General features: G+C 65.6%; 54 protein-coding genes and 2 other RNA genes (2 of these 56 running past the window's edge). 27 read left to right on the top strand and 29 right to left on the bottom strand.

The features are described 5' to 3' along the window. Positions 1–144: the 5' end (the start) of a DNA-deoxyinosine glycosylase gene (locus VC212_RS18745; protein WP_115554650.1), read on the bottom strand. The gene continues 417 nt to the left of window position 1, outside the view; only the first 144 of its 561 coding nucleotides appear in the window; its start codon is at positions 142–144; its stop codon lies off the left edge, out of view. Between the two features lie 144 nt (positions 145–288). Here VC212_RS18745 and VC212_RS18740 point away from each other — a divergent pair, with 144 nt between their 5' ends. Further along, positions 289–960: an OmpW family outer membrane protein gene (locus VC212_RS18740; protein ID WP_115513954.1), complete on the top strand. Its 672-nt coding sequence runs from the start codon at positions 289–291 to the stop codon at positions 958–960. A gap of 129 nt (positions 961–1,089) precedes the next feature. Here the strand turns inward: VC212_RS18740 and VC212_RS18735 are convergent, their stop codons facing one another. The 5 genes from VC212_RS18735 to VC212_RS18715 form a co-directional block, all read right to left on the bottom strand. Next, a complete protein-coding gene (locus tag VC212_RS18735; protein ID WP_115554651.1) occupies positions 1,090–1,647 on the bottom strand; it encodes a DUF1453 domain-containing protein in 558 nt (185 codons plus the stop codon). A gap of 720 nt (positions 1,648–2,367) precedes the next feature. Next, a complete protein-coding gene (locus VC212_RS18730) occupies positions 2,368–3,168 on the bottom strand; it encodes a MetQ/NlpA family ABC transporter substrate-binding protein (protein ID WP_055847969.1) in 801 nt (266 codons plus the stop codon). Between the two features lie 196 nt (positions 3,169–3,364). Next, positions 3,365–4,057, bottom strand: a complete 693-nt coding sequence (locus tag VC212_RS18725; RefSeq protein ID WP_193552510.1) for a methionine ABC transporter permease — start codon at positions 4,055–4,057, stop codon at positions 3,365–3,367. A 2-nt stretch (positions 4,058–4,059) separates the two neighbouring features. After that, positions 4,060–5,067, bottom strand: coding sequence for a methionine ABC transporter ATP-binding protein (locus VC212_RS18720; protein WP_115513957.1), 1,008 nt, complete (start codon positions 5,065–5,067; stop codon positions 4,060–4,062). A gap of 156 nt (positions 5,068–5,223) precedes the next feature. Further along, on the bottom strand, positions 5,224–6,120 hold the full coding sequence (locus VC212_RS18715) for a DMT family transporter (protein WP_115555130.1): 897 nt from the start codon (positions 6,118–6,120) through the stop codon (positions 5,224–5,226). A 106-nt stretch (positions 6,121–6,226) separates the two neighbouring features. Between VC212_RS18715 and VC212_RS18710 the strand changes: the two genes are divergently transcribed. From VC212_RS18710 to VC212_RS18685, 6 genes are all read left to right on the top strand, one after another. After that, positions 6,227–6,712 (top strand): YajQ family cyclic di-GMP-binding protein, encoded by a 486-nt coding sequence (locus VC212_RS18710; RefSeq protein WP_055847960.1) that lies wholly within the window; start codon positions 6,227–6,229, stop codon positions 6,710–6,712. Positions 6,713–6,829: 117 nt separating this feature from the next. Next, on the top strand, positions 6,830–7,291 hold the full coding sequence (locus tag VC212_RS18705) for a hypothetical protein (protein WP_323515001.1): 462 nt from the start codon (positions 6,830–6,832) through the stop codon (positions 7,289–7,291). Continuing rightward, positions 7,284–9,023, top strand: a complete 1,740-nt coding sequence (locus VC212_RS18700) for an ATP-binding protein (protein WP_323515002.1) — start codon at positions 7,284–7,286, stop codon at positions 9,021–9,023. Before VC212_RS18705 ends, VC212_RS18700 begins: the two co-directional genes overlap by 8 nt. Continuing rightward, positions 9,001–9,858, top strand: coding sequence for an alpha/beta fold hydrolase (locus VC212_RS18695; protein ID WP_323515003.1), 858 nt, complete (start codon positions 9,001–9,003; stop codon positions 9,856–9,858). Before VC212_RS18700 ends, VC212_RS18695 begins: the two co-directional genes overlap by 23 nt. A gap of 132 nt (positions 9,859–9,990) precedes the next feature. After that, entirely contained in the window at positions 9,991–10,551 is a 561-nt protein-coding gene (locus tag VC212_RS18690) for a DUF1415 domain-containing protein (RefSeq protein WP_055847951.1), read from the top strand. 187 nt (positions 10,552–10,738) lie between these two features. Beyond that, the gene (locus tag VC212_RS18685) at positions 10,739–11,545 is read left to right on the top strand and encodes an SDR family oxidoreductase (RefSeq protein ID WP_323515005.1); all 807 of its coding nucleotides are present in this window, start codon (positions 10,739–10,741) and stop codon (positions 11,543–11,545) included. Positions 11,546–12,012: 467 nt separating this feature from the next. On the opposite strand, the gene VC212_RS18680 is transcribed toward VC212_RS18685, so the two are convergent. The 3 genes from VC212_RS18680 to VC212_RS18670 are packed head-to-tail and all read right to left on the bottom strand — an operon-like array spanning position 12,013 to position 14,467. Beyond that, positions 12,013–12,693 carry an HAD family phosphatase gene (locus VC212_RS18680; protein WP_323515006.1) on the bottom strand — a complete coding sequence of 227 codons (681 nt, stop codon included), beginning with the start codon at positions 12,691–12,693 and terminating at the stop codon, positions 12,013–12,015. Further along, entirely contained in the window at positions 12,690–13,403 is a 714-nt protein-coding gene (locus VC212_RS18675) for a pseudouridine synthase (protein WP_323515007.1), read from the bottom strand. Before VC212_RS18675 ends, VC212_RS18680 begins: the two co-directional genes overlap by 4 nt. Beyond that, positions 13,400–14,467, bottom strand: a complete 1,068-nt coding sequence (locus VC212_RS18670; protein ID WP_323515008.1) for a class I SAM-dependent methyltransferase — start codon at positions 14,465–14,467, stop codon at positions 13,400–13,402. The genes VC212_RS18675 and VC212_RS18670 overlap by 4 nt, the downstream gene beginning before the upstream one ends. A 212-nt stretch (positions 14,468–14,679) precedes the next feature. Here VC212_RS18670 and VC212_RS18665 point away from each other — a divergent pair, with 212 nt between their 5' ends. Continuing rightward, on the top strand, positions 14,680–14,940 hold the full coding sequence (locus tag VC212_RS18665) for a hypothetical protein (RefSeq protein WP_115513966.1): 261 nt from the start codon (positions 14,680–14,682) through the stop codon (positions 14,938–14,940). Positions 14,941–15,869: 929 nt separating this feature from the next. On the opposite strand, the gene VC212_RS18660 is transcribed toward VC212_RS18665, so the two are convergent. The 5 genes from VC212_RS18660 to VC212_RS18640 form a co-directional block, all read right to left on the bottom strand. Then, on the bottom strand, positions 15,870–17,207 hold the full coding sequence (locus VC212_RS18660) for a sorbosone dehydrogenase family protein (protein WP_323515009.1): 1,338 nt from the start codon (positions 17,205–17,207) through the stop codon (positions 15,870–15,872). An 88-nt stretch (positions 17,208–17,295) separates the two neighbouring features. Then, positions 17,296–17,604, bottom strand: a complete 309-nt coding sequence (locus VC212_RS18655; RefSeq protein WP_115529182.1) for a DUF3247 family protein — start codon at positions 17,602–17,604, stop codon at positions 17,296–17,298. Between the two features lie 194 nt (positions 17,605–17,798). Beyond that, positions 17,799–19,832, bottom strand: coding sequence for an ATP-binding protein (locus VC212_RS18650; RefSeq protein WP_115562952.1), 2,034 nt, complete (start codon positions 19,830–19,832; stop codon positions 17,799–17,801). A 123-nt stretch (positions 19,833–19,955) separates the two neighbouring features. After that, positions 19,956–20,246 carry a hypothetical protein gene (locus tag VC212_RS18645; protein WP_323515010.1) on the bottom strand — a complete coding sequence of 97 codons (291 nt, stop codon included), beginning with the start codon at positions 20,244–20,246 and terminating at the stop codon, positions 19,956–19,958. Further along, positions 20,233–20,679: a hypothetical protein gene (locus tag VC212_RS18640; RefSeq protein ID WP_161961691.1), complete on the bottom strand. Its 447-nt coding sequence runs from the start codon at positions 20,677–20,679 to the stop codon at positions 20,233–20,235. The genes VC212_RS18645 and VC212_RS18640 overlap by 14 nt, the downstream gene beginning before the upstream one ends. Positions 20,680–20,927: 248 nt before the next feature. On the opposite strand from VC212_RS18640, the gene VC212_RS18635 reads away from it, so the two are divergent. Further along, positions 20,928–21,503 carry a DUF3016 domain-containing protein gene (locus VC212_RS18635; protein ID WP_115513971.1) on the top strand — a complete coding sequence of 192 codons (576 nt, stop codon included), beginning with the start codon at positions 20,928–20,930 and terminating at the stop codon, positions 21,501–21,503. Between the two features lie 511 nt (positions 21,504–22,014). Here VC212_RS18635 and alr read toward each other — a convergent pair. Both alr and VC212_RS18625 read right to left on the bottom strand, forming a co-directional pair. After that, the gene (gene alr, locus VC212_RS18630) at positions 22,015–23,100 is read right to left on the bottom strand and encodes an alanine racemase (protein WP_115528978.1); all 1,086 of its coding nucleotides are present in this window, start codon (positions 23,098–23,100) and stop codon (positions 22,015–22,017) included. Beyond that, positions 23,100–24,389, bottom strand: a complete 1,290-nt coding sequence (locus VC212_RS18625; RefSeq protein WP_055847919.1) for a D-amino acid dehydrogenase — start codon at positions 24,387–24,389, stop codon at positions 23,100–23,102. The genes alr and VC212_RS18625 overlap by 1 nt, the downstream gene beginning before the upstream one ends. Before the next feature lie 147 nt (positions 24,390–24,536). On the opposite strand from VC212_RS18625, the gene VC212_RS18620 reads away from it, so the two are divergent. Continuing rightward, positions 24,537–25,016 carry an Lrp/AsnC ligand binding domain-containing protein gene (locus VC212_RS18620; protein ID WP_005992148.1) on the top strand — a complete coding sequence of 160 codons (480 nt, stop codon included), beginning with the start codon at positions 24,537–24,539 and terminating at the stop codon, positions 25,014–25,016. Positions 25,017–25,294: 278 nt separating this feature from the next. Here VC212_RS18620 and VC212_RS18615 read toward each other — a convergent pair whose 3' ends face one another. Continuing rightward, on the bottom strand, positions 25,295–25,723 hold the full coding sequence (locus VC212_RS18615) for a hypothetical protein (protein ID WP_323515012.1): 429 nt from the start codon (positions 25,721–25,723) through the stop codon (positions 25,295–25,297). Between the two features lie 681 nt (positions 25,724–26,404). Between VC212_RS18615 and msrB the strand changes: the two genes are divergently transcribed. The 7 genes from msrB to VC212_RS18580 all read left to right on the top strand — a co-directional run bounded on the left by msrB (position 26,405) and on the right by VC212_RS18580 (position 31,572). Beyond that, entirely contained in the window at positions 26,405–26,869 is a 465-nt protein-coding gene (gene msrB, locus VC212_RS18610; RefSeq protein ID WP_323515013.1) for a peptide-methionine (R)-S-oxide reductase MsrB, read from the top strand. 170 nt (positions 26,870–27,039) lie between these two features. Then, positions 27,040–27,219, top strand: a complete 180-nt coding sequence (locus VC212_RS18605; protein ID WP_323515014.1) for a hypothetical protein — start codon at positions 27,040–27,042, stop codon at positions 27,217–27,219. Between the two features lie 97 nt (positions 27,220–27,316). Next, entirely contained in the window at positions 27,317–28,171 is an 855-nt protein-coding gene (gene motA, locus VC212_RS18600; RefSeq protein ID WP_055847909.1) for a flagellar motor stator protein MotA, read from the top strand. A 10-nt stretch (positions 28,172–28,181) separates the two neighbouring features. After that, the gene (gene motB / locus VC212_RS18595; RefSeq protein WP_323515015.1) at positions 28,182–29,363 is read left to right on the top strand and encodes a flagellar motor protein MotB; all 1,182 of its coding nucleotides are present in this window, start codon (positions 28,182–28,184) and stop codon (positions 29,361–29,363) included. 212 nt (positions 29,364–29,575) lie between these two features. Further along, entirely contained in the window at positions 29,576–30,157 is a 582-nt protein-coding gene (locus VC212_RS18590) for a hypothetical protein (RefSeq protein ID WP_055847903.1), read from the top strand. 8 nt (positions 30,158–30,165) lie between these two features. Continuing rightward, entirely contained in the window at positions 30,166–30,450 is a 285-nt protein-coding gene (locus VC212_RS18585) for a DUF4031 domain-containing protein (protein ID WP_115554668.1), read from the top strand. Between the two features lie 435 nt (positions 30,451–30,885). Continuing rightward, the gene (locus VC212_RS18580) at positions 30,886–31,572 is read left to right on the top strand and encodes a response regulator transcription factor (protein WP_055850232.1); all 687 of its coding nucleotides are present in this window, start codon (positions 30,886–30,888) and stop codon (positions 31,570–31,572) included. On the opposite strand, the gene VC212_RS18575 is transcribed toward VC212_RS18580, so the two are convergent. After that, positions 31,554–32,957 carry an ATP-binding protein gene (locus tag VC212_RS18575; RefSeq protein ID WP_323515104.1) on the bottom strand — a complete coding sequence of 468 codons (1,404 nt, stop codon included), beginning with the start codon at positions 32,955–32,957 and terminating at the stop codon, positions 31,554–31,556. The two genes, VC212_RS18580 and VC212_RS18575, sit on opposite strands and share 19 nt — an antisense overlap. 203 nt (positions 32,958–33,160) lie before the next feature. Between VC212_RS18575 and VC212_RS18570 the strand changes: the two genes are divergently transcribed. From VC212_RS18570 to VC212_RS18560, 3 genes are all read left to right on the top strand, one after another. Continuing rightward, positions 33,161–35,599 (top strand): adhesin, encoded by a 2,439-nt coding sequence (locus VC212_RS18570; RefSeq protein ID WP_323515016.1) that lies wholly within the window; start codon positions 33,161–33,163, stop codon positions 35,597–35,599. A 62-nt stretch (positions 35,600–35,661) separates the two neighbouring features. Next, positions 35,662–37,566, top strand: a complete 1,905-nt coding sequence (locus tag VC212_RS18565) for a S8 family peptidase (RefSeq protein ID WP_323515017.1) — start codon at positions 35,662–35,664, stop codon at positions 37,564–37,566. Between the two features lie 127 nt (positions 37,567–37,693). Continuing rightward, positions 37,694–37,769, top strand: a non-coding RNA gene (locus VC212_RS18560) — sX9 sRNA. A gap of 4 nt (positions 37,770–37,773) precedes the next feature. Here VC212_RS18560 and VC212_RS18555 read toward each other — a convergent pair. Then, a complete protein-coding gene (locus VC212_RS18555; protein WP_323515018.1) occupies positions 37,774–38,328 on the bottom strand; it encodes a hypothetical protein in 555 nt (184 codons plus the stop codon). A gap of 164 nt (positions 38,329–38,492) precedes the next feature. On the opposite strand from VC212_RS18555, the gene VC212_RS18550 reads away from it, so the two are divergent. After that, positions 38,493–38,759, top strand: a complete 267-nt coding sequence (locus VC212_RS18550; RefSeq protein WP_323515019.1) for a DUF3297 family protein — start codon at positions 38,493–38,495, stop codon at positions 38,757–38,759. A 409-nt stretch (positions 38,760–39,168) separates the two neighbouring features. Here the strand turns inward: VC212_RS18550 and VC212_RS18545 are convergent, their stop codons facing one another. The 5 genes from VC212_RS18545 to VC212_RS18525 all read right to left on the bottom strand — a co-directional run bounded on the left by VC212_RS18545 (position 39,169) and on the right by VC212_RS18525 (position 44,129). Further along, positions 39,169–39,930: an ABC transporter permease gene (locus VC212_RS18545; protein WP_055847888.1), complete on the bottom strand. Its 762-nt coding sequence runs from the start codon at positions 39,928–39,930 to the stop codon at positions 39,169–39,171. Beyond that, positions 39,927–40,871: an ABC transporter ATP-binding protein gene (locus VC212_RS18540; RefSeq protein WP_055847885.1), complete on the bottom strand. Its 945-nt coding sequence runs from the start codon at positions 40,869–40,871 to the stop codon at positions 39,927–39,929. Before VC212_RS18540 ends, VC212_RS18545 begins: the two co-directional genes overlap by 4 nt. A 282-nt stretch (positions 40,872–41,153) precedes the next feature. Further along, positions 41,154–42,791, bottom strand: coding sequence for a Na+/H+ antiporter (locus VC212_RS18535; RefSeq protein WP_055847883.1), 1,638 nt, complete (start codon positions 42,789–42,791; stop codon positions 41,154–41,156). 479 nt (positions 42,792–43,270) lie between these two features. Continuing rightward, the gene (locus VC212_RS18530) at positions 43,271–43,912 is read right to left on the bottom strand and encodes a hypothetical protein (RefSeq protein ID WP_236699222.1); all 642 of its coding nucleotides are present in this window, start codon (positions 43,910–43,912) and stop codon (positions 43,271–43,273) included. 141 nt (positions 43,913–44,053) lie between these two features. After that, a non-coding RNA gene (locus VC212_RS18525) (sX9 sRNA) lies at positions 44,054–44,129 on the bottom strand. Between the two features lie 322 nt (positions 44,130–44,451). Here VC212_RS18525 and VC212_RS18520 point away from each other — a divergent pair. Then, the gene (locus tag VC212_RS18520) at positions 44,452–45,009 is read left to right on the top strand and encodes a fasciclin domain-containing protein (protein WP_055847877.1); all 558 of its coding nucleotides are present in this window, start codon (positions 44,452–44,454) and stop codon (positions 45,007–45,009) included. Between the two features lie 300 nt (positions 45,010–45,309). On the opposite strand, the gene VC212_RS18515 is transcribed toward VC212_RS18520, so the two are convergent. The 4 genes from VC212_RS18515 to VC212_RS18500 all read right to left on the bottom strand — a co-directional run bounded on the left by VC212_RS18515 (position 45,310) and on the right by VC212_RS18500 (position 49,944). After that, positions 45,310–46,749: a UdgX family uracil-DNA binding protein gene (locus VC212_RS18515; RefSeq protein ID WP_055847875.1), complete on the bottom strand. Its 1,440-nt coding sequence runs from the start codon at positions 46,747–46,749 to the stop codon at positions 45,310–45,312. Between the two features lie 333 nt (positions 46,750–47,082). Next, on the bottom strand, positions 47,083–48,327 hold the full coding sequence (locus VC212_RS18510; RefSeq protein ID WP_055847872.1) for a putative DNA modification/repair radical SAM protein: 1,245 nt from the start codon (positions 48,325–48,327) through the stop codon (positions 47,083–47,085). A gap of 360 nt (positions 48,328–48,687) precedes the next feature. After that, positions 48,688–49,494, bottom strand: coding sequence for a class III extradiol ring-cleavage dioxygenase (locus VC212_RS18505; protein ID WP_055847870.1), 807 nt, complete (start codon positions 49,492–49,494; stop codon positions 48,688–48,690). A 39-nt stretch (positions 49,495–49,533) separates the two neighbouring features. Next, complete coding sequence (locus VC212_RS18500) at positions 49,534–49,944, bottom strand: DoxX family protein (protein WP_055847868.1); 411 nt, start codon at positions 49,942–49,944, stop codon at positions 49,534–49,536. Between the two features lie 106 nt (positions 49,945–50,050). Between VC212_RS18500 and VC212_RS18495 the strand changes: the two genes are divergently transcribed. Both VC212_RS18495 and VC212_RS18490 read left to right on the top strand, forming a co-directional pair. Then, on the top strand, positions 50,051–50,947 hold the full coding sequence (locus tag VC212_RS18495; protein ID WP_055847865.1) for a LysR family transcriptional regulator: 897 nt from the start codon (positions 50,051–50,053) through the stop codon (positions 50,945–50,947). A gap of 312 nt (positions 50,948–51,259) precedes the next feature. After that, positions 51,260–51,829 (top strand): flavodoxin family protein, encoded by a 570-nt coding sequence (locus VC212_RS18490; protein ID WP_055847862.1) that lies wholly within the window; start codon positions 51,260–51,262, stop codon positions 51,827–51,829. 196 nt (positions 51,830–52,025) lie between these two features. On the opposite strand, the gene VC212_RS18485 is transcribed toward VC212_RS18490, so the two are convergent. After that, positions 52,026–52,340, bottom strand: a complete 315-nt coding sequence (locus tag VC212_RS18485) for a hypothetical protein (RefSeq protein ID WP_153066587.1) — start codon at positions 52,338–52,340, stop codon at positions 52,026–52,028. Between the two features lie 118 nt (positions 52,341–52,458). Here VC212_RS18485 and VC212_RS18480 point away from each other — a divergent pair, with 118 nt between their 5' ends. The 3 genes from VC212_RS18480 to VC212_RS18470 all read left to right on the top strand — a co-directional run. Further along, the gene (locus VC212_RS18480; protein WP_055847856.1) at positions 52,459–53,454 is read left to right on the top strand and encodes an aldo/keto reductase; all 996 of its coding nucleotides are present in this window, start codon (positions 52,459–52,461) and stop codon (positions 53,452–53,454) included. 223 nt (positions 53,455–53,677) lie between these two features. After that, entirely contained in the window at positions 53,678–54,373 is a 696-nt protein-coding gene (locus tag VC212_RS18475; RefSeq protein WP_055847854.1) for a glycosyltransferase, read from the top strand. Positions 54,374–54,522: 149 nt separating this feature from the next. Next, positions 54,523–56,544 carry the 5' portion of a M13 family metallopeptidase gene (locus tag VC212_RS18470; protein WP_055847851.1) on the top strand. It continues 48 nt past the right edge of the window, so only the first 2,022 of its 2,070 coding nucleotides appear in the window; its start codon is at positions 54,523–54,525; its stop codon lies beyond the right edge, outside the window.

Here is a 56,544-nt window from a genome sequence, read left to right as displayed (position 1 = left end):
GCCCGCCTCCAACGAGGCGATACCTGGCATCGAGCCGAGTACCAAGACACGGCAATCGTTAGGAATGTGCGCTGGCAAGCCGTCACGCACGACGTTTTTCGTCACGGCAATCGCATCTGCGTGAATGTCTTTTTCAGCTTGCATGTCGCAACCACGGCCTTCTTGGGAAAGTTCCTGAACAAACGAAATTTTAGCGAGTCGCAGGTGGGCGTGGATTCAGATTTTCAGGAATAGCTTTGGCGCGGCCCACTCCACGGGCCTAACAAAAATTATGCGAGGAGACCCCCAATGCGTGCCATTTCCATCCTGAGCCTGGCTGCTGTATCCGCACTTGCGATTGCACCGTCCGCGTTCGCGCAGGACACCACCTATACCGGCGATACCTCCTCGACTTCCACCAGCGCCGATAGCGCGTCCGGCAAGCATTGGGCAGTGGTCGGCGGTGTCGCCTTGATCAAGCCGAAGAACGATCCGGCTCCGGGCCTGGACGTCGATGGCGGCCCGGCACCGACGCTGAGCGCCAGCTACTACATCAACGACAACTGGGCTGTTGAAGTGTGGGGCGCTGCCGACAAGTTCAATCACCGCGTCAACGCCGATGGCGTGGGCAAGGTGGGCACCGTCGAGCAGCAGCCGATCGCCATCAGCGGCCAGTACCACTTTGGCCAGGCCGACAATGTGTTCCGTCCGTTCGTGGGCGTGGGCTACTACGAGTCGAACTTCAGCAACGAGAAGATCGATGCGGCGTCGACCACCGGTCAGCACGTTGGCCTGGATACCGCCAAGGGCGTGATCGGCACCGTCGGTGTTGACATGAACATCAACTCCACCTGGTTCGCACGTGCCGACGCCCGCTACATGCGTTCGCGTCCGGAACTGCGTGTCGGCGGCCAGGGTACCGGCAGCGAGCTGGAACTGGATCCGTGGACCGTTGGCTTCGGTGTCGGCGCGCGCTTCTAAGCACGTCGCGACACGTAACGTCTGAGTCGAAAAAACGGGCCGCAAGGCCCGTTTTTTTATGTCCAACATCCACGTGCGCCAGCCTGCATCGACGCATTCGGCATTGCTGGCTGGCGTGCGCGTCGCGCTTCAACGCCAGTAGACGCTGCCGCGCAACCGCGCGGTGCGCCAACGCCACCACAGCAAGGTGGCGTAAGCCAGTGCGTAGCCGAGCAGCACGCCGGCGGCGCCCAACAGGCTGGCGTGGCTGAGCCAGCCATCGACCGGCCACGCCACGCCCTGCCAGGCACTGCGCCAGCCCTGCACCATGCCGGCGATCACCCGCACCACCACCAGCGCCGTCAATGCCAGCACCAGCCAGAGATTGGGTCGATAGAACAACCCTTGGGCGGTGCGCTCGAAGCGGGTCAGGCGCAATGCCAGCACCCCAAGCGCCAGCCCGCAGGCCCAACCGAAGGCGGCATGACTGATCGCACCCGGCCAGAATGCCGCGGCGATCGCGGTAAAAATGACGAACAACACGCTGGACAGCGCCGCCGACGCTAGGTTGATCATCAACAACCAGCCACGTGCCTGACGCCGCGCGGTACCGACACGAAAACGTTGCAGCAGCGATAACGGAAACAGCACCGCGAACACCGCCAGGGCGATGATCACGGCCAGCGGGATGGCAAGAAGCAGGGGCATCGCGTCAATGGCCGAAGAAGATGGCCGACCACGCTACTACGCCTGCGTCAGGCGCGCGTGTTCGGCGCTGCACGCGCAATCGGCCGCGTACGCTTGCACGCCTCTACTTGGCAGCGCGCGGCGTAATGAGTGGCTGGGTGGGCCGTCTGCGCCCGCATCGCACTGCATGGATTCGCAAGCGTCAGACGCCGCATCTCGGCAGCATCGCATGCAGTGCCGAGGGCATCGCTGCGGAGTGGGTGCGGTTGCAGGGAATGCGCAGTCCGCGCCCCGCATCGGCAGTGCGCACGCACGAATGGCTCGAGGAGGGGCGACAACCGTCGCCACAATGCCGAGCTCCGTTTGGAGGCTCGCGCTTTGTCGTTGAGCTCTGTCAAACCGCCAAGGCAGCATCGCATGCGGTGCCGAGGGCATCGCTGCGGAGTGGGTGCGGTTGAAGGGAATGCGCAGTCTGCGCCCCGCATCGGCAGCACGCGCGCACGAATGGCTCAAGGATGGGCGACAACCGTCGCCACAGTGCCGAGCTCCGTTTAGAGGCTCGCGCGTTGTCGTTGAGCTCTGTCAAACCGCGAAGACGGCGTTGTTGCAAACTGTCGGGCACGAATGGACGGGGCGATCAGAGCGTGCAGCTCAGACTTGGGCTCTGCGCATGCTGCATGCCCGACCGGGCCATCGGCCGCGCGTACCCACTGCTGCGCGCGGCCGTTTGGTTGATCGCCCTCAGAACGCGGGCAGTACCGCGCCTTTGTACTTCTGTTCGATAAAGGCCTTCACTTCCGGGCTGGTCAATGCCTTGGCCAGCTTCTGCACGCGCGGGTCGTCCTTGTTGTCTGCGCGCGCCACCAGGAAGTTCACGTACGGCGACTCCTTACTTTCGATCGCCAGCGCGTCGCGGGTGGGATTGAGCCCGGCATCGAGCGCGTAGTTGGTGTTGATCAGGGCCAGATCGACCTGATCCAGCACGCGCGGCAGCATCGCCGAATCGAGCTCGCGGAATTTCAGCTGCTTGGGGTTGTCGACGATGTCGCGCTGGGTGGACAGCGCGTTGCTCGGGTCCTTGAGTTTGATCACCCCGGCCTTGTCGAGCAGGATCAGCGCGCGGCTGTTGTTGCTCGGGTCGTTGGGGATCACCACGTCGGCGCCGCTCGGCAGATCGGCCAGCGCCTTGAAGCGGCGCGAATACGCACCGAACGGCTCGATATGCACGCCGACCACGGTCACCAGCTGGCTCTTGCGGTCGCGGTTGTACGCGTCCAGATAGGGCTCGGTCTGGAAATAATTGACGTCGATCTGCTTCTGCACGACCTGGTCGTTGGGCTGTACGTAATCGTTGAACACGCGCACGTCCAGCTTCACGCCTTGCTTGGCCAGCAGCGGTTCGACCACTTCCAGGATTTCGGCATGCGGCACGGCGGTGGCGGCCACGGTGAGGGTGTCGCCACCGCTGCCGCCATTGCCGCCGCAGGACGCCAATGCCAGCGTGGCTGCAGCAAGAAGGGAACGAAACGCAAATGTGCTCATGAAAGGGTCCGTGGGAGGAGGAATGCGGATGGGCCGCAGGCGTTAAACCTAGCAGACCGCAGGTGCAGCGGCGATGCGGCGGCCCGCACGGCTGTGCCTGCAAGACAAACACCGGGGCGATGCCAGCGCATCCGCCTGCAGCCCGCAGCGGCATGCAGCGTCGCACTCACCGGCCGCGTGCAGCGACGCGACTGGCTCAGCGGCGGCTGTAGCGCGCTACTAAACGGTCGCCCAGCATCTGTAGCAGCTGCACCAGCACCAGCAAGGCGATGACGGTGATCAACGCGACGTCCGCATGCGAGCGCATATAGCCCTCGCGGTAGGCCACATCACCGAGGCCGCCGGAGCCGATCGCCCCGCCCATGGCGGTGAACCCGATCAGCGCGATGGTGGTGACGGTGGCGCCGGCGATCAAGCCAGGGCGCGCTTCTGGCAACAGCACCCACAGCACCAGCTGGCGGGTGGTGGCGCCCATCGCCTGGCTGGCTTCGATAATGCCGCGGTCCACCTCGCGTAATGCGGTCTCCACCAGGCGCGCATAGAACGGCGCGGCGCCCACCACCAGCGGCAGAATCGCGCCGCGCACGCCGAGCGAGGTGCCCATCAACGCCAGGGTGAGCGGAATCATCGCAATCATCAGGATGATGAAGGGCACCGAGCGCAGCAGGTTGATCACCAGCGCCAGCGCGCCGTACAGCACCGGGCGACGGCGCAGCTGCGGGGCGCCGCACAGGAACAGCGCAACCCCCAGCGGCAGGCCGATCAGCAAGGTCAGCGGCAGCGCGCCGGCCAGCATCAGCAAGGTGTCCAGGGTCGCCTGCCCGATGTCGCCCCACTTGGCGGCATCGAGATTGCGGAAGAAGCCGCCAGCGGCGGCGATCGGCAGCAGGTTCATACGCGCAGGTCCTCTACGTGCACGCCGGCGGCGACGAAGCCGGCGCGCGCTGCATTCTGGTCGCCACCGGTCAGGGCGACGATGAGCTGGCCATACGGCGTGTCCTTGATGCGGTCCACGCGCCCGGACAGGATGTTGTAGTCCACCCCGGTCTCGCGGGCGATGCGGCCCAGCACCGGCTCATAGGTGCCGTTACCCAGGAAGGTCAGCCGCACCACACGTCCGCCGACGGCGGCGAAATCGCGGTGCAGCTCGGCCTCGTCCACGTGCTCGGCTTCGGACACGAAGCGCCGCGTGGTGGCATGTTTGGGATGCAGGAAGACTTCGGTGACCGGGCCGGTTTCCACCAGTTTGCCGGCGTCCAGCACTGCCACGCGGTCGCAGACGCGGCGGATCACGTCCATCTCGTGGGTGATCAGCACGATGGTCAGGCCCAGCTCGCGGTTGATCTGCGCCAGCAGCTGCAGCACCGAGGCGGTGGTCTGCGGGTCCAGCGCGCTGGTGGCCTCGTCGCACAGCAGGATCTGCGGGCGGGTGGCCAGCGCACGCGCAATGCCCACGCGCTGCTTCTGGCCGCCGGACAGCTGCGCCGGATACTTGTTGGCGTGCTCCTGCAGACCGACCCGCGCCAGCAGCTCGGCCACCCGTGCATCGATCTCGGCGCGCGCAGTGCCGGCCAGTTCCAGCGGAAAGGCGACATTGCCGGCCACGGTGCGCGAGGACAGCAGATTGAAGTGCTGGAAGATCATGCCGATGCGCCGGCGCAAGCCACGCAGGCCCTGGCTATCCAGCGCGGTGACGTCGTCCTCGCCGATCAGCAATCGCCCACCGCTAGGCTCTTCCAGCCGGTTGATCAGCCGGATCAGCGTGGATTTGCCGGCACCGGAATGGCCGATGATGCCGAACACCTCGCCGGGGCCGATCCGCAGATCGAGCGGGTGCAACGCCACGATCTGGCGACCGTCGACGGAGTAAGACTTGTGCAGGCCCTGAAACTGGATCACCGCGGGTGGCCGATTGGGGGGTCGTGAAGCCTACCAGTCAATGTTTACGGCCGTCATTCCATTCGGTTCTATGGTTCGGGATTGGGGAGTCGCTAAGGCAAGGGCGTTGTGCCCTTGCGAATCCCGAATCCCGAATCCCGACTCCCCAATCCCCACTCACGGCCGTTCAAGCGGCAACGGGCGATCGGTCTGGCGAATCCGCTCCCGGCGCAGCAGATACAGCCCACTGGCGACGATGATGCCGGCGCCGGTCCAGGTCCAGCCGTCGGGCAAGGTCTGCCAAAGCAGCCAGTCCCAGCCGATCACCCAGACCAGGCCGGTGTATTCCAGCGGCGCGATCATCGAGGCCTCGCCGCGCAGGAACGCCTGGGTCAGCGCAATCTGCCCCAGCGCGCCGGCCAGGCCCATGCCGGCGATCAGCCAGCCGTGGCTGGCCCGCAGCGGCACCCAGTCGGGGATGGCCAGCACCCCGGCGCCGATCGCCATGAACAGCAAAAACCACACCACCATGGACTGCGGCGTATCGGTGCGGGTCAGCAGGCTCACCGTGACCGCGGCGATGGCGTAGGCCGTGGCCGCCAGCAGCACCATCAGGCCAGGCAACGAGATCAAGCCGCCCACGCCCGGGCGCAGCACCACGATGACCCCGACCAGGCCGATGCCGATCGCCGTCCAGCGCCGCGGCCCCACGTGCTCGCCCAGCAGCGGCACCGACAAGGCGGCCACCAGCAACGGCGCCACAAAGTAGATGGTGTAGGCGGTGGACAGCGGCATGCGCTTCAGGCCGTAGACGAAGCAGCCGATCATCACCATGCCCAAGGCCCCGCGCAGCAGATGCAGGCCCCAGCGCACCGGCACGATGGCACGCGGCCCGGCAGTGGCGAACACCCACACCAGCACGAACGGCAGCGACGCGGCACCGCGCAACAGCGTCACCTGCAACGGCGGGTACTGCGCAGCCAGCAGCTTCATCGCCGCATCCATCAGCGAGAAGCAGGCCACGGCGGCGACCATCCAGGCGATGGCGGGGAGCGGAGAACGGGTGCTGGGCATGGGCGCATTATCGCCGTCGCAGCGCGCCGACCGCCATGCGTCGATGACGGCCATCGCGGCACGATGGCCTAGAATGGCGGCTGTTTCCAGCCAACAGGAGCTTTGCATGCCTTCCTTCGACGTGGTGTCCGAAGTCGACAAGCACGAACTGACCAATGCGATAGACCAGGCCAACCGTGAACTGGACACGCGTTTCGACTTCAAGGGCGTGGAAGCCAAGTTCGAACTGGAAGATGGCAAGGTCATCAACCAGTCCGCCCCCAGCGACTTCCAGCTCAAGCAGATGACCGACATCCTGCGGGCGCGGCTGTTGGCGCGCAGCATCGATGTGCGCTGCCTGGACTTTGGCGATGTGGAAACCAATCTGGCCGGCGCGCGGCAGAAGGTCACCGTCAAGCAGGGCCTCGAGCAGAAGCAGGCCAAGCAGCTGGTGGCCAAGCTCAAGGAAGCCAAGCTCAAGGTCGAAGCGCAGATCAACGGCGACAAGCTGCGCGTCACCGGCAAGAAGCGCGACGATTTGCAGGACGCGATGGCGCTGCTGAGAAAAGCCGATTTCGAGCAGCCGCTGCAGTTCGACAACTTTCGCGACTGAGCGTGGTTGAGCGATGCCGGTGAGTGCGGTGACCGACGCGCAGTGGGGCAACCGAGGCCTGCGGCATCCCTGCGTGGATCACCATCGCCGCAACGGGCTGCAGGGCTAGCGGCCCCGATGCGCTCGCTGCTCACCCGCCTGTTGCATCGCCTGCACGCCCGGCAGGCAAACGCGTCTGCCGCAGGCGGTGTGCAGGCGACCGAGATCCACGCGCAACCGCAGATCGAAAGCGGCTCGACGCTGCACACCATCGCCGGCCTCGATCCGGTGGCTGCAGCGGCCTTTGCCGACGCCTTTGCGGTGGAGATCGAACACGCCATTGCGCGCTGCACGCTTGGCGCTGCCGACACCAGCCAGGCGCAGGCGCTGGAACAGATCCATTCGTTGAAGAACACCATCTCGTTGACCGGCTCGCAGCAGTTGCTCAAGGCCTGCGATCAGCTACGCGGCGAGGTGGAAAGCGACGCGCTGAGCGACACGCTTGCGCACCGCTTCACCGCCGTGGCCACTGCCGCAGGTCTACTGGTCAAGCGCTACCGGCGCACCCTTCCCATCGACGACGCGGACCCTCATGCGTAGCACTCCCAACCACGCAGCGACCGGCCTGATTCTGGCGGCCAGGCAGTTGCGCAACGACAGACTCGTGCGGCTGTTCGAGTCGTTTCTGGAATACCGCGCCTGCGTTGGCCGCGTGATCGTGCAGACCATGGTGACCCTGTGGTGCCTGGGCTGGCTGTACGGCCCACAGCCGGTGCTGGTCAAGGATGCGCACAACGTCTTCCCCACCGCAGTGACCGTGTGGGTCGTCTCGGTGGCGTGGATGGTGCTGGTGCGGCGCCGGATCATCCCGCCGGGTGAGTGGCTGGATGCGATGGGCTTTGCGATGAGCCTGCTGTTCATCGGCATCCAGACCACGCTGGCCTTCATCCTGTTGATGTCGTTGAACGCGTTTCTGCCGTTCATCACCATCGCTGCGGTGGCGCGCTATGGGCAACGCGCCACCTTGCCGGTGCTACTCAGCACCTTCGTGCTGATGCTGTTGACCGCACCCAGCGGCTACTGGCTGTCGCGGCCGGCGTACTTTGTGTATGCGGTGGCGCTCAGCATGGTTTTGCCGCTGCTGGTGGCGCGCATCGTGCTTGCGATGCAGGAAGTGGCGCTGCAGGCGCTGGCCTCGCGCGATGCGCAAAGCCGCTTCATCAGCACCATGAACCATGAGCTGCGCACGCCGTTGAATGCGGTCATCAATTGCGCGCAGCTGATCGATACCGACGGCATGCCAGCCGAACAGCGCGACCTGATGCAGGCGGTGACGGTCAATGCGACCGCGCTGCGCCATCGCGTCAATGAAGTGCTGGACGTAGCCAGCATCGACGGTGGGCGGCTGCAGCTGCAGAGCAAGCCACTGAGCATGCTGGACGTGCTGACCACCGTCAAAGCGGTCTGCGCGACCGCCGCATCCACCAAGGGCGTGTCGCTGAGCGTGCGCATGGAGGCACCGGAGACGCCCCATGTGCTGGGCGACGAGGGCCGCATCGAGCAGGTCATCAGCAACCTGGTCATCAATGCGATCAAGTTCACCCCGGCCGGTGGCGCGGTCGAGTTGCTGATCGAAGCCACGCAGCTACAGCAGCGCTGGTCGATCGCCGCGACGATCACCGACACCGGCATCGGTGTGCCCGACGACAAGAAGGCCTACATCTTTACGCCGTTCACCCAGCTCAGCACCGGATTCAGCCGTGCCGAGGGCGGCGTCGGACTGGGGTTGTATATCGCCTTGTCGGTGTCCGATGCGATGCACGGCAGCCTGACGGTGAGCGACAACCCCGCCGGTGGCAGCATTTTCCGCTGGATCTTCGAGCTGCCCGTGGCCGCGGCCGACAGCAGCCGCACGCTCGGCCTGCGCGATGCGCTCGCGCACCACGCGCAGACCGTGCCGCCGCTGCATTGCCTGGTCTTCGAGGACATGGACACCAATCGCCTGGTGATCGGCAATTTGCTGACGCGTGCCGGGCATCGGGTGAGCTTCCATGTCGATGGCACCGATGCGGTGCAGCGCATTGCCCAGGCCGCGCCGGATCTGGTGTTTCTCGATCTGCACATGCCCGGCACCTCCGGCTGGGATGCATTGGGCCAGGCCCGCGATGCGATTGCCGCGCTGCCGCCAATCATCGTATTGACCGCCGATACGCGCGCCGATTCGATACGCGAAGCGGCAGCCGCCGGCGTGGCAGGTTATCTATCCAAGCCGATCAACGCCCACGAACTACTCGCACTGCTGGCCCACCATGCACAACAACGACAGCACTGAGTTGAAGCCCGGCAATGCGGCGCGCTGGCATTGGCGCAGCGCTGCCCACACACGTACCGCCGTGGCGCTGCTGTTCCTGCATGGATTTTCTGCAAGCCCGGGCGAGGCCGGCGCGCTGCCCGAACAGATGGCCGATGCGCTGGGTGCCAACGGCTACGTGCACCGCTGGCCCCGCCATGGAGGCAGCGCGCCCGATGCGATGCAGGGGCTGACGACGGCGGCGCTGCAACGCTCTGCGCTGGAGGCGCTGGCGCAGGCGCGGCGGATGGGCGAGCGTGTGGCAATTGTTGGCTCATCAATGGGCGGCACCTTGGCGCTCTGGCTTGCGGCGCAGCATCCCGAGCAGGTTGCGACGGTAGTGGCATGGTCGCCGGGCATCCAGCCGGTCAATGCGGGCTTGCTCGATCGGCTTTGCGACGCCGATGCGCCGATTGCCGACCCGTACCCGCGCAGCGCAGCGGAACTGGCGTATTGGTCGGACACCATCCATCCGGACGGCTTTCGTAGCTTGCGCGGCCTGTTCGACGCACTTGCCGCTGCGCCGCCGTGGCCACAGGTGCGCTGCCCGGTGCTGCTGGGCTATTACCGCGCGGCCAATGGCGACGAAGATCAGATTGCCTCGGTGCCGGCGATGCTGGCCATGTTCGATGCGCTGGGCACGGCTGCCCCGCTCAAGCAGGCGATCGCCTTCGACAGCGGCGCACATGCCATCGGGTCGCCGCACAAGACGCCACTGGCCGAGTACGTCGCCCAGGTGTCGGTGGAGTTCTTGCGCCCGCATGTCGGTGCGCACATTGGCGAGGCGCCGCGCAGCGACGACAGCGACGCACGCTGATTGCGCGTGCGCGGGGCAGCATGGCGCCGGGCAGCATCGGTTGCGTCTGTTGCGTCATCGCTGGTGAATCGGCCCGGGCGGCCGCTTCGGCAGCGATCGCATACACTGGCGCGCCATCACGCCGCCGCCACGATGACCACCACGCCTGCCACGCCCGATCCGCTGACCGCTACCCGCACGTGGATTGAACGCGCGGTGATCGGACTGAACCTGTGTCCGTTCGCCAAGGCGGTGTACGTCAAGGAACAAGTGCGGCTGGTGCTCAGCGATGCCAGTACGCCCGAGGCGCTGCTGGAACAACTGGCCGAAGAACTGGTTCTGCTGCGCGACACGCCGGCCGAGCAGATCGACACCACCCTGATCGTGCATCCGGACGTGCTCACCGACTTCCTGGATTACAACGACTTCCTCGACAATGCCGACGCGGCGGTGGAAGCGCTGGACCTGCAAGGCATCCTGCAGGTGGCCAGCTTCCACCCCGACTATCAATTCGCAGGCGCCGCGCTGGACGATGTGGCCAACTTCACCAACCGCTCGCCCTTCCCGACCTTGCACCTGCTGCGCGAGGACAGCGTGGAGCGTGCGGTGGCGGCGTACCCGGATCCGGACGTGATTGTCGAGCGCAATATCCAGACGCTGGAACGGCTGGGCCGAGCGGGCTGGGAACGCGTGTTGAACGGCGCCCAACACTGAGCCTGCGCCCTGCCGCGCGCCAATGCGTGCAGCAGGGGCCGAACGCCGGCACCGTGCGGCGGCGGCAATCCGTTGAAATGTCCGTGAAAAGCGCGGTCGCGACGCTACCGTAGGCGTCGCCGGTGTTGCTGCAGCACTGACATGGCGCGCGCTACAGTGCCGCACCCTTTCGTTATGCGCGCACGCCATGGCCCTGATTCCCGCTGTTTCCGCATGGAACCCGTCACCGCTGCAGGACCGCGTGGTGGTGATCACCGGTGGCGCGCAAGGGATTGGACGCGGCATTGCGCAGGCCGTGCTCGGTGCCGGCGGCAGCGTGGTGATCGGCGATCTGGACGCCGCTGCCGGAAAGGCCTGTCTGCAGGACTGGGCGCTGCCGCAACGCAGTGCATTCGTGCGTTGCGATGCAGCGCGAGAGACCCAGGCCGCGCGTCTGATCGCCACGGCGTACAAGCGCTTCGGCCGACTCGATGGCCTGGTCAATAACGCCGGCGTACCTGACCCGCACGTTGCGCCGTTGCCGCAGCTGGAATGGGATGACTGGAATCGGCGTCTGGCAAGCCTGCATGGCGCGTTTTTATGCAGCAAACATGCCTTGCCTGCACTGACGCAGGCAGATGGCGGTGGTGCGGTCGTCAATATCGCCTCCACCCGCGCCTGGCAGTCGGAGCCGCATAGCGAAGCCTATGCGGCGGCCAAAGGTGGCCTGGTCGCGTTTACCCATGCATTGGCACTGAGCGAAGGCCCGCAGGTACGCGTCAACAGTATCAGTCCGGGGTGGATCAGCACCGACGCCTGGCGTGCACCGCAACGTCGTCGTGCGCCCAGGCTCTCGCGACGCGACCATGCGCAGCATCCGGCCGGACGTGTGGGCACGCCGGAAGACATCGCGCAGCTGGCGGTGTACCTGCTGTCGCCGCAACTATCCGGGTTTGTCACCGGGCAGGACTTCATCGTCGACGGAGGCATGTCGCGCAAGATGCAGTACGTGTGAGGGCGTGCTGCTGATACGGCTTGCGTGATCCGCTTTGCAGCGCGCTGCTGCGATGCAAACAAGCGCGTGCTTGCCGGTCTATGGTGTTCGTCATGCACGACATCGACGTTGGGATCGGTGAGGCGGAAGCCTGGAGATCGGCGCGCGCGTCGTGCATCTACGTCCGCTGCTGCTGCGCTTTGGGCGTTGTCTATGCGCGGTGTGGTGTGAGTCGGCTGCTCGTGCCCTCACCGCTCCGCGCCCCCGCCCGCGTTTACGACGCGGGCGCTCCGCTCCAAGGTAGGCGCGCCAGTGGCGCGCTAACCGTGCCTTCTCGCACCGGCGGGAGCTGGGCTTTAGTTGTTGCGCACTGATCGCTCGTGCGTGGTGGACTCATCGCCAGCGCGTATTGCTACGACTGTCATTTGGGCGCTGCGTTCCAGACGCTTTTCCGAAGGCTTTTTCGGACGCTCACCCACACCCGCTGATCAACCCGACAGTTGCGCTTCCAGCAGGCGCTGCGCATCGCCCAGCGAGGGCATGATGCGATGGCCCAACGCGCGCACGTCCGCATCGGGTTCGAGCAGGTCAGGGATCTGGATCGGGGTCATGCCTGCCGCCAGTGCAGCGCGCACGCCGGTCGGCGAGTCTTCCAGCACCAGGCAGTGTGCAGGCTCCACGCCCAGCGACTGCGCTGCCAGCAGGTAAATATCCGGCGCCGGCTTGGGATGCTGCACATCGCTGGCGGTGCACACGGCATCGAAGCGCCACAGCAGATCGGCCGCTTTCAGCTTGCGCAAGGCAAGCGGGCGTTGGGTGGAGGTCGCCACCGCACGTGGCATGCCGAGCGCAGCCAGATACTCCAGCAACGCAATGATGCCGGGCCGGTGCGGAATACCACGCTCTGCGACGGCGTCATAGAGCAGCTGAGCACGCGCCAGCATGCGTTCGGCAGCGGCGTCGCCGACGCGTTCGCCAAGCAGACGGCGGCAGGCGACATCGCCGGTACCGACCATCTGCAACCAGAACGTCGGTTCGATTGTCAGCCCTTGCGCATCGGCCGCCTGCGCCAGACAGGCGGTGATGGCGCGCTCGCTGTCGAGCATCAAACCATCCATATCGAAGATCACCGCCTGCGGGCGAAACGGCAGCGGTATGGCCGCCGTCATGCAGTCGCTCCGCGCCCGAACAACACCTCCAGATCGCTTGCCTCCAAAGCACGCCATTGGCCCGATGGCAGCGCGTCCAGCGACAAGCCGCCGATGCGGCTGCGATGCAATGCCGCCACGTGATTGCCGGCGGCGGCGAACATGCGGCGCACCTGGTGATAGCGGCCCTCGTGCAAGGTCAGGCGTGCCTGGCGCGCGCCAAGCACCTCAAGCTCGGCGGGAAGCAATGGCTTGGTTTCGCCTTCCAGCAGCAGCTCGCCGCTGGCAAACAGCGCCGCTTCATCGCCGCGCAGGTCTTCGGCCAAGCTGACCTCGTAGACCTTGTCCAGTGCGGATTTGGGCGAAATGATCCGATGCAGCAACGCGCCATCGTCGGTCATCAGCAGCACGCCGCTGGTCTCGCGATCCAGCCGCCCCACCGGTGCCAATACTGGCGCACGCGAGCGAAACCGCGGTGGCAGCAGTTCGTAGATCAACCGGCCGGTGTCCTTGGTCGAGCAGGTGTAACCGCTGGGCTTGTGCAGCAACAGGCTGAAACCCGGCGGCGGGTCCAACGGCTCGCCATCGATGCGGATGGCGTCGTGCTCCACCTGATCGTCGGCATACAGCACCTCGCCCTGCACATCGGTCACGGCGCCCTGGCGAAACAGCTGGGTCACCTGCTTGCGGCTGCCATAGCCGAGATTGGCGATGTGTTTGACCAGCTTCATGCGCGTGCCGCCTTGCCGCGCACGGCAGCGATCAACTTGAAGCCGCCACGCTCGGCGGCCACGCGTACCTGGCCGAAGCTTTCGTTGAGCACCTGCTCATAAGGCAGATGCCGGTTGGCCACCAGCAGCAGCTGCCCGCCCGGGCGTAAGGCCTGCGCGGCCACAGCGATGAAACGCTGGCCAATGTCCGGGCGATCGGCGCGCGAGGGCGTGTGGAATGGCGGGTTGCTGACGATGAAGTCGTACTGCGCCGCAAGCCCGGCGGTGACGTCCTGCCAGAGGTACTGCAGCTGCGCAGGATGCGCGATGTCCTGCAGATTGCGTCGCGCCAGCGCGAGCGCACGCGCTTCGGCTTCGTACAGATCCAGCGCAGTGACCTTGGCGCAGCGCGCCAGTACTTCGGCCGAGAGATACCCGAACCCCGCACCCAGATCGGCACCGTGCCCGGCCAGGGTGGCGGGCAGGTGCTCGACCAGCAACGCCGACGCAGGATCGATGCGATCCCAGGCGAACACACCCGGTCGGCTCACGAAGCGTCCATCCAGAATCTTGCGCGGCGCATCCAGCGCCGCCCAGCGCGCCTGCAGCGCGGCATCGGTGTCGGCGGGCAGCGGCGCGGTCCAGTAGGTGCGGCAATGGTGCTTGGTCAGGCTGCCGGCCAGACCGGCGAGCTGGCGCAGATCGGCCTCGCCCGAGCGCGCGCCCTCGTTGTTGGACTGGCACGCCACCACCCGGCCACCGGGCGCGGTCAGCGCCAGCGCGCGCGCAAACAACGCGCGCGCTTCTTCGCGCTGCCGCGGTGGCAGCACCAGCACCAGCGCGTAGCGGGTGCTGTCGGCCTCGATCTCGCTCTCTTCGCGCACGCTCCAGCCACTGCCCTCCAGCGCCTGCGCAAACGGGCGGAAACTCTGCTCGCAGGTCAGCGCGTCGGCGGACGCGTGCTCGCGCAGCGGGAAGCCGTCGCGCGCGCGCAAAAACAGCACAGGGCCTGTCGGCCACGGCAGCACGCCTTGGGCGAAGGGCAGGAACAGGGCTTGAAGCGGGGCATCGTGCGGGCCAGCCATCGGATCATCAGGTCGGGAACAGGCCGACATTGTAAGGGAGCCCTGCCTGCCGCCCGTGCTCGCCACGCGATCCGTGCTTGCCATGCGCTGACGCGGGTCGTCCATTGCGTGACCTGCGAACGGATTGCCTTGCGCTGTTTATACGGACCGTTGATGCGCACGCAACATCTGCCGGCCTAGGCTGGAAGCCAAGCCCACACCGGAGATACGCGATGCGAGCCCTGTTCGTAGGTGGAGTCGTCGACAACAGCGAAATGGACCTGGACGACACGCCACCACCGATGCATTACCCCGAAAACACCGGCGCCGGCCGCCCCCGTTACCGCCTGCATCAGGTCGGTGAGCGCGACGACGGCAGCGTGGCCTACGCGGTCTACGGCGCGCCAGAAATGGCCGACGCCGACGTCATCCGGATCACCGAAGAGCGCGGCTACGCACGCCGTTTCAGTGCATCGCCAGAGGCGCCGCGCTGAGCGTGGTTCTTTAGTGCAGATGATTGAACTGCGTGCGGCATGTGCAGTATCGGTTAACTGTTCGGCTAGCCGCATCTTGTTGAAATCTGGCTAGCGGCTGCTCGTCGATACGCGCACAAGAGCTTGGCGCGGCAGGCATGGACGCGTGAGCTGTGCTGCTTCTATTGACGATGTGGTGTCCACGTAGATGCCACGGCATCTACGTTGCATGGCCATGGTGCCCGCGCCGCATGTCCACCAAGAACCGGGCAAATGCCCGGTTTCTTTTGACCGCCCTTGTTGCGACTAATAATCTCCTGGTCGCCAAATGCGGCTGCCCGGAGAGAACCGTCACCTCAGAGAATCCTGCTCCTCAACAGGAAAGCGGCGATAAATCAAAGGTCCTCACCACTCGAGAGAGAAGTTGAGATCAAAGTGCGAGGCGAAGCCCAATACGCAGCACGTCTACGAGGCTTCGCGCGTACCCTCATCCGCCCTCTGGGCACCTTCTCCCGCCGGGAGAAGGAACAAAGCCCCTCTCCCCTCGGGAGACGGGTTGGGGTGAGGGTACGGGGCAACGCCACGCTATGTGGCATGTCCACGAGGCTGCGCACGTACCCTCATCCGCCCTTCGGGCACCTTCTCCCGAGGGGAGAAGGGACAAAAGCCCCTCTCCCGTTGGGAGAGGGGTTGGGGTGAGGGTACGGGGCGAAGCCACGCTATGCAGCATGTCCACGAGGCTGCGCACGTACCCTCATCCGCCCTTCGGGCACCTTCTCCCGTCGGGAGAAGGAACAAAGCCCTTCTCCCCTCGGAAGAGAGGTTGGGGTGAGGGTACGGGGCGAAGCCACGCTATGCAGCATATCCACGAGGCTGCGTACGTACCCTCATCCGCCCTTCGGGCACCTTCTCCCGCCGGGAGAAGGAACAAAGCCTGCGAACGCCCTCGCTTACCGCGCCTTCGGCGTCACACGCCAGATCACGTTGCCCACGTCATCGGCCACCAGCAAGGCACCGGTGTTGTCGGGTGCAACGCCCACCGGGCGTCCCTGCGCGTTGCCTTCGGCGTCCAGAAATCCATCCAGCACTGTGATCGGCGTCCCGCTGGGCTTGCCATCGACAAACGGCACGAACAGCACCTTGTAACCACTAGGCGGGTCGCGATTCCACGAGCCGTGCTGGCCGATAAAGGCGCCCTGGCGAAAACGCTCCGGCAGCGAACTGCCGCTGGCGAAGGTCAGGCCAAGCGAAGCGGTATGCGGGCCCAGCGCATAGTCCGGTTTGATCGCCTTGGCCACCAATCCGGCATTTTGCGGTTCCACCCGCTCATCCACGTGCTGACCGTAGTAGCTGTATGGCCAGCCGTAAAAGCCGCCATCGCGCACCGAGGTCAGGTAGTCAGGGACCAGATCGCTGCCGATTTCGTCGCGTTCGTTGACCACTACCCAGAGCGATTTGCTCTGCGGTTCCCACGCGGTGCCCACCGGATTGCGCAGCCCGCTGGCGAACACGCGGCTGCTGCCGGTGGCCGGATCGATCTCCAGGATCGCCGCGCGGTTGAGCTCGGCCTCCATGCCGTTTTCGGCCACATTGCTGTTGGACCCGACGCCCACGTACAGCTTGCTGCCATCGGCACTGGCCAGCAGCGACTTGGTCCAATGGTGGTTGAGCCCGCCAGGCAGATTGGCCACGAACGTGGGCTTGGCGCTGATGTGCGTGTCGCCCGGCTTGTACGGAAAGCTCACCAGCGCATCGGCATTGGCCACGTAGAAGCGGTCACCGACCAGCGCCATTCCGAACGGCGAGAACAGCCCGCTGATGAACTGCGTGCGCACCTCCGCCACGCCGTCGCCATCGGCATCGCGCAGCAAGGTGATGCGGTTGGCGCTGGGCACCACGGCGCCAGCTTTCTTCATCACTGCGCCCTGCACTTTCTTGCGCAGACCACCACCGCTTTCGGCATCTTCAGGCTTGGGCGGCTCGGCGGTTTCGGCCACCAGCACATCGCCATTGGGCAGCACGTACACCCAACGCGGGTGATCGAGATCGCGCGCAAAGGCATTGACCTGCAGATCGTCGGCGGCCATGGGTTTGGCGTTGGCGGCCCAGCGCTTGACCGGGGCTACCTTCACCGTGGGAATCAGGCGTTTGACCGGCTCGGGCAATTGCGGGTCAGGCCCGGTCCCCTGTTCGATGGCCAGCGTGGCGGTGTCGCCGCATCCGGCGAGAACGGCAACCGCCAGCAACGACAGCGGCCAGCGAATGAGCGGGAGCAGGGGTGCATGCATTGCGAGCCAATCCTGAACAGTTGCGACAGTCGGTCATCATGCCGGCAACCGCCCAGGAAGAAGTAAATACATCGTCAACACGCCCGCGTCACCGCATGACCTGTGGATCGTCGCCCAGTGGCAGCGGGTGCACGGCCACGATGCGATCCATCCAGATCCAGTGCGGCTCCTGCGAGGCATCAAGCTGATCCAGCCGCAACTGTCCGTTGACGCCTTCGTTGTCGTTGTCATCGAGATAGGTCTGGATGGTCGGGCGCACTGCGACGGTGCCGCTGAGCATGCTGCCGTCGTCGAGCTCGATCCGCACACGCTCCTGTCCGTTGAGCAATGAGACCCAATGTTCGAGCGTGGCGATTTGCACGTGTTCGGAATACACGTGCGGAGCATATTTGGACATCGAGATGTCTCCCTGAGCGGAGCGCATCACGCTAGGCCATCGTGCGTGAACGATGCAGCAAACGCTGCAGCTGTGTTTGCCTGAGTGTGCACCGCGCATGCATGGGCGGCGATCTCACGCGGTCCGCTCCCAAACCGAGCGACCCGTGCCTGTGGCAACACCTTCAGTTGCGCGACGTTGCCGCCGCGCCGGCATCACTCCACCGCTTCGCGCGCCGCACGGACCGCGGTGACCAACTGCGCCACGCTATACGGCTTGGCCAAGTGTTCCTGAAACCCGGAGTCCAGCGCGCGCTTGCGATCGTCGTCGCGGGCCAGTGCCGTCACCGCGACCGCCGGCAGTGCATGGGCATCCAGACCCAGGTTATCGCGCACGGTGCGGATCAATCCGTAACCGTCCATGCCAGGCATGCCGATGTCGGTCAGCATCACGTCGAAACGTGCGTGGCCGCGGTGATCGATCAATGCCAATGCATCGGTGGCGCTGCCGGCGGTGACCACTTCGGCGCCCTGCTCTTCAAGCAGGCGACGCAGGTAATCGAGCATGTCCGGTTGATCTTCCACAGCCAGCAGGCGCAGGCCGTTGAGCGCACGCGCTTCGACGATCTGTTCGGACATCAGGCGCCGACGCAACTCGCGGCGCGGGCGCTTGGCCTGATCGGGAATATGCTCGGGCAGACGCACCGTAAAAGTAGCGCCCTTGCCACGCCCGCCACTGGTGGCGCCGACCTGCCCACCGTGCATTTCCACCAGCTGCTGCACGATCGCCAGCCCCAACCCCAGGCCGCCGTGCTGGCGCGTGGTGGTGCCATCGGCCTGACGGAAGCGGCCGAACAGGTGCGGCAGGAACTCGGCCGCGATGCCGTCGCCGGAATCACGCACAGAGACCAGCAGGTGCCCGTCGTCGCGTTCGATGGTGACATCGATGCGGCCGTGCGCCGGGGTGAATTTGATGGCGTTGGAGAGCAGATTCCACAACACCTGCTGCAAGCGGGTGGCATCGCCAAGCACCAGACACGGTGTCGGCGGCACATGCAGTTCCATGACCTGATCTTTGCCGTCGGCGGCCAGTTCCTGCGTGCTCAGCGCCTCGCGCACCTGCTCGGCCAGGTCCAGCGATTCGACTTCCAGCTGTACCTTGCCCAGCAACATGCTGCTGAGGTCGAGCATGTCCGAGATCAGCCGCTTCTGCGCACGTGCGCTGCTGGCAATCACCGACAGGCCCTTGTAATTGGGATGTCCTTCTTCGACCCGCTGCAACAGCAACTCGCTCCAGCCCAGAATGGTGGTCAGCGGCGTGCGCAACTCATGCGACAGCGTGGCCAGGAACTCGTCCTTCAGCCGCGCCATGCTTTCGGCTTCGTTGCGCGCACTGCGCTCCGATTCCAGCAGTTGCTCGCGGGCCAGTTCGATTTCGCGCTGCTCGGTCACGTCCGGGCTGCTGCCGGCCAGGCCGATGAAACGCCCATCGGCCGAATAACGTGGTGTGGCGGTCATTTCGATCCAGCGCCACTGCCCGTCGTGGCGGCGCGCACGTACCAGCGCGCGCAAGCCGCGCTGTTCTTCCAGCGCAGCGGATAGCTCGAACTGGAAGACAGGCAGATCGTCCGGGTGCAGCAATTCGCTCCATGCCGACACGGTGCCGCTGGAAATATCCAGGCCGAAGAATTCGCCGTACGCACTATTGACGAAACGCACCACGCCCTGCGCGTCCAAGACCCAGACCGGCATCGGCAGACCGTCCGCCAGCGCGGAAAAACGCGCCTCGCTTTCGGCCAGCTCGCGCTCCACGCGTTTGCGCTCGGTAATGTCCATGAACAGCACCGCGACCCGCGCCTGCTCCGGCTGACCAACCCGGAACGCGTCCACCGAGTACCAGCGCCGCAGCGCTTTGGCCTGCATTTCGAAGTGAATGCGGTTGCCGGTGCGGGCGACCTGGCCGTAACGGTCGAACCATTCCTGCTCATGCTCGGGGAGCATGTCGCGAATGGACACATTGAGCGCATTGGACAGACCGGTATAGCGCTCGAACGCGCCATTGGTCGTGCGGATCACATAATCGACCGCCTGCTCGCCCTCGAACACCATGTCGATGACGCAGAAACCGGCATCGATGTTGTGGAAGATCTCGTGATACATCGCCGGATCGAGAAACGGCTCGGCGATGACCGCCGGCAAGGCCGCAGCCAGATCGGGGCTGGAAGATGAGGTGCTCAAATCGGAAACCACGGATGCTGCCGGAGCGGATGACGGGCAGATGAAACCACGGCCGATGTCGTCAGCGGGTGCACAGGGGCCCGGCCTGGTTCACGCCGCCATTGCAGGGCGCCATTCCGCCCCTGTGTCGCGGGCTCACCACAGCGTGGCCGCGGCCAGGGCGATGCAGGTCGCCAGCACCACGATGCCGGCGATCACCCCGCGAAATACCCACTCGCCCTCACGGCGCAGCTGCTCGTCCATCCAGCGCTGCGCCTCTTCGCGCCAGGCGCTGGAGCGTGCGTAGTCGGCATCCAGCAGTAGCAGCCTCACCCGCGACAGCCCCAGTTCTGCGCACTCGCCACGGCAGCGCTGGCTGAAGCCGTCGTCGCCGGTTGCCACCTGCGCCCCGAGCGGCAGTTCCAGTTCCAATTCATGCCTGGACATAACGCGGGCGCTCCTGATCAAGCTCGTTTTCCAGCGCCATGCGCGCCAGCTGGGTGTAATTGGCGCGCGGCCCTTGTCCACGGCCGGTGAGCATTCCCTGGTAATCCAGGTCCTGCCAGATCCGCGCGGTCCACTCGACACAGTCCTCGGCGATCACCAGCATCAGCGAGTAGCGATAGGTCAGACCCGTCGCGGCGGTGTAGGCGTACACCGGCGGAAACTGCACTGCCACATCGACCTGACGTGCCAGCCCGGCCAGGTGCTCGCGCAACGCGTCGCGTGGGTCGGTACCTGGTTCCATGTGCAGGGCGCGCGTGGCCAGGTCCAGGTCCACCTCGCTTTGCAGGGCGACGAAGGCGGCGGCCCCGGTGGCGGGGTTGTGGCCGTGCTGTTTTGCCCAGTCGATGAACTGCAGGCGCACGTCCGCCGGCATATGCGCCGGCGCCGAAGAAACTGACTTTGTGCGAAAAGAGTGGATGTCCATGCGAGCGATCTTCCGGCCTATGCCGTGAAGCGCGGGCGCAGGCGCAGTGAACTCGCCGTCATGGTCGCTGCGGTACGGATTAACCGGGCGGCAACGCAAGACGCCCCCGCGCCCAGCGTGCGTTGCGGGCGGCCTGGTGCAGCCCCACACTGCTGTGACAGCGGGTACGCAACGTACCTTCCGCTTGGAGGCTTTCCATGAAACTTTCCAGTGTTTCCGGCGCCGGCCTGTTGCTGGCAGGACTGCTCGCGGCGACCGGTGTACAGGCCCGCGTACGCAACGTCACCGATCCGCAGGCGCCACGTGCGCTGAGCAGCGATGGCAAGGTGGACGTGCGCTGGACCGACCCGGCCGACTTCTCCGAAGTGCGCTTCAGCGGCAACCGCTGGGAAGCGCAGCGCGGCGATTGGGTGACCCAGCTGGCGACCCATTTCCAGCAGAGTGCCGCCCGCAAGCTCCCTGATGGCCAGCACCTGAGCGTGACCATCACCGACATCCGCCGCGCCGGCCAGTACGAGCCCTGGCACGGGCCACGCATGCAGGACGTGCGCGTGGTCAAGGACATCTACCCGCCGCGCCTGAGCTTTACCTACACGCTGACCGGTGCCAACGGCCAGGTGATCGACCAAGGCGAACGCAAGCTGGTGGACTCGGCGTTTCTGATGAGCGGCCCGCGCCTGACCGACAGCGACCCGCTGCGCTTCGAGAAAGCGATGATCGACGACTGGGTACGCAAGCAGTTCCGCGGCGATCGCAGTACGGCTGGGTTGTAAGCTGATGCTTCAAGCCCCTCTTACTTCGGTAAAGGGGTTGGAGTGAGGGAATAGCGAAGGACTCGTATCTCCCAGCCTGCACGAGGCTTCGCCCGTCCCCTCATCCGGCGCTGCGCGCCACCTTCTCCCGCCCCGCGGGAGAAGGACAAGCAGTCGGGCTGCCGCTCAGGCCCCTCTCCCCGCGGGAGAGCGAAGCACTCGTATCGCCCAGAGTGCACGAGGCTTCGCCCGTCCCCTCATCCGGCGCTGCGCGCCACCTTCTCCCGCCCGGTGGGAGAAGGACAAGCAGTCGAGCTGCCGCTCAGGCCCCTCTCCCCGCGGGAGAGCGAAGCACTCGTAGCGCCCAGCCTGCGCAAGGCTTCGCCTGTCCCCTCATCCGGCGCTGCGCGCCACCTTCTCCCGCCCGGCGGGAGAAGGGCAAGCGGTCGAGCTGCTGCTTGAAGCCCCCCTCCTCTCCTCTCATCTCCTCTCGGGACAGGGGTTGGGGTGAGGGGCGAAGCACTCGTGTCGTTCACACTGCTGCAGCTTCGCCCACATACACCCGGGGCACACGCTTGAGTCCGCACAGCAACTGATACGCACTGACGTTGCACTGCGTCGCCAGCGGACTGACGCGTGGCGCATCGCCCCAGAGCTGGACGCTGGCACCGATGTCGGCCTGCGGGTGATCGGTGAGGTCCACGGTGAGCATGTCCATCGACACGCGCCCGATCAGCGGGCACACCTGGCCATCCACCAGCACCGGGGTGCCGTTGGGCGCGAACTGCGGGTACCCGTCGGCATAGCCCATCGCTACCACCCCCACGCGCGTCGGCCGCTCGGCCACGAAGCGCGCGCCATAGCCCACCGGCTCGCCGGCCGGCAGGTCGCGTACCGAGATGATGCGCGAGCGCAGCGTCATCACCGGGCGCAGTTGCGCGGTGATTTCGGTGTCCTGCGGGAACGGGTTCGCCCCGTACAGCATCAGGCCCGGGCGCGACCAATCGTTGCGCAGCGCCGGCCAGCCCAGCAGGCCAGGCGAATTGCGAATGCTGGTTTCCGCACGCATGCCGCCAGCGGTGAGCGCGAACGCCACCGCCTGTTCGTCGGTGCGGCTGCACTCCAGCTCGTCGGCGCGCGCCAGATGCGTCATCAACACCAGCGAGGCGATCTGCGGCAGCCCGCGCAGACGCAACCAGGCAGCGCGAAAATCCTCCGGCGACAGCCCCAGCCGGTGCATGCCGCTGTCCAGCTTCAGCCAGATACGCAACGGGCGCGGGCTTTGGAACTCGGCCAGCGCGCGTACCTGTTGCGGCGTGGCCACCACCGTCCACAGGTCATGCTCGGCGATCAGGCGCAGCTCGTCCTGCTCGAAAAAACCTTCCAGCAGCAGGATCGGTGCGCGGATGCCGGCCTGGCGCAGTTCCAACGCCTCTTCGATGCATGCCACCGCAAAGCCGTCGGCCTCCGGCTCCAGCGCCTGCGCGCAGCGCACCGCGCCGTGCCCGTAGGCATCGGCCTTGACTACCGCCAGCGCCTTGCCGCCGCCCAGCTGCTTGGCCAGGCGGTAGTTGTGACGCAATGCATCCAGATCGATCGACGCTTGCGCAGGACGCACTACGCGGCCTCCCGCTGCGGGCGCTGGCTGCGCGTGGACAGGTAACGGAATACGTCCAGGCCCTCGGTATCGATCTCGGGCGTGCGGCCCTGCATCAGGTCGGCCAGGTAACGGCCGGAACCACAGGCCATGGTCCAACCCAGCGTGCCATGGCCGGTATTGAGGAACAGGTTGGCGTACGGGGTGGCGCCCACCACCGGGGTGCCATCCGGGGTGGCCGGGCGCAGGCCGGTCCAGAACTCGGCCCGGGCCAGATCGCCGCCGCCGGGATACAGGTCGTTGACCACCATTTCCAGGGTGGCGCGACGGCGCGGGTTCAACGACAGGTCGAAGCCGGCCACCTCGGCCATACCGCCGACGCGGATACGGTCGTCGAAGCGGGTGAGCGCGATCTTGTAGCTTTCGTCCAGCACCGTGGAGGTCGGCGCGCGCGCGGCATCGACGATCGGAATCGTCAGCGAATAGCCCTTGAGCGGATAGACCGGCAAATGCAGGCCGAGCGAGAGCAGCAGGTCGGCCGAATAACTGCCCAGCGCCAGCACGTAGCGGTCGGCGGTGTCGAGACGGCCATCGATCTGCACGCCGGTGACGCGGCCGCCGCTGTGTTCCAGCCGCTCGATCTGCTGCCCATAGCGGAACTCCACCCCCGCCTGCGCAGCCAGCTCGGCCAGGCGCTGGGTGAACAGGCGGCAGTCGCCGGTCTGGTCTTCGGGCAGGCGCAGCGCGCCGGCCATCTGTGCGCCGCCGCCGGCCAGGCCAGGCTCGAACTGCGCGATCTGCGCCGGGCTCAGCAGCTCGTACGGCACCCCGTATTGGGCCAGGATCTCGATGTCCTGCGCGGCGGCGTCCAGTTGCTGCTGGGTACGGAATAACTGGGTGGTGCCGAGCTGGCGGCCTTCGAATTCGATCCCGGTGCTGGCCCGCAGCGCGTTCAAGCAGTCGCGGCTGTAGTCGGACATGCGCACCATCCGCGCCTTGTTCACCGCGTAGCGCTCGGCGGTGCAATTGCGCAGCATCTGGCTCAGCCACGTCAGCTGGCGCAGGTCGCGGGTGGGGCGGATCGACAGCGGGGCATGCTGCTCGAACAGCCACTTCATCGCCTTGCCTGGCACGCCCGGCGCGGCCCACGGGGAGGTGTAGCCGAACGAGAGCTGGCCGGCGTTGGCATAGCTGGTTTCCAGCGCAGAGGCCGGCTGGCGGTCGACCACGGTGACCTCGCAGCCCGCCTGGGCCAGATACCACGCGGTGGTGGTGCCGATGACGCCGCTACCGAGAATGAGCACCCGCATGTCGCTCTCCTGAAAGGGTATTCCCCCACAAGCAAGCGCCGAGGGAGACAGTTAGACGCAGTATATTGCGATCCAGGCAGTGCGATTGCTGGAATCGGCTCGCCTTTACAGTGAAACTTCCTGTCAAAGCTTGTGGAGACAAACCCCATGGCCACCCGCGCGCGCGAGCTGGACAAGATCGACCGCAAGATCCTGCGCATCCTGCAGCAGGAAGGGCGGATTTCGTTTACCGAACTGGGCGAACGGGTCGGCCTGTCGACCACGCCGTGCACCGAGCGCGTGCGCCGGCTGGAGCGCGATGGCGCCATCACCGGCTACTACGCGCGGCTGGACCCGCACTACCTCAAGGCCAGCCTGCTGGTGTTTGTGGAGATCAGCCTGGCTTACAAATCCGGCGACATCTTCGAGGAGTTTCGCCGCGCCGCGTTGAAGCTGCCCAACGTGCTGGAGTGCCATCTGGTGTCCGGCGATTTCGATTACCTGCTCAAGGCCCGCATCAGCGAAATGGCGTCCTATCGCAAGTTGCTGGGCAGCACCCTGCTCACCTTGCCGCATGTGCGTGAATCCAAGAGCTACATCGTGATGGAAGAGGTCAAGGAGACGCTGGCGCTGCCGATTGAAGGCTGAGATTGGGGATTCGGGATTGGGGATTGGGGATTCGAAAGTGCGGTTTGCGAGGGCCGGTAGCAAGGCGGGTGGAGCAGTGGCCGGCTCGGTTTGGTGTTTGGTGTTTGGTGTTTGGTGCTGGGTGGCTGGCGGCAGATGTGCGGGGAGTGTGTGGCTGAGCATCTGCCTGCTGGATGGCCGCTGATGGGATAAGCACATTCACCCTGCGGCGCTGACCACGTTGCCACTGCATGCCGGCGTTGCCACTGGCTGACAGTCGGCAGGCACCACTGCCGCTGTCAGCGCACCACGCGCATGCCGTCGCCGGCCGGGACGGCGTCGTAGTAGCGCCCGGTCTTGGTATCCAGCACCCGGTTGGGGCCGGCCGGCTGCATGCCTTGCAGCAGACGCCCGTTGCGGTCGTAGACCATCGGCGTGGCGGTCGGTACCTGACTGCCCGCTGGCGCAACCGGCGTTGCGGCCGGGCCGCGCGTGGGGATGCTGGGAGCGGCCGGGCGCTGGCTCAGCTGCGAAGGCACCGGGCTCAACGCATTGGATGGCTGCAGCGCACGCGGTGGCGCCACCTTGGGCTGCGCGGGGGCCGGCGTCGCGATGGGCTGCAGCGTGTTCGACGAGCGCGTGCTGGTGGCGGACTGCGCGAGGGCAACGCAGGCAATGCCGAGCAGGGCGCAGGCCATCAGGGCGCGCGTGGAAGGATGGATCGCCATGTCAGCCGCCGCAGTGAGTAAGGACACTCACGGAGTGGGGGCGCCACCGTTGCGTGGCAATGGATGTGCCCGGCCGGCACATGAACGTCAGTGCTCGACGAACCATCCGGGTGCCGGGAAACGGACCCATCCGGGCGCGAAATAGACATGTCTGCGGCAGCGGATCCCGATCAGGCATGGGAACCACCGTTGGCAGACCCCCGGTGCTCACTGTTCCATCCCTTGTCAGCAATGCTCCCCCCTCTGCCCCGCAAGCGCCACGCAGGTGCGCATTGCCGCTCCGACAGTTCGACAGTTCGACAGAACGACCGATGCAACCACGCCGATCCCCGCAGGTCTGCGCGAAGACTTGGCGAGCGTGTGCCCTCGCCTGGGAGCGCCTGCGGGGCAGCGGCGACCGGTGAACGGGTCGGCCAGCGTTGCGCTCCCGCTCCCGCTCCCGCTCCCGCTCCCGCTCCCGCTCCCGGCTCCCGGCTCCCGGCTCCCCGTTCACCGTTCACCGTTCACCGTTCACCGTTCACCGTTCACCGGTCACCGGTCACCGGTCACCGGTCGCTGTTCGCTGGTCACTGGTCGTCGGCCGCCGGCCGTCGCCAGCCAAAACGGTTGAACCGGGCCCGCCGTGCCCATATCACCTGTGCAGACGCCGGTACGTCGCCAGCGCGCGCATGCGAGAGCCCTATGAGCCAGTTCGACCTGACCCCTCCCTCCCCCGCCCAGCGCGATGCCTTGATCGCCGGGCTCAGCGACGAGGAACAGCGCGTGCTGCTGCACCATGGCACCGAGGCGCGGTTCTGCGGGGTCTTCCTGGACAACAAGCTCGACGGGGTCTACACCTGCCGGCTGTGCGGGTTGCCGCTGTTCCGCTCCAGCGCCAAGTTCGAATCCGGCACCGGCTGGCCGAGCTTCTTCGCACCCTACGATGTCGCCCATGTGCGCGAAATCCGCGATATCAGCTACGGCATGATCCGCACCGAAATCGTCTGCGCACGCTGCGATAGCCACCTGGGGCATGTGTTCCCCGACGGCCCGCCGCCGACCGGCGAGAGGCATTGCCTCAACTCGGTGTCGCTGGGCTTTACCGAAAACGGCCAGGCGCTGCCCAACCCGCTGCATCGCGATGGCGCCGAGGCACAGCCGGCCTGATGGAAGCGACGGGTCCGGGAGCGTGGCTGAGGCAATGCCGCATCCCGGCTGGTGCCGACCGCAGCTAGCACCACGCCGGCCTCTGCTGCCACCACCCACTCCGCAGACGCAGTGGGCTGGCGCTGCGGCGAGCGGGCGATCGCCGCCCGTTTCGATCCGGCCACCGGGCGGTGCAGCAGATCTCCGCCGGCCGCATGCTGGCCCTGTCCGGTGCCCAGGTCGCCTCCGGCACGCGGTTTGCCGACGCCCAGGGCAATCGATTCCGGGAATATGCCGGCGACGCGCCGCTGACGCTGACGGGCGGCGATGCGCTGAAATGCGTGCATGAGGCCGCCACGACAATCGGCTGAGCGTTCAGTTACAGCGCACATCTTCACGCCGTGCACTTCAAGAATCCGCCGCGCAAGCCGAAACAACTAGCACTCCCAGCTTGCTTCCGGCTTCGCCATGCTCATCATCGTTGGCTTCATTGTTGTCATCGTCAGCGTCCTCGGCGGCTACGTGCTGTCGCACGGAAAGCTGGGCGCGTTGTGGCAGCCGTACGAACTGATGATCATCGGCGGCGCGGCGTTGGGCGCGTTCCTGGTCAGTACGCCGGCCAAGATCGTCAAGGAGACCGTCGCCGACGTGCTGGGCGTGTTCAAGGGTCCGCGCTACAAGTCCGACGACTACAAGGACACCCTGAGCCTGATCTACGAGCTGTTGAACAAGGCGCGGCGCGATGGGTTCATGGCGCTGGAAGACCATGTCGAAAAACCGCAGGACAGCACCATCTTCGGCAACTACCCCAAGGTGGTGGCCGACCATCATCTGTTGGACTTCATCACCGACTGCCTGCGTCTGATGATCGGCAGCAACATCGAGCCGCACGAACTGGAACCGCTGCTCGAACTGGAGCTGGAAAAGCACCACCATGAAGCGATGGCGCCATCGCATGCGCTGAGCAAGGTGTCCGACGGCCTGCCCGGCTTCGGCATCGTAGCGGCGGTGCTCGGCATCGTGATCACCATGGGGTCGATCGGCGGCCCGATCGAAGAGATCGGCCACCACGTCGGCGCCGCGCTGGTCGGCACCTTCCTGGGCATCCTGCTGGCGTATGGCTTCGTGGCGCCGCTGTCGGCGGCGATGGAAGCGCGCGCCGATCAGGACGGGCGCATGTACGAAGCGGTCAAGACCGCGCTGCTGGCCTGCCTGCGTGGCTACAACCCGAAAATTGCACTGGAATTTGCGCGCAAGACCCTGCCGTCCAACGTGCGCCCGAGTTTCGGCGATTTCGAAATGCACCTGAAGACGATCAAGTAGGACCGCGGTCATGGCCGAGGGCAAATCCACCGTCGTCATCCGACGGGTCAAGAAGGTGCAGGGCGGCGGCCATCATGGCGGCGCCTGGAAAGTGGCGTTTGCCGACTTCGTGACCGCGATGATGGCCTTCTTCCTGGTGTTGTGGCTGATGGCCGCCACCACCAAGGAACAGCGCGCGGCGATCTCCGAATATTTCCGCAACCCCAGCCCGTTGTCCGGTAAATCGCCGGCGCCTTCGCCCGGCATGAACGGCCCCGGTGGCGCCAGCACCTCGATGATCAAGCTCGGCGGTACCGCCGACATGGCCAAGGGGCAAAAGGACGAGATGGGCCGCAAGCGCGACAACGCGGCCGATACCGACGTGGACAGCCGCGCCAAGGACAAGAAGCGCCTGGAAGCGCTGATGCAGGACCTCAAGGAAGCCATCGACAAGAGCCAGGCGCTGGAGCCGTTCAAGGACCAGTTGCTGCTGGACCTCACACCGGATGGCCTGCGCATCCAGATCGTGGACAAGCAGAACCGCCCGATGTTCGACATCGGCCGCGACCAGCTCAAGCCGTACACGGTGGACATCCTGCGTGAGCTGTCCAGCTTCATCAATCAGGTGCCCAACCACATCAGCATCACCGGCCATACCGACACCACCGCCTACAGCAGCGATGCCGGCTACACCAATTGGGAACTCAGCGCCGACCGTGCCAACGCCGCGCGGCGTGCGCTGGTGGTTGGTGGCATGTCCGATGCCAAGGTGACCCGCGTTGTCGGGTTGTCGTCATCGGTGCTGTTCGACAAGACCGATCCGCAGAACCCGATCAACCGCCGCATCAGCATCGTGGTGATGACCCAGGACGCCGAACAGGCGGCGCTGGCCGGCGCTGGACAGGGCGTGGCGCTGGGCAAGTCGGTGCACGACGCCGACACCCAGGTGCCGGACCTCAGCGCCGCTGCTGCTACCGGCACGGCCACGGTGGGCGCGCCCGCAGCCAGTGCTGCGCCGGCTGCGTCGGCCACGACGCCGCCCGCTGCAGCAAAGGGCGCCGCGGGGGCGACTCCGATGCCGGCCAGCACGGCCGCTGCACGCCCGGCCGCACCGCGGATGTCGTCCAGCGCACAGGTGGCTTCGGCCGCTGCGCTTGCCAAGGCGGCCGAAGCGGCGGTGGCCGCGCCGCGGGTGGCGGTGGAGGGGCAGTGATTGGCGCTGGGGAGCAGTGATTGGCGCTGGGGATTCGGGATTCGGGATCGACCAGATCTGCGGGATTCGGGATTTGAGCTCCAGAATTTGCCAGGCAATCGCACTTGGAACGTGGACTCCGCCTGGCCCGTGACCCCGCCGATTCCCGCGACTCATCGCATCGTGCGGCGCACGTTCTAGAATGGCCGGCCATTCCCAGCGTCGAGAACACCGTGTCCCGCAATTCCAAGGCCAAGCGCGACAAGCGCAAGAAGCAGCTCCCCAAGCGCCCCATCGTCCGTCTGGGCCAGGCGCCCCAGGTCACCAACCACGCCGTGCTGCAGGACGCCGACGGCCGTGTCGTGGCAGCGATCGGTCTGCAGGGTGGCAGCGAGTGGATGCTGTCGATCGGTGGCCAGACCATGGGCAGCGCCGACAACCCGGTTCCGATGCTGGCCATGCTCAAGCACCTGGCCAACCTGCAGGAAGCCGAAGGCAAGACCATCTCGCTGGAATATTCGACCCAGCTGCAGCAGATGATCGACGACCTGGCCGCCGAAGAAGGCCAGACCGCCGAGGAATATCTGACCACGCTGGTGGCCGAATTCCAGAACGCCGATGCCGATGAAGACGGCGAGGCCGAAGACGCAGCCGACGATGCCGGCACCGACGCCGTTGCAGAAGAGGCGACTGGCGACGACGCTGCCAGCGACGACGACAGCGCGGCAGACGCAGACGCCAGCGCCGACGCAGAAACGGACGAAGCCGACGGCGAGAACGCCGCTAAAAAGCCGAAGAAATCCAAGAAGGCCTGATCCGGCCGATGGCTGTCTACATCGACGATGCAGTGCATCTGTGGCGCGACCAGCGCTGGGCGCACCTGCTCGGCGATACGCTGGACGAGCTGCATGCCATGGCGGCGCGGTTGGGCATTCCCCGCCGCGCCTTCCAGAACAAACTCAGCGGTGCGCACTACGACGTGCCCGCATCGCTACGCCTGGAGGCCATCGCCCTGGGCACCATCCCCATCTCCCGCCATACCGACCGCGCACTGCTCAAGGCGCTGATCGCCAATGCACGTGCGCAGGCGCGCGGTGAGGTGCCGTAGCGCCGATCCAGAGATCGCGCCAGTCACGCGACAGGCACAGGTGCCGCCAAATGCGCATGGCCGCAGCCGTCGCGCGAGACCGGCAACGGTGTGCGTTGACGGGCAGCAGCACGCCGGCGTCTCCAGGTGTTGCAGCGCCACATCAAACCGCAAGCCGCACACCTAACGCCGCAGACAGCAGCGCAGATCAGCACGATGACGCAACCAACGCGAATCGCGCGCAGGCGAGAAACACATGGCGCTGCAACTGCGCATCATGCTCACGCATACAACGCATGCATCCTTGCAACCCGATGACGCCTGTGGCGCACACACCCGTGTGACCGGCAAAGCCGCTTCCGTGCCCACGCACAAGCCTGTCACTATCGAAGCGACCCATCTTCCGGAGCCGTTGCATTGCCTGTTCGCGTCCTGCCCTCCGAGCTGCCGTCCATGTTGCGCGTCGCCGTTCTTGAAGACGACGATGTTCTGCGCGAAGAAATCCTGATTCCCGGCCTGCAGGAGTTCGGATTCGCGGTCAGTGGCGCCGGCACCGCCGGGGCGCTGTACCGGCTGATGCTGGAGCAGACCTTCGACATGGTGTTGCTGGACCTTGGGCTTCCGGACGAGAGCGGCCTGAGCGTGGTTGCGCATCTGCGTTCGCTGTTCACTGGCCTGGGCATCGTGGTGCTCACCGGCAACCGCGGCCGCTCGGACCACGTGCATGCGCTGAGCAGTGGCGCCGACGCCTTCCTGCGCAAGCCCGCCGACCCGGAGATCCTGGCGCTGACGCTGCGCAATCTGTCGCGGCGCTTGCGCCCGGCCGATGCCAGCAGCGTGGAAAAACCGGCGTGGCGCCTGGAATCGGATGGCTGGTGCCTGGTCGCGCCGGATGCGCGGATTGTCGTCCTGACCTCGCTCGAACGCTGCCTGATGGCTTGCCTGGATGCACAGCGCGGCCAGGCGGTGGAGCGCGATGCGCTGGTGTCGGCATTGGAAGCGTGCGTCGGCGATTTCGATCTGCATCGGTTGGAGATGCTGATCCATCGCCTGCGGCGCAAGGCCGCGCGCATCACCGCAGCGGATGCGCCGGCGTTTCCGCTGCTGTCCTCGCGCGGAATGGGTTACCTGCTGGCTAGCTGATCGGCACGACTCGCTCGCTCCGGCGGCGCCGCAGCCGGTAACAACAGGCGGATACAGGCACCATCGCCCGTGTTGCCGACCTCCACACGCCCGCCGGCGGCGATGACGATTTCGTTCACCACCGACAACCCTAAACCGGTGCCCTTGCCGGCCGGTTTAGTGGTGTAGAACGGCTCCAAAATGCGCGCCAGCAGCTGCTCGGGAATCCCCGGGCCGGTGTCCGAAAACTGCAGCACCACCATGCCGGCCTGCTGCTCGCCGTCGATGCGGAACAACCCCTGCCCGTCCATCGCATCGCGCGCATTGGCGGCGATGTTGAGCAATGCCAGTTCCAGTTCGTCCAGATCCATCGCGATCCACAGCGGCGGCCCCGGCGCGATGCCTTGCAGGCGGATCTCGTGGCCGAACAGTTGCCTGAGCGTGGGTTCGATCTCCAGCAGCGCTTGGCGCGCATCGAACAGGCGCGCAATGCCGGGTTCGGCGCGGCCGAAATTGAGAATCCTGCGACTGACAGTCAGCGCGCGTCGCGATGCGGCTTCGATGCTTTCCAGCGTCTTGAGCAACGGCGCCTCGCCACGGCCTTCCAGCGCGTCGCGACGCTGCGCAAAGCCGATAATCACGTTGATCAGATTATCGAAATCGTGCGCAACGCCGGAGGCCAGGCGTCCCAGCGCTTCCATCTTCTGCGTATGCAGCAGTTGCTCCTGCACTCGCTCGCGCTCTGCCATTTCGCGCACCAGCTTGCGGTTCACCGCTTCGAGTTCGCGGCGGCGGCGTTCCGATTCCACCAGGCTGTCGCGCAGCGCGGCGATGGTGCGATCGAGCATCAAGGTGATCAGCAGATACACCACAACCGTCAGCAGTCCCAGCCCGACATTGCCCCATGTCGAACGCGATGGCGGGAACCACAGCAATTGCGCGGCCAGCGCCACTGCGCACACCATCGCCAGCAGCGCAAACACGCGCCATAGATTGCGCCGACCGAGCACCATGCCGGCGAGCACCAACGCAATCACCGGCATCGGATTGGTCAGCAGGTCGAAGATGTCGACCCGCACGTAAGTGACGAAGGTGCCGAGCAACGCGGCGGCAATGAAGACCTTGACGCCTGCGGCACTGCGGCCGCGCCGGATCATCGGCACGCCCGCCAGCGCGCCGAACGCGGTGAGCACAGTCCCGGCCAACGCGCAGGCCAGATCTGGCCTGGCCTGCAAGCGGCTCAACCCGGCGACGTAGAGAAAAAATCCGACATCGCCCAGGTTGTACAGCGCGATGGCGATCAGCAGCAGCTGCAGGAAGGCCACCTGCCGTCGATCGATCGGTTCCTCGCGCCAGCGCGTGGCCAACCAGCGCGGCACGAACACGGATTTTGCGGCAGACAGCATCACGACAAGACGTCTTGGGGTGTTTTTGCATCCTCACATTCGTGGTGAGTGGATGCAATCGTGGCTTGGTGACACGTGGCGGAGCGCATGACTATGTTGCGTTGTCCCGCAACATGAAATGTACGGAATTCCAAGACACGTGGGGATGTCTGGGAGCCGATGTGCAGCGGTCGACCACTCCATCCACGCGCCAGGGAATCTCCATGAGCCAGATTGATCGCTTCTCGAACCGGGCCTGCGCCCGGCACGCGACCACCACCGCGCCGCACCCCCATGCCGGCACACGTCCGCAGCGCGTGCTGCTGCATGCTGCGGTCCTGACCGCGCTGCTGCTCAGCAGTAGCGCGGTGATGGCGCAGGTCGCCACCCCGCAGGGCGTCGCTGCCGCCGCTGCCGCCACCGATGGTCAGACCGGTACCGATGCATCCGCCATCGCGGCCGACCAGGACACCACGGCGCAAGCCGATGCCGACCAGGACGATGCTGCCGACACCGGCAAGCATTTCCATATCGTCGGCGGCGCCGACGCCACCACCGATGTGGGCGCGTTCGCCGCTGAGCCGTATGCAGTGGCGATCGGCGAAGCAAGCAATGCGCTCGGTGAGGGCGGCATCGCACTGGGTGCCGGTGCCACGGTCACCGAAAAGTTCGCCATTGCCGCCGGCTACGCGGCAGCGGCCACCGGCGAATCGGCGGTTGCGGTGGGTGGCACCACCGACGTGTTCGATTACGACGACGGCGGCAATATTCTCGCCGTGCACGCCGAGTCCACCGAAGCCACCGGCTTCGTCTCCACCGCGCTCGGCGGCGGCGCCAAGGCGCTGGATGCGATGACCACCGCCGTGGGCAGCGGTGCCGAAGCCAGCGTCTTCGAGGCCACTGCACTGGGACATCGCGCACGCGCACTGGAGCAGGGCGCCACCGCCATCGGTACCCGCTCGCAGGCGATCGGGCTGGGCAGCAGTGCGCTCGGCAACGGCGCACGCGCGGTCGCCGACAGTACCGTGTCCATCGGTTTCAATTCCTTGGCCAGCGGCACCGACAGCGTCGCGATCGGCGGCATCAGCACCGCTGCGGAGAGCGCAGGCAACAGCATCGGGATCGCGGCAGCCACCGGCACCGGCGCGATCGCCCTGGGCGCGGGTGCGCAGACCCAGTCCGACTACGCCATCGCCATCGGCTACAACGCCAACATCTTCCCCAACCTGCCGGGCAACACCGATTCGGTGGCGATCGGCCACAGCGCCGGCACGTTCGGGGCCAACACCGTGTCGCTGGGCGGGTTTGCGTTGACCCACGACGCCGACTCGGTGGCGATCGGCCACAACGCCGAAACCTACGCCGTCAACAGCGTGGCGCTTGGCGTCAATGCCAAGACCTCCTGGTTCAACCCCAATGGCACTGCGATTGGCAACGACACCGAGGCCAATGGCGTCGATGCAACCGCCATCGGCTATGGCGCCAAGGTGGGCAACTGGGTCGACGACTCCTGGAACCGCTCGGCCAGCAGCGCGGTGGCGCTGGGTGCGTATTCGCATGCCACCCGCAGCAATAGCGTGGCGGTGGGCGATGTCGCGTCCGGGTTGACCCGGCAGATCACCAGCGTGGCCGCCGGCAGCGAGGCCACCGACGCGGTCAACCTGGCACAGCTGCGCAGCGTGGCCACCGCACTGGGCGCCGGTAGCGCTTTCGACCCCACCGGCAACCTGATCAGCGGCAGCTACCTGGTGCAGGGCGCGAGCTACGGCAATGTCGGCGAGGCGATGGGCGCCATCGATGCGGCCCTGACCGTGTTCGATGGCCGCATCGGCGCCTTGCAGAACGTGTCTGCGGGTGGCGTGGCAGTTGGCGGCGGCAGCCTGGCGCCGGTGGTCGGCAGCGGCACCAACGCCGTGGCGATCGGCTCGTCCGCCACCGCAAATGGCGAGAACGGCCTGGCGGTCGGCGCCGACGCGCTGGCCTACGGCCCGCAGGACACCGCGCTCGGTGCCAATGCCAAGGTCAACGCCGACGGCAGCACCGCAGTCGGCGCCAATACGACCATCGCCACCGCCGCCACCAACGCGGTGGCCGTGGGCGAAAGCGCCAGCGTCACCGCAGCCTCGGGTACCGCGCTCGGCCAGGGCGCGCGCGTCGACGCCGATAACGCAGTCGCGCTAGGACGTGGCGCGGTGGCCGATCGCGCCAACAGCGTCTCGGTCGGCAGCGCCGGCAACACGCGACAGATCACCAATGTCGCTGCCGGACAAAGCGATACCGACGCCGCCAACGTGGCCCAGCTCAACGCCGGCAACAGCCGCACGCTGAGTTCGGCCAACAGCTACACCGACAGCCGGGTGTCGGCGCTGAGCGACAGCTTCACCCAATTGCGCGATGGCAGCGAACGGCGCTTTCAGACGATGGATCGCCGTATCGACCGCATCGGCGCAATGAGCGCGGCGATGCTCAACATGGGCATCAATGCTGCCGGCACCCAGAGTGCGCGCGGGCGCATAGCCGTCGGCGCCGGCTTCCAGAGCGGCGAACGCGCGCTCTCCATCGGCTACGCCAAGAAGGTGGGCGAGCGCGCCTCGTTCAGCCTCGGCGGCGCGTTCAGCGGCAGCGACTCGTCGGCAGGCCTGGGCTTCGGCGTGGACTTGTAACTCCTGCGCCGCGCCGTGCACGTCTTCCCCTTAACTCCATCGATTCTTGCGAGAGCCATCCCATGAACAACGCTTCGCTGCCGCTCAAGCCCCTGCTATTGAGCGCAATCCTGGCCACGGCCACGTTTCAGGCCCATGCGGCCACCGATCAACTCAGCCTGCGCGGCCTGCCTACGGCCACTTCCCCAACCGCACTCCCCGCCCGGCTGATCGTCAAATACAAGAGCAGCGTGCCGTCCGACAGCTCGCGCCTGTCGATCCTGTCTGCAGCCGCCAACCGCGCCGGTGTCCTGCGCGCGGCCAGCGGTGCCGCGCGTGCCACGCCGCTCAACGCACGCGTGCTGCGGCGCACCGGGACCGGCGCCAGCCTGCTGGACCTTGCGCGCACGCTCAGCAGCGCCGACCAGGCCAAGTTGCTGACCGAACTGCGCGCCGATCCACAAGTGCAATACGCCGAGTTCGATCGCATGCTGCGCGCGGTCGATGACGTAGCCGGGCCCAGGCTCAAGGCCGGTGCCGTCGCAGTGACGCCGCAGGCCACCGCCACCGCCGTAACCCCCAACGACCGCCTGTATGCCGGGTTCCAGTGGCATCTGCAGGACAGCATCGGCGGCATTCGCGCTCCACAAGCCTGGGAGAGCTCCACCGGTGCCGGCGTGGTGGTGGCGGTGCTCGACACCGGCATCCTGCCCGACCATCCGGACCTGAAGAACAACGACCACATCCTGCCGGGCTACGACTTCATCAGCAACGCGGCGATCTCCCGGCGCGACAGCGACGCCCGCGTGCCGGGCGCGTTGGACTACGGCGACTGGACCGAAGAGGACAACTTCTGCGGACTGCCGGCGCGCTCCAGTAGCTGGCACGGTACCCATACCGCGGGCACGGTCGGCGAACTCACCAACAATACGATCGGCGGCGCCGGTGCTGCCTACGACGCGCAGATCCTGCCGGTACGCGTACTCGGCCAATGTGGCGGTACCAGCTCGGACATCGCCGATGCCATGGTGTGGGCCTCCGGCGGCCATATCGACGGCGTCCCGGACAATCTCCATCCGGCCGAGGTCATCAGCCTGAGCCTGGGCGGCCCGGGCACATGCGACAGCACTACCCAGAGCGCCATCGACACAGCAGTGGCCAATGGTGCTGTGGTGGTGGTGGCGGCTGGCAACGAGGCCAGCAACGCCTCGCAGTTCAGCCCGTCGAGCTGCGGCAACGTGATTACGGTGGGCGCCACCCGCATCACCGGCGGGATCGCGTTCTACTCCAATTTCGGCAGCAGCGTGGACCTGTCCGGCCCCGGCGGCGGTGCCACCGACGACACCGGCAACGGCGGCTGGGACGGGGTGGTGCTGTCGACCGGCTATAGCGGCAAGACCACGCCGACCTCCGGCGAGTACGAATACGTCGGCTTTGCCGGCACCTCGATGGCCACGCCGCATGTGGCCGCGGTGGCCGCCCTGGTACAGAGCGCGCTGGCCGCCTCCGGCAAGACCCCGCTGGCCGCTGCGCAGATGGAAGCCATGCTGCGCCAGACTGCGCGCGCCTTCCCGGTCAGACCACCGGCCGGTCGCGCGATCGGCACCGGGATTGTCGATGCCACCGCGGCACTGGACTACGTGCAGAACAGCTGCAGCGGCAGCGCCTGCATACCGGTCACCGTGAGCCTGACCAACCGCGATGCCCTGACCGGCCAGAGCGGCGGTCAAAGCGAGGAAAAGACCTACCGCTTTACCGCCAACGCCGGCAGCGCCTTGAATGTGCTCAGCTTCGGTGGCGGCGGCAACGTCGCGCTGTATCTCAGCTACGACGTCGAGCCGACCACCAGCAGCTACCAGTTGAAATCCGCACGCACCGGCAGCGCGCAGACGCTACGGCTGACCGCACCGCAGACCGGCACCTACTACATCAAGTTGGTCGGCGGCACAGGGGGGTTCAACAACGTGTCGCTGATGGCGCGGCAGTAATCGGCAAGCGTGCCGGAGGTGGTGCACGCCACTTCCGGCACCAGGCGTGCGGCTGGCTTGCAGCAGCTAACAAGAGGACCGTGCTCACCGCCAGGCGGGTGCGGGTGCGGCCGCTGCTCGGTGCGGCATGGACCACGCGTAGGCTCCGGTTCCTCCACGCCGTCCACACCCATCTGACGACTATTCGCTACGTTGTGTTCGCCGCTCTTAGAACGCCTCGTTGCCCAGCCGCACTTCCACGTCCAGCAACGAGGTCAGCGCCAGCATCGCCTCGTCGTCGCGACTGAGCGCGATCCAGCCGGCATAGGCATCGCCGCCGGTGTTCCAGTTCCACAGCGAATAGCCATGCTCGCGCAGGCGGTCGAACGCCACCGCCATCAGGTCGGGCACGCCAAGGCCGTTGGCGAAGTCTTCGTCGTCGAGATCGCCGCCCCACGCGATGCGCAGGTTCCAGCGCGCGCTCAGTTCGTCGATGGCGGCAATGAACGAATCGGTATCCTTCCAGTCGACATAAAACCCCGAGCGCCAGTCGATCGCGTCCTTCAACGCCCACAGCCAGGCATCGTCGCCCTCATCGTCGTCGTCCGCCTCGGCTTGCGTTTCGCGCCAGGCGTCGAACTGCCCCAGTGCGGTGTCTTCGTCGCCCGGGTTGATCAGCACCAGCAAATTCCAGACCCGCGCCGGATGGTCGTCGACATCGTCTTCGTCGGTCTCGGGCGGCAAGCCTTCGTCGTCTTCGTAATCGGCACTGTTGTCGGGCATGGCGGTCTCGCTCAAGGATTGCAGGTGCGAAGTGTGACGCCTCACGCGGCGCAAGCAAACCGGCGGGTGAGCGCGTCTGTGGCATCAGGGCTGGTCTTCCCGGCACAGGCCCGTATCCTGTGCGGCCGAAGACGGCTATCCCGGTCCGTCATGACGCCTTCCCCATGAGCGATACCCCTCCCGATCATCTGGCCATCGACCCACGCAGCCCGTTCCACGATGCCGACGTCCTCAATCGCGGTATCGGCGTGCGCTTCAACGGGGTCGAACGCGACAACGTGGAGGAATACTCGGTGAGCGAAGGCTGGATCAAGGTGCAGGTCGGCAAGGCGCGCGACCGGCGCGGCAACCCGATGACGATGAAGGTCAAGGGTGAGGTGGTGGCCTACTTCCTGGACACCAAGCCCGACGCCCAGCCTGCTGCCGAGTAAGAGCGGCTGACCACACTACTTCAAGCTGTTGTATTGCAGAGCTGCTGAGCTGCGAGTTTGCTGCAGGGCCCTTGCCCGCCCACCCTCGCGGGACACGCTGCAAGTAAGTCCTTGTAAGCGCTTACGCGGTATCCATGCCGCGTAAGGTCCCGCGACGGTGGGCAGGCAAGGACCAGTCGAGATGGTCGGTGTGCATCGCTCTCAATAAAGCAATCAGCAAACTGGCCGATGCGGTGTCCTCGCCGCTTGCGGGACCGTGTGGCGGCATGGATGCCGCCACCGAGCCTCCACGGACGGATTCACGGCGTGTCCCGCAAGCGGCGCGGGCACCGCGCACTCGACCCACTCCAGCGTTTGACCTGGGCTTCCGACCGCACCCACCAGGATGCAGCCGACAAAACCACTGCACTCAAGCCTTGAGCCGATAACCACTACGGAAGATCGCCGCCACCACGCCCAGGCACACCACTAGAAACAGCAACGTCATGCCGGTGCTCACCGCGATATGCACGTCGGCCTTGCCGTAAAAGCTCCAGCGGAAACCGCTGATCAGATACACCACCGGGTTGAACAAGGTGACCTTCTGCCACAACGGCGGCAGCATGTTGATCGAATAGAAACTGCCGCCCAGGAAGGTCAGCGGCGTCACCACCATCAGCGGGATCACCTGCAGCTTTTCAAAGCCGTTGGCCCAGATGCCGATGATGAAACCGAACAGGCTGAAAGTCAGCGCGGTGAGCACCAGAAAGCCCAGCATCCACACCGGGTGGGCGATTTCATACGGCACGAACAGGCGCGCGGTGAGCAGGATCAACAAACCCAGCATCACCGACTTGGTCGCCGCAGCGCCCACATAGCCGATCACGATTTCCCACCACGCCACCGGCGCGGACAACACCTCGTAGATAGTGCCGGCCCAACGCGGCATATAGATGCCGAACGAGGCGTTGGAAATGCTCTCGTTGAGCAGCGACAGCATCACCAGCCCGGGAATGATGAAGGCGCCGTAGCTGATGCCGTCGATATCGCCCATGCGCGAGCCGATGGCCGCGCCGAAGACCACGAAATACAGCGAGGTCGAGAGCACCGGCGAGGCGATCGACTGAGTGAGCGTGCGGAAGGCGCGCGCCATTTCGAAACGATAGATCGCTGCAATCGCATGCCGGTTCATGCGCGCACCTCCGCGTTGCGTGCGCCATGCACCAGGTTGACGAAGATTTCTTCCAGCGAACTCTCGCTGGAATGCAGGTCCTTGAAGTCGATGCCGTGCTCGTTGAGTCGGCGCAACAACGCACCGATGCCGGTCTGCTCGGCCTGGGTGTCAAAGGTGTAGATCAGGCTGTTGCCATCGGCCGACAGTTCCAGCGGCAAGTCTGCCAACGCAGCGGGCAGCGTGTGCAATGGCGATTGCAGGCTTAGCGTGAGCTGCTTTTTGCCGAGCTTGCGCATCAGCGTGTGCTTGTCTTCCACCAGCACCAGCTCGCCGCGATTGATGACGCCGACGCGGTCGGCCATGTCTTCGGCCTCCTCGATGTAGTGGGTGGTCAGGATGATGGTGGTGCCCTGCTCGCGCAGGCGCCGCACCATCTGCCACATGTCGTGACGCAGTTCCACGTCCACACCGGCGGTGGGCTCGTCCAGAAACAGAATCCGCGGCTCATGCGCCAGCGCCTTGGCGATCAACACGCGCCGCTTCATGCCGCCGGACAGCGTGGAAATCTTGTTGTTGCGCTTGTCCCACAGCGAGAGCTCGCGCAACACGGTTTCCAGGTACTGCGGATTTGCCGGCTTGCCGAACAGGCCGCGACTGAAACGCACCGTGGCCCACACCGTTTCGAACGCGTCGGTGGCCAGTTCCTGCGGCACCAGCCCGATGCTGGCACGCGCGGCGCGATAGTCGCGCACGATGTCGTGGCCATCGGCCAGTACGCTGCCGGTGCTGGGGTTGATCAGCCCGCAGATGATGCTGATCAAGGTGGTCTTGCCGGCACCGTTGGGGCCGAGCAGCGCGAAGATTTCGCCGCGCTGGATGTCCAGATCCACCTGTTTGAGGGCCTGGAAACCACCGGCGTAGGTCTTGCTCAATCCCTGGATGGAAACGATGGGCGTCATGGGTTTTGTACGGAAACGATAAGCGCCCAGGGTAGGCGGTGTGCCGTGACGATGGGAGGGGGGCAGATGGGATGGTGTCTCCCGAGGCGCCGTGATGGCGGGAGTGGGTGTGGGTGTGGGTGTGGGTGTGGGTGTGGGTGCGGGTGCGGGTGCTCATACGATTCCCGCTTCACCGCGCGCATCCACACGTACGGCTCAGTCGCGCCCAGGTGCGCTCCTACGACCGGCGTGCCGTTGCCCGGCTCTTGCGAATTCCTACTCCCGACGCCCTAGTCCCGTTCCTCAAGCCCGCTTACGTGACTCGATCAAATCCAGATTGCGCACCAGCCTGCGCGACAGGTCGTCGGAGATCTCGCGACGGCGCGCAAGCTTGAACAACTCGTTCCGTTCGGCCACCAAGGCCGCGTGCCGGAATTGGCGCAAGGCCTGCTCGTAAGCACCGGCTTCTTCAGGGTCGGTTTCGGCCATGTCCACTGCGCCCAGCTTGCGTTGGTAGCGTTGGCTGACCTGGTTGGCGGCGGCGTTGTAGCGCTCGGCATGGGCACTGTCTTCCACCAGTCGCTGACGCAGCTTTTCCACTGCCTCCAGCGCTGCCTGCGAGGCCGCCTTCACCGCCAGGTCTTCTTTCTGCTGCTCGTCTTCTTCTTCCGGCAATTCCAGTCCGCGCAGCAGGGGCGGCAGTGCCACGCTGGCCACCAGCAACGACACCAGGATCACCGAGGCGGCCAGGAAGATCGCCAGCTGGCGGGCCGGAAATGGCGAGCCATCTTCCAGCATCAACGGTAGCGTCAGCACGCCGGCCAGGGTGATCGCGCCGCGTACGCCCGCCAGCGACACCGCCACCACAATCCGCCACGGCGGGCTGACATGCTGCTCGCCGCGCCGCTGCGCCTTGAAGATGTTCCAGCGCAGCGACAAAAATACCCACACAAAGCGCAACGCCATCAGGCTGGTGCTGATGGTGGCCACATATACCGCCAGCCACCAGGGATTGAGGTGCCCGGCCTCCTGCACGCTGCGCACTGCGCCATCCAGGATGCCCGGCAACTGCTCGCCCAGCAGCACGAAGATGATGCCGTTGAAGGTGAACTGCACCGTGTCCCACACCGCCGAACGCTGCAGCCGCATGTTGCCCGGTGCGTTGCCGGCCATTTCCACGTAGCTCATGGTGATGCCGGCCGCGACCGCAGCCAGGATGCCGGAGGCGTGGAAGGCTTCGGCCAGCAGGTAGGCGGCAAACGGCGTGAGCAGGTTAACCAGGATCGCCGAACCGGGTTCTTCGCCGAAGTGACGCCAGATCCAGGCCTGGATCCGGCTCAGCCCAAAGGTAGTGGCCACGCCCAGTGCCAGCCCGGCCAGCGCCACCCACAAGAAGGTCAGCGAAGCGGTCGCCACCGAGAAAGTGCCGGTGAGCACCGCAGCCACCGCGAACTGGAAGCACACCAGGCCCGAAGCGTCGTTGAGCAGCGACTCGCCTTCCAGGATGTGCATCAGGCGCTTGGGGATCGGCACCTTGGAGGCGATCGACGACACCGCCACCGGGTCGGTCGGCGAGATGATCGCCGCCAATGCAAACGCCACCGCCAACGGCATCGCCGGGATCAGCCAATGGATCAGCAACCCCGCCCCGACCACCGTGAACACCACCAGGCCCAGCGCCAGCTCCAGGATCGCCGCCTTGTCGCGGAACAGGCCTTGTTTGGGAATGCGCCAGCCGTCCAGGAACAGCAGCGGCGGCAGGAACAACAGGAAGAACAGCTCCGGCTCCAGCTCGTGCCCCGCATCGAACACACCGGAGACCACCGCGCCTAGCGCGATCTGGACCAGCGGCAACGGCAGCGAGAACGGCAGGATGCGGATCAGATAACCGCTGGCCGCGACCGCCAGCAACATGGCGAGGACGACATCGATCGAATGCATAAAAACCCGGAAGAAGAAACGGCCGTACGTGCGGCATCGTCATATTGCGACGCACAACCACGTACTGACGGGACCATACCGGTTTGCAACCGGTGATGAAACCACTGCACCGCCTGGGCCTGGGCGTGGTCCTGTGCATGGCCGCCACAGGGGTGTGGTGCTGCAGCGCTGTGGCGGGTGTGCATCGATCAGCCACTGTGGCTGCCGGACGGACAGGACGACACAACGATGCGGCGGTGCTTCGTCAAGACAGATGGCCTGCGGCACGATAAGCCGCTGCGCCATCGTGGCACTGCAACAGGCCCGCAATGCACCTGCGCGTTGCAGGCAGTGGGCAATGGGCAGACGATGGATCCATCGCCAAGGCCAACAGTCGCTCGGTCGCCTGGAACGCAGTGCCGTCGAAAGCAACCGGCACATGATCCCTCGCGACGTCGCGGATGCCGACGGCATGCCCGCGCAGATTGGCCGACCGAGGATCAGCTGTGGTGCACGTGCCTGTTTGCGTGCGGCGTCGATTGCCGAGCGCCCTCGACCGGGACCAGGAAGGTCGCTTCATGCAGTTTCAGCTTGGAGTCGTAGTGACTCACCGTCACCTTGACCGCCGTGACCTTCTTTTTGAAGGCGTACGGCCATTGCGCGCCCAGCATCTCCTGCCCGGGCGCCTGACCGTCAGCGTCTCCGACGAGCTTGATACGCACGGGGTAATTGCCTGCGCCGCCGTTGTCCGCATCGTTGGCATCGGACACGTCGATATGCGCTTTCGAAAACGCCAGCGTCGACGGGCCGCCGTCCTTGTAATTAGCGCTGTCGTCGAATCCGATGTTCTTGTAACTATAGGTCAGCAGGATCACTTGCGTGGGAACCCACGAGCCGCCGCCGTGGTTGGGAATCTTCACCTTGGCCACGCGCGCAGAATCAACCGTGAATTCCCACTCCCCCGGCACAATCCATTTCTGCCCTGGTCGATAACTGTCACTCGCAGGGACTGCAGCGGTCGCTGATGGCGCAGGCGTTGGCGTGACGGCTGAAGCGTGTGCAATGCCGAATAACGCCAGCGCGCCTGCCACCCACACTGTCGGCAGCACCAGTCGATTGAATTCACTATTTTGGGACTTCATGGTCTACAGCGCCTTAGAAAGGATTATCACGCAAGGGCGTCAAGACTAATCGCACTGACCGATGTCGCTTTTTCCAATCGCGAACATTCGTGCAGCATTAGGGAGGTCATGCGATAGCGGCGACGCCGCTGGAATTAGAGTGGCTAACAACGCGGAGCGAGCAATTGTCGGGTGGGTATGGACGGCGCGGAGAAACCGCAGTGTGCGCGTGGCACATGCCGCACCGAGCACTGGCCGTGTCCGCCTGGCAGCTGCACCGTCGGTTGGTTAGCTGCTCTTAGTGACAGCCGGATCGCGCGTCCTGCATTGCAGTTTCGCCAAGGAGTTTTTCAACCGTCGGTCGGAATGTGCGGGCATTGCTGATCGAACAGACTCAACCACGGACCATTCGATCGCGGTTTGCTACTGGGGATTATGACAACGGTGCAGCGCAGCATCCTTATGTAAAAACCACGTGATGCATCCGCGCCGCATCTGGCCGCGTATCAAGATCCACGATTGCCATCCAGGTAATCGCTCACCCAAAGGATCGATGCCTCATGAAGACCTCATTCCAGTCGCTTGCCATTGCCACCGCTATTGCCCTCACCAGCGCGATGGCTCCCGCTTACGCTGCGTCCAATCCGATGGTGGGTGGCGCGCCGATGCTGGCGACCAAGGACATCGTCGACAACGCGGTCAACTCCAAGGATCACACCACCCTGGTGGCAGCCGTCAAAGCGGCTGGCCTGGTCGACACCTTGAAGGGCCCGGGCCCGTTCACCGTCTTCGCCCCGACCAATGCTGCGTTTGCCGCATTGCCGGCCGGCACGGTGGACACGCTGCTGAAGCCCGAATCCAAGCCGATGCTGACCAAGGTGCTCACCTACCACGTGGTACCGGGCAAGGTGGACGCGGCCTCGTTGATCGCCAAGATCAAGGCCGGGGGCGGTAGTGCCACGCTGACCACCGTGCAGGGCGAGCCGCTGACCGCAAAGCTCAATGGCAAGAAAGTCACACTCACCGACGCCAAGGGCAACACCGCCACCGTCACCATTGCCGACGTCAACCAGAGCAATGGCGTGATCCATGTGATCGACAAGGTGCTGATGCCGTAACTGCAGGCACGTCGCTGGCGCATGCCCGGCTTTCCCACCGACGCAAACGGCTCGCATGTTCGTCGGTGGGCGCTTAGCGACGCATTCGCTGATGCGTGATTGCATGGCGTCGGTGGGCGATCGTTGTGGGCACGAGTTGGTCGTGTCCACTGGCCCATCGACGCGCCGATTCATGCGCGTGCAGTTGCAAGACGCGCGACCCAACCGCGAAGCGGCGGTAACGAGGTCGCCGGCATGCCGGCGACCTCTCTTGGTGGCTTGTTCTCCGACACCATGCGCGTGCATTTGCACGCGCTTTTTTTATGCCTTGGCCAGATCGCTTGCCGCACTCGGCGGCGCCAACAATAGCCGCAGGTCCTCCACAAAGCCGCGATAACCTTCCTCGCGCGCCGCCTCGGAGCCTTGTCGCAGCACCCAAGACGGATGCACCGTCGCCAGTACCGGCGTGCCGTCGCCCAGCCGTTGCCACTGCCCACGCTGCTGCATCAAACGAAAGCCCCGCCCCAGTACTGCCTGTGCCGCAGTCGCTCCCAGACAAACGATGTGTGCGGGCCGCAGCTGCGCGCGCTCGGCCTGCAGCCAGCCACTGCATGCCTGCACATGCGCACGCTCCGGATTGCGATGCAGGCGCCGCTTGCCGCGTTGCTCGAAACGAAAATGCTTGACCGCATTGGTCACGTAGAAGGCCTGGCGATCCACGCCCAGTTCGTCGAGCGCCATGGTGAACAGACGCCCGGCCGGGCCCACGAACGGACGCCCGCTGAGATCCTCTTCGTCGCCGGGCTGTTCACCGATGACCATCACCGATGCATCGTCCGGCCCTTCGCCAAACACCGTTTGCGTCGCCGGTTGCCACAGCTCGCAGCGGCGACAGTCGCGCGCGGCCGTGCGTAACTGCGCCAGACTTTGCGTTGCAACTTCCACGGCGGGCGCGGGCGCCGCTGGCACGCGCCGCCGCACCGGCTCGGGCGCACGCTCGGCCATCTCGCGTACGCGCACACCCGCCTCGCGGATCAACTCCGGCAACAGCGCCGCTTCGGGCAGGTTTTTCCAGTATTTCTGCGGCATTTCCTGCCGCATCATGGTGGGGTTGAGCCGCGCAGGATTGAAGATATGCGCGTAGTACGTGCGCCACAGGGTTTCCTGCGCGTCGTCGGCCGGCACCTGCGACCGTACCGCCGCATCGCCAAACGACAACGCCTCGCCATCCCAGCGCACGCTGCGGTATGGCGTGAGGATCGCCCACTGCATGCCGGCAAACCGCCGCGCGAAGAACGGCGCCACCCGATCCACGATGCAATGCTCGGGTTCGAACCAGGCCACAAAATCTTCCTCTTCTCCAGGCAAACGCCGAAAGCGCACGAATGCCTTCATCTTGTGCGTATCGCGCTGCACCGCCTTTTGCCATTGCCGAAGCCGGTGTACATCCACATCGGTGGCGCGCTCCAGCAGCGCCTTTTCGCCAGAAGCGATTCGCCACAACAACCGATACAGCACCGCGTGCCGCTGTGGATCGCGATGACACAATACCGATGCAGCCAGCTGCATGAAGTCCGCCGACACCCGCGGCGGCGGCACGGTCAGCGGCAACTCCAGCAACCCCTGCCCCATCAACAACCCACCCTGCGCCCCACCGTTCCATGCCACATCGTCCGGTTCCACCTGCGCACACCACCCCGCCCGCGCCAACGCACGCCACGCCTCGAAACTCCACGGTGGTTCGACCTCAGCGCTGAACATTACGTATACCTGACCTCAAGATTTCCGATCCGGCTGTCGCTTCGTCGCCGGCACTCTGGTTGTGTCTTGCATCTTTACTGCTGCTTTTTTTCAGTTGTTATCGCTGCTATCGCTTTGTCGCTCCCGCGCAGGATCGCATCGGGCGATGGCGGTTTTGGTGACGTCTGCCAAGACACATCACCCGCGCCGCAAGGTACCCAAACGCTTGGAGCAGGAATTCGGCGACCGAAGTTGGAGATTCGTGGCAGCCATCAAGAACGTCCAGCTCATACCTGCGGGCGCACCCTCATCCGCCCTTCGGGCAGCTTCTCCCGATAGGAGAAGGCAGGAGCATCAATCGAACAAACTTGCCTGCCGCGGTGCGGGCGCCAACTGCGCACGTAACCGTGCCGGATCGTCCAGGCGCTGTCTTGGATGATGATCCAGCACACTCACAAACGGCAGCAGCTTCTTCATCGGCACCCGCAGCCGCGCCAGATCGCCCACCCGCAACCGTGCATGCCGGCGCGACAACAGCAGCCGCTCCACATTGCGGGTACCCAACCCTGGCACCCGCAACAACATCTCACGCGGCGCTACATTCAGATCCACCGGAAACCGCTCCGGGTTACGTAGCGCCCAGGCCAGCTTGGGGTCCACGTCCAGGTCCAGCATGCCGCTGGATTGTGCAGGCGCGATTTCCTCTACCGAAAATTCGTAGAACCGCAGCAACCAATCGGCCTGATACAGCCGATGCTCGCGCTGCAACGGCGGCGCCTGCAGCGGCAGCTTGGACGATGCATCCGGGATCGGGCTGAAGGCCGAGTAATACACCCGCCGCATGCGGTAATTGCCGTAGAGATTGTGGCTGGTGTCCAAGATGGCGCGGTCGTTGGCATCGTCGGCGCCAACGATCATCTGCGTGCTCTGGCCTGCCGGCGCAAAGCGCGGCGGCTTGGCCCGGCGCACCTTTTCGGCCTTGCGCTCCAGCTGGTTTTCTTCGATGCGCCAACGTAGCTCGCCCATCGCCGACCGAATGCCGCCAACGCTTTTTTCCGGCGCCAGCAAGGTCAGGCCCTGCTCGGTCGGCAACTCCACATTGATGCTCAGACGGTCCGCATAGCGGCCAGCCGCAGCCAGCAGCTCGGGCGCGGCGTCGGGAATGGTCTTGAGATGGATGTAGCCGGCAAAACGATGCACCTCGCGCAACTGCCGCGCCACTTCCACCAGCTGTTCCATGGTGTAGTCGGAGTTGCGGATGATGCCGCTGGACAGGAACAGGCCTTCGATGTAATTGCGCTTGTAGAAATCCAGCGTCAGCGTGACCACTTCTTCAGGCGTGAAGCGCGCGCGGCGCACATTGCTGGACACGCGATTGACGCAGTAAGCGCAGTCAAAGATGCAGAAGTTGGTCAGCAATATCTTCAGCAGCGACACGCAGCGGCCATCGGGCGTGTACGAGTGGCAGATGCCCATGCCCTCGGTACTGCCGATCCCGCCGGTACCGAGCGAATTGCGCTTGTTCGCCCCACTGGAGGCGCACGAGGCATCGTATTTGGCGGCGTCGGCGAGGACGGCGAGCTTGTCGAGGATTTTCACGCGGGCAGCATGCAGCCAGGGCGTCTCAGCCTATGAGACTGCACCGCAGCAGATCGTGAATGCTTCAGAGCGCTGCGGGGCAGCGGTGATGCCTCAACGCTGCGGTGTTGTAGTGATGCCTCAGCACTGAGGTGTTGTAGTCATGCCTCAGCACTGCGGTGTTGTGGTGATGCCTCAACACTACGGTGCCGCGGTGATGTCGTCAGCGCTGCGGTACGGCCGAATGCGCTTATCGCTGCGGCGTAGCACTACTGCACCCAACGCTGCGGCACGGCAGTCACGCCGTTACCGCCGTGTGTCAAAGTGCCGCCCTTAGTGCTCCAGTGCCGCCGCGTTAGCGGCACTGCCTTCACAACCCGATCAAGCGGCAATCGCGGCATCACCGTCGAAGCGATATAGATCCATCGCCAGAAAGCCCAGGTCGATCCCGGCATCGATCCGCTGCGCGCCGAGTTGGTCGCCACCGGCCGCACCCATCGCGACATAGAGCGGCAACAGGTGCTCGTCGCTGGGATGCGCGCGCTCGGCATACGGCGCCTGTCGGCGATAGTCGAGCAGCGCGGGGATGTCGTTTTCCAGCAGTTTGCGCTCGGTCCATTCGATGAAGGGGCGCACATACGGCGCCTCGCGCTCCACGCTATACCCGTGGCGAAAATCGTGCAGGTTGTGGGTGATGCTGCCCGAGCCGATCACCAGCACGCCGTCGTCGCGCAGCGGTGCCAGCGCGCGCCCCACCGCAAACTGGTGGGCAGGGCCGAGTTCGGGCTGGATCGACACCGACACCACCGGGATGTCGGCCGCCGGGTACAGCAAGCGCAGCGGCACCCACACGCCGTGATCGAAGCCGCGTTGCGGGTCCAGCTGCGGATGCAGGCCGGCCTGTTCCAGGCGGCGGGTGATCTGCTGCGCCAGCGCAGGCTCCCCGGGCGCGGGATACTCCAACTCGTATAACGGCGCAGGAAAACCGCCGAAGTCGTGAATCGTCGCCGGCCGCGCGGCAGCGCTGACCAGCGGGCGACGGCCCAGCCAGTGCGCGGTGGCGACGACGATCGCGCGCGGCCGTGGCAGCAGCTGCCGCAGTTCTTCCAGGCGCAGCCCGACCTGGCCAGGCTGCAACGCCGTCATCGGCGATCCATGCGAGATGTACAACGATGGCATGCGGCTCATGCGTGTCTCCTTATATGACAGGCTTCAAAATGACAGGCTTCAGCGCGCCGGCTTCAGCGCAAGCGCGCCATCGCCCAGCAGCGACTGCACGATCAGTAACACCGCCCACAGCGCCGGATACTCCCAACCGCCACCCGGGTTGGAGAAACCGAACCCGTTGGCGCCATGCACGCTGACGATGGTGCCCAGCAGCAGCGGCACGCCGAGCAGCGCCACCCAGCGTGCGTAAAGGCCCAACAGCAACGCCAGGCCCAGGCCGAGTTCCAGCGCCATGCTGAGATAGGCCAGCGCGGCGGGCAGGCCGAGCGACTGGAAGTAGCCCACGGTGCCGGCCGGGGTGAACACCAACAGCTTGGTCAGACCATGCACCAGAAACAGGGCGCCCAGGCTGATACGCAGCAGTGCCGCGCCGTAGGCAGCAGTCCCAGGCGGTGCGAGGTGGGTGGACATGACGGGCACTCCGTTGAGGACCCACACAGCCTATTACTTACTAAAATCTGATAAATACATCGGATTCGGATAATTTATTGCAACCAAAGAAACAATCGGAACGGCCATGGATACCCTCGATGCGATGCGTGTGTTCACCGCGGTGGCCGAACGCAGCGGCTTCAGCGCCGCCGCCGATGCGCTGGACCGTTCCACCGCCAACGTCACCCGCCAGGTCGCCGCGCTTGAACAACGCCTGGGCACGCGCCTGCTCAACCGCACCACGCGCCGGGTCAGCCTGACTAGCGCCGGCACGGCGTACTACCAGCGTTGCCTGCAGTTGCTGGCCGATCTGGACGACCTGGAAGCCACCATCGGCGCGCAGGCGCTGGAGCCGTCCGGTGTGCTGCGAGTCAATGCGCCGGTGAGCTATGGGATCGAGCGTCTGGGCGCGCTGCTGCCCGGCTTTCGCGCACGCTACCCGCAGGTGGAGCTGGACCTGTCGCTGACCGATCGCCTGGTCGATATGGTCGAAGAAGGCTTCGATGTGGCCATCCGCATCACCCGCCAGCCGGCGCCGATGCTGATCGCGCGGCAACTGGGCAAGGTTCGGCTGCTGCCCTGCGCAGCGCCGGCGTATCTGGCGCGCGCCGGTACGCCGAAGCATCCGTCCGACCTGGCCGGCCACGAATGTCTGCTGTACCAATACTCGCCCAGCGGCGACGAGCTGCGCTTCCATGGCCCGGACGGCGATGTCGATGTACGCATCCACGGCGGGCTGCGCGCCAACAACGGCCACGTGCTCAATGCGGCGGCGCTGGCCGGCCAGGGCATCGTGATGCAACCGGACTTCCTGGCCGATGCGCATATCGCCAGCGGTCGCCTGCTGCGCATCCTGCCCGACTACCAACTCGGCGAGATCGGCATCTTTGCGGTGTACGCCAGCCGCAGCCATCTGGCGCCGAAGGTGCGCAGCTTCATCGACTACCTGCTCGAATGCCTGGCCGAGCCGGCGGCCGGCTAAGCGCGGTCGGCAACACGCGTCAGCTATCGTCGGTTGGTGTGGCAGCGCGCCTGGCACACGCCGCACCTAGCGCCGGCGACTGGCTAAAGCGGCGGCCGGCAACACGCGTCAGCAATCCTACGTTGGTGTGGGTGGCGCGCTCAGAACCAGGACATGTGAGCACAGAACGCCGGCTGCGCCTGCCCGGTGGCTGTGCAGTGGTTGTATTGGCCGCCCCAAGCGGCCGCGGCAACAGTTCGTCCCGCACGTGGTCATTCATCTGTCGCGGCTGGTGTGCGCACAATCGGCCTCCCTCGTTCAGCAGGAGCGTCCATGAGCAAGATCGCCATCGTGTATTTCAGCGGCTACGGCCACACCGTCAAGCAGGCCGAAGCCGTGCATGCAGGGGCCGCCAGTGTCGGCGAGGCCACGCTGTACCGCATCGACCAGGACGGCAAACTGCCCGACGACGCCTGGGAGGCGATCGGCGCAGCCGACGCGATCATCTACGGCAGCCCCACCTACATGGGCGGGCCGGCCTGGCAGTTCAAGAGGTTTGCCGACGACAGCTCCAAGCCGTGGTTTGCGCAGGCATGGAAGGACAAGGTCGCCGCCGGCTTCACCAACTCGGCCTCGGTGAACGGCGACAAGTACGCCACCATCCAGTATTTCTGGACCTTGTCGCAGCAGCACGGGCAGGTCTGGGTCGGCACCGGTCTGCCGCCGTCCAACACCAAGGCGCACGGGCCGCAGGACATCAACTGGACCGCCGGTTGGGGCGGCGCGCTGGCAATCTCGCCCTCGGACGCATCGCCGGACGAAGCCCCGCGCAGCGGCGATCTGGAAACCGCAAGGCTGCTTGGCAAGCGCGTCGCCGAGTTTGCCAACAAGCTCAAGGGCTAAGGCCACCATCGCAGCGCCCGCGCGTTTGGGCCGGCTTGAGGCGGCCCGATACGCGCGGGCGTTGGTTTGTTTAACGATGCGGTTGCAGGCGTGGCGCCGAGAGAACGCGTGCAGGTTGGCCGATGTCGTTGGCATTGACTGCGTCGTGTGACCACTGGCGGATCGCTGGGGCTGCGCGCACTGCACTCAGTGATACCTAAAGCGCGTGGCAATGCGAGATCGTGCCGTGCGTCGACAACAGCATGATGTTCCGCAACATCGCACGCGCAGTCTTCGGCACCAGGCCAAGCCAGGCTGCCGATGGCGGCGTCGGCAACACGTCGCGCGCGATGGGCGATACGGCAAGCGCAACGAGACGCAGACGCTGTGTGTCGCCAAAGGTCATCGAATGCTGCAGCAAACGCTGTTTACTACGCGACGCTGTCGTGTCATCAGTGCCTTCAACAACTGGACCCTTGCTCAGCGCATCCGCTGTTAAATCCGTGGAAACTGCACAGCGCTGCAATTCCAAAGAAAAAAAGCATCGCCCCCCACTCACCGGCCTCAAGCATTCGCGCGTGGGCCACATCGCGCTAACGCACGCCGCGCCACTCTCCCCGCCTACCTCGCTGCACGGAGCTTCCCCCACCATGCAAACCCGCACACTTGGCCGTTCCGGCCCCACCGTTTCCGCACTCGGCCTCGGCTGCATGGGCATGAGCGCGTTCTATGGCGACCGCAGCGATGAGGCTGCGTCGATCGCGGTGATCCATCGCGCGCTCGACCGCGGCATCAGCCTGCTCGACACCGCCGACATGTATGGCCCGCACACCAATGAAGTGCTGGTGGGCAAGGCAATCGCATCCCGCCGGCACGAGGTGTTTCTGGCCACCAAATTCGGCATCAAGCTCGATCCCAACGACCCGTCGGTGCGCGGCATCGATGGCAGCCCCGCCTACGTGCAGTCCGCCTGCGAGGCCAGCCTGCGCCGTCTTGGCGTGGAGCACATCGATCTGTATTACCAGCACCGCGTGGATCCCAACGTGCCGATCGAAGACACGGTCGGTGCGATGGCGCGTCTGGTCGAACAGGGCAAGGTGCGCTTTCTCGGGCTGTCGGAAGCGGCCGCAGCCACCATCCGCCGCGCGCATGCCGTGCACCCGATCACCGCGGTGCAGACCGAATACTCGCTGTGGTCGCGCGAGCCGGAAGACAACGGCGTGTTCGCCACCGTGCGCGAGCTCGGCATCGGTTTCGTGCCGTACTCGCCGCTGGGCCGCGGTTTTCTCACCGGCGCGTTCTCATCGCCCGACGACTTCGACGCGGATGATTACCGCCGGCATTCGCCGCGTTTCCAGGGCGACAACTTCACCCGCAATTTGCAGTTGGTGGAGCAGGTCAAGGCGATCGCCACCGACAAGGGCATCACACCCGGGCAACTGGCACTGGCCTGGGTACTGGCGCAGGGCCAGGACCTGATCCCGATCCCCGGCACCAAGCGTGCGGCATATCTGGACGAGAACATCGCCGCGCTGGAGGTGGCACTGATGCCCGACGAACTGGCGCGCATCGATGCGATTTTCCCGGCGCAGGCTGCGGCCGGCACGCGTTACCCCGAAGCGATGATGGGCGCGGTCAACCGCTGAGCCATAACCGCGAGACCGCAGCAATCGCTGCGGTCTCGCGCTGGGCGACTGAAAGCGTCTGTGCACAGCGCCGGCACGAAGAAATACGAGCGACAGACATGCGCGCCTCGCCCCGACGGCCACGTCCAGCCGAGCACGCTATGGCTGTGCCGATCGCATGCACTCACGCCATCGCACCACCGGTGCTTGCACACTCGGCGCATCGTCGCTCACACCACGTCCCATGCTGTCCTTCGTGATTCCCGCGCATAACGAGGCTGCACTGATCGGCGAAACGCTGCAGTGCCTGCATGCCTGCGCACAGGCGATGCACCTGGACTACGAAGCGATCGTGGTGGCCGATGCTTGCGAGGACGACACCGCACGCATTGCGCGCGACAACGGAGCACAGGTGCTGGAGGTAGAGCTGCGGCATATCGCTGCCACCCGCAATGCGGGCGCGCAGGCCGCACAAGGCGAGCGCCTGCTGTTTCTGGATGCCGATACCTTGATCAACCCGCAGGTTGTCGGCGCCGCACTGGCCGCGCTGGAGGCCGGCGCGGTGGGCGGCGGTGCGCAGGTGCATCTGCAGGGCGACCGGGTGTGGTTCGAACGTGCAGCGCAGGCTGCGTTTGGCTGGTTCTTTCGCGTTACCGGCATCGCGCCCGGCTGCTTTCTGTTCTGCACGCGCGTGGCCTTCGTCAGCGCGGGCGGCTTCGACACGCGGTACTACGCCGGCGAAGATGTGGCCTTGAGCCGTGCACTGGCACGCTGCGGGCGCTTTGTGATCCTGCGCCAGACCGTGCACACATCAGACCGCAAGCTGCGCAGTTTTTCCAAGCGCGAGCACCTGGGCTTGCTGCTGCGTTTCCTGTGGCGTGGGCGCCGCATGCTGCAGACCCGCGACGCGCTGGGTTTTTGGTATCAGCGACGGCGCTGAACCGAGCGTGTCCACAACGCGCCAGGATGCATAGGCGCCTGCCCTCAAATCGGGACGTGGCACCGCATGCCACTTACACTGCGGTCCTTGTTTCTGTTTCCGAGTTGCGCCGCATGGCTTCTTTGCACCGCCCTGTCCTGATCGCTGCCATGGCTGCTGCGGCATTGACCACTGCAGCCTGTCACCGCGATGGCGCGGCACCAGCGGCCGACACCCGCACCACGCCCGCCCCCAGCACGCCCAAGCTCGGTGATTTCGGCTTCGATATGGCAGGCATGGATCGCAGCGTGGCGCCGGGCAACGATTTCTTCAGCTACGCCAGCGGCAACTGGGTCAAGACCACGCAGATTCCCGACGACCGCTCCAGCTTGAACAGCTTCGTCAGCATCGCCATCGACACCGAGCGCCACAGCCGCGACATCATCGAAGGCGCCGCCGCCAACGACCGCGTCACCGGTGAGGACAAGCAGATCGGCGACTATTACGCCGCCTATATGGACGAAGCCAGCATCGAGACCAAGGGCGTGCGGCCGGTGCAGCCGGAGCTCGACGCCATCGCGCAGCTGGAAGACAAGCAGGCGCTGGCACGCACCCTGGGTGGGCAGCTACGCGCCGATGTGGACCTGCTCAACTCGACGAATTTCTACACCGACCGTCTGTTCGGCCTGTGGGTCTCGCAGGATCTGCACAACCCCGGCCGCTATGCGCCGTACCTGGTGCAAGGCGGCCTGGGCATGCCCGAGCGCAGTTTCTACCTGGACGGCGGGCGCATGGCGCGGCTGCGCGATGCCTACCGCGCCCACATCGTCAAGTTGCTGGAACTGGCCGGCATCGACGATGCTCCGGCCAAGGCCGAGCGCATCCTGGCACTGGAAGTCGCAATCGCGCGCGTGCACGCCACGCCCGAGCAGACCAACAACGTGCAGGCGGGCGCAAATGCCTGGAAACAGGCCGATTTTGTGCGGAACGCTCCCGGCCTTGACTGGCCGCTGTTCTTCGATGCCGCCGGTCTGAAAGCGCAACAGGACTTCATCGTGTGGCAGCCGCAAGCCGTGCGCGGGTTGTCGGCGTTGGTGCAGTCCGAGCCGCTGCAGACCTGGAAGGACTATCTGCGTTTTCGTGCGCTGGATCGTGCATCGCCGTATCTGTCCAAGGCGTTTGCCGATGAGCAGTTTGCGTTCTACGGCACCACCCTGGAAGACACGCCGCAACAACGCCAACGCTGGAAGCGTGGGATCGATGCCACCAACGCCGCCTTGGGCGAAGCGGTCGGCAAGCGCTATGTGCAGAAGTACGTCAGTGCGCAAACCAAGACCCGCGTCGAAGAGATGGTCAAGAACCTGATCGCTGCATTCGGCAAGCGCATCGATGCGCTGGAGTGGATGACGCCGGAGACCAAACAGCACGCCAAGGCCAAGATCGCCGGATTGACCGTGGCGGTGGGCTACCCGGACAGCTGGCGCGACTACAGCGCGCTCGACGTACGTCGCGACGATGCGCTGGGCAACGTGGAACGCGCCGGCCTGTTCGAGTATCGCCGCAACATCGCCAAGCTGGGCAAGGCGGTCGATCATCGCGAGTGGTACATGCTGCCGCAGGAGGTCAACGCGTTGAATGTGCCGCTGGAAAATCGCCTGCTGTTCCCGGCCGCGATTCTGCAACCGCCGTTCTTCGACCCAGCCGCCGACGATGCGGTGAACTACGGCGCGATCGGCGCGGTGATCGGGCATGAGATCAGCCACAGTTTCGACAACACGGGCGCACTGTTCGACGAACACGGCGAGCTGCACAACTGGTGGACGCCGCAGGATCTGAAGAAATTCGAGACCGCCGGCAATGCGCTTGCCGCGCAGTTCGGCGCGTACAAGCCGTTTGACGATCTGGCGGTTAACGGCAAGCTGACGCTGGGCGAAAACATCGCCGACGTCGCCGGCCTGGCCACCGCGTACGATGCGTACCAGCTGTCGCTGCAGGGCAAGCAGCCGCAGACCATCGATGGCTTCAGCCCGGATCAGCGCTTCTTCCTCGGCTTTGCGCAAGCCTGGCGCGGCAAGTACCGCGACGCCGCACTACGCAACGCCGTGCTCACCGATGTGCACGCTCCCGGACGCTTCCGCGCGCAGACCGTGCGCAATCTGGATGCGTGGTACCCGGCTTTCGATGTGACGCAG

The organism is Xanthomonas sp. WHRI 8932A (genome assembly GCF_035012785.1).
Taxonomy (GTDB): domain Bacteria; phylum Pseudomonadota; class Gammaproteobacteria; order Xanthomonadales; family Xanthomonadaceae; genus Xanthomonas.
Note: the sequence above shows the minus strand (reverse complement) of the source record. Positions and strands in the feature narration are given on the sequence as shown.

What these genes read in the sequence shown, in the direction of transcription:
- VC212_RS18740 (WP_115513954.1), top strand. Translation starts at nt 289, where the DNA reads ATGCGTGCCATTTCCATCCTGAGCCTGGCTGCTGTATCCGCACTTGCG.
- VC212_RS18735 (WP_115554651.1), bottom strand. Translation starts at nt 1,647, where the DNA reads ATGCCCCTGCTTCTTGCCATCCCGCTGGCCGTGATCATCGCCCTGGCG.
- VC212_RS18730 (WP_055847969.1), bottom strand. Translation starts at nt 3,168, where the DNA reads ATGAGCACATTTGCGTTTCGTTCCCTTCTTGCTGCAGCCACGCTGGCA.
- VC212_RS18715 (WP_115555130.1), bottom strand. Translation starts at nt 6,120, where the DNA reads ATGCCCAGCACCCGTTCTCCGCTCCCCGCCATCGCCTGGATGGTCGCC.
- VC212_RS18710 (WP_055847960.1), top strand. Translation starts at nt 6,227, where the DNA reads ATGCCTTCCTTCGACGTGGTGTCCGAAGTCGACAAGCACGAACTGACC.
- VC212_RS18705 (WP_323515001.1), top strand. Translation starts at nt 6,830, where the DNA reads ATGCGCTCGCTGCTCACCCGCCTGTTGCATCGCCTGCACGCCCGGCAG.
- VC212_RS18700 (WP_323515002.1), top strand. Translation starts at nt 7,284, where the DNA reads ATGCGTAGCACTCCCAACCACGCAGCGACCGGCCTGATTCTGGCGGCC.
- VC212_RS18695 (WP_323515003.1), top strand. Translation starts at nt 9,001, where the DNA reads ATGCACAACAACGACAGCACTGAGTTGAAGCCCGGCAATGCGGCGCGC.
- VC212_RS18690 (WP_055847951.1), top strand. Translation starts at nt 9,991, where the DNA reads ATGACCACCACGCCTGCCACGCCCGATCCGCTGACCGCTACCCGCACG.
- VC212_RS18685 (WP_323515005.1), top strand. Translation starts at nt 10,739, where the DNA reads ATGGCCCTGATTCCCGCTGTTTCCGCATGGAACCCGTCACCGCTGCAG.
- VC212_RS18680 (WP_323515006.1), bottom strand. Translation starts at nt 12,693, where the DNA reads ATGACGGCGGCCATACCGCTGCCGTTTCGCCCGCAGGCGGTGATCTTC.
- VC212_RS18675 (WP_323515007.1), bottom strand. Translation starts at nt 13,403, where the DNA reads ATGAAGCTGGTCAAACACATCGCCAATCTCGGCTATGGCAGCCGCAAG.
- VC212_RS18670 (WP_323515008.1), bottom strand. Translation starts at nt 14,467, where the DNA reads ATGGCTGGCCCGCACGATGCCCCGCTTCAAGCCCTGTTCCTGCCCTTC.
- VC212_RS18665 (WP_115513966.1), top strand. Translation starts at nt 14,680, where the DNA reads ATGCGAGCCCTGTTCGTAGGTGGAGTCGTCGACAACAGCGAAATGGAC.
- VC212_RS18660 (WP_323515009.1), bottom strand. Translation starts at nt 17,207, where the DNA reads ATGCATGCACCCCTGCTCCCGCTCATTCGCTGGCCGCTGTCGTTGCTG.
- VC212_RS18655 (WP_115529182.1), bottom strand. Translation starts at nt 17,604, where the DNA reads ATGTCCAAATATGCTCCGCACGTGTATTCCGAACACGTGCAAATCGCC.
- VC212_RS18645 (WP_323515010.1), bottom strand. Translation starts at nt 20,246, where the DNA reads ATGTCCAGGCATGAATTGGAACTGGAACTGCCGCTCGGGGCGCAGGTG.
- VC212_RS18640 (WP_161961691.1), bottom strand. Translation starts at nt 20,679, where the DNA reads ATGCCGGCGGACGTGCGCCTGCAGTTCATCGACTGGGCAAAACAGCAC.
- VC212_RS18635 (WP_115513971.1), top strand. Translation starts at nt 20,928, where the DNA reads ATGAAACTTTCCAGTGTTTCCGGCGCCGGCCTGTTGCTGGCAGGACTG.
- VC212_RS18625 (WP_055847919.1), bottom strand. Translation starts at nt 24,389, where the DNA reads ATGCGGGTGCTCATTCTCGGTAGCGGCGTCATCGGCACCACCACCGCG.
- VC212_RS18620 (WP_005992148.1), top strand. Translation starts at nt 24,537, where the DNA reads ATGGCCACCCGCGCGCGCGAGCTGGACAAGATCGACCGCAAGATCCTG.
- VC212_RS18615 (WP_323515012.1), bottom strand. Translation starts at nt 25,723, where the DNA reads ATGGCGATCCATCCTTCCACGCGCGCCCTGATGGCCTGCGCCCTGCTC.
- msrB (WP_323515013.1), top strand. Translation starts at nt 26,405, where the DNA reads ATGAGCCAGTTCGACCTGACCCCTCCCTCCCCCGCCCAGCGCGATGCC.
- motA (WP_055847909.1), top strand. Translation starts at nt 27,317, where the DNA reads ATGCTCATCATCGTTGGCTTCATTGTTGTCATCGTCAGCGTCCTCGGC.
- motB (WP_323515015.1), top strand. Translation starts at nt 28,182, where the DNA reads ATGGCCGAGGGCAAATCCACCGTCGTCATCCGACGGGTCAAGAAGGTG.
- VC212_RS18585 (WP_115554668.1), top strand. Translation starts at nt 30,166, where the DNA reads ATGGCTGTCTACATCGACGATGCAGTGCATCTGTGGCGCGACCAGCGC.
- VC212_RS18575 (WP_323515104.1), bottom strand. Translation starts at nt 32,957, where the DNA reads ATGCTGTCTGCCGCAAAATCCGTGTTCGTGCCGCGCTGGTTGGCCACG.
- VC212_RS18570 (WP_323515016.1), top strand. Translation starts at nt 33,161, where the DNA reads ATGAGCCAGATTGATCGCTTCTCGAACCGGGCCTGCGCCCGGCACGCG.
- VC212_RS18565 (WP_323515017.1), top strand. Translation starts at nt 35,662, where the DNA reads ATGAACAACGCTTCGCTGCCGCTCAAGCCCCTGCTATTGAGCGCAATC.
- VC212_RS18555 (WP_323515018.1), bottom strand. Translation starts at nt 38,328, where the DNA reads ATGCCCGACAACAGTGCCGATTACGAAGACGACGAAGGCTTGCCGCCC.
- VC212_RS18550 (WP_323515019.1), top strand. Translation starts at nt 38,493, where the DNA reads ATGAGCGATACCCCTCCCGATCATCTGGCCATCGACCCACGCAGCCCG.
- VC212_RS18545 (WP_055847888.1), bottom strand. Translation starts at nt 39,930, where the DNA reads ATGAACCGGCATGCGATTGCAGCGATCTATCGTTTCGAAATGGCGCGC.
- VC212_RS18540 (WP_055847885.1), bottom strand. Translation starts at nt 40,871, where the DNA reads ATGACGCCCATCGTTTCCATCCAGGGATTGAGCAAGACCTACGCCGGT.
- VC212_RS18535 (WP_055847883.1), bottom strand. Translation starts at nt 42,791, where the DNA reads ATGCATTCGATCGATGTCGTCCTCGCCATGTTGCTGGCGGTCGCGGCC.
- VC212_RS18530 (WP_236699222.1), bottom strand. Translation starts at nt 43,912, where the DNA reads ATGAAGTCCCAAAATAGTGAATTCAATCGACTGGTGCTGCCGACAGTG.
- VC212_RS18520 (WP_055847877.1), top strand. Translation starts at nt 44,452, where the DNA reads ATGAAGACCTCATTCCAGTCGCTTGCCATTGCCACCGCTATTGCCCTC.
- VC212_RS18515 (WP_055847875.1), bottom strand. Translation starts at nt 46,749, where the DNA reads ATGTTCAGCGCTGAGGTCGAACCACCGTGGAGTTTCGAGGCGTGGCGT.
- VC212_RS18505 (WP_055847870.1), bottom strand. Translation starts at nt 49,494, where the DNA reads ATGAGCCGCATGCCATCGTTGTACATCTCGCATGGATCGCCGATGACG.
- VC212_RS18500 (WP_055847868.1), bottom strand. Translation starts at nt 49,944, where the DNA reads ATGTCCACCCACCTCGCACCGCCTGGGACTGCTGCCTACGGCGCGGCA.
- VC212_RS18495 (WP_055847865.1), top strand. Translation starts at nt 50,051, where the DNA reads ATGGATACCCTCGATGCGATGCGTGTGTTCACCGCGGTGGCCGAACGC.
- VC212_RS18490 (WP_055847862.1), top strand. Translation starts at nt 51,260, where the DNA reads ATGAGCAAGATCGCCATCGTGTATTTCAGCGGCTACGGCCACACCGTC.
- VC212_RS18480 (WP_055847856.1), top strand. Translation starts at nt 52,459, where the DNA reads ATGCAAACCCGCACACTTGGCCGTTCCGGCCCCACCGTTTCCGCACTC.
- VC212_RS18475 (WP_055847854.1), top strand. Translation starts at nt 53,678, where the DNA reads ATGCTGTCCTTCGTGATTCCCGCGCATAACGAGGCTGCACTGATCGGC.